Origin of the sequence: uncultured Photobacterium sp. (assembly GCF_947502415.1) — a bacterium.
GTDB lineage: Bacteria > Pseudomonadota > Gammaproteobacteria > Enterobacterales > Vibrionaceae > Photobacterium.
The window spans coordinates 1-57671 of sequence record NZ_CANMZV010000026.1 but is presented as its reverse complement, the minus strand read 5'-3'; the positions used below and the strand labels follow the sequence as shown (position 1 = coordinate 57671).

The window sequence follows — 57671 nt, the reverse complement described above, 5'->3', positions numbered from 1 at the left end:
AGGCCGATTGGCCGGTGAAACGTCGTGGTTATGGTTTGGTGTTAATACCGGTGGCAGCGGCGCTGATTTGGTTCGGAGACAATACTCTGATGTGGCTGACGCTAGCCGGGCTGGCCGTTTTGCTGTTTGTGCTGGCTGTGCTTGGGTTGTTGTTTGTGGCCTTGCTTCGGCGTGGAAAATGGGGACCTGCAATCCAGCTGGCACTGAGCCGGATAGGTCGAAGCCCGACAGCGACTGGCGTTCAGTTGGCGGCGTTGACGAGCTCGTTGATGCTGCTGGCTGTGATTTGGCTGCTAAGAACTGACTTGCTGGCGGATTGGCAGCAGACCTTACCGGCGAATGCGCCGAATGTTTTTGCCTTGAATATCAGCCCGGAGCAGCAACAAGCCTATTTGGCCAAGCTGGACCGTAGCCAAGTGGTACGTTCTGACAGTTACCCGGTGGTCCGTGGTCGCCTGACTGCTATCAATCAGCAAGATGTGCAGGCAAAAAAAGAGGCCGGAGAGCTTAGCGATGAATCACTCAGGCGCGAGTTGAATTTTACCTGGCGTGAAACGATGCCTATTCATAACCAGCTGCTTGAAGGGAAGTGGGCTTCAGGTTCGGGGGTGTCGGTTGAATCGGGGATTGCCGAGCGTTTGGGGATAGGGTTAGGCGATGAGCTGATGTTCAATGTTAACAGCCAGCCGTTCAGCGCTACGGTAACCAGTATTCGTCAGGTTGAGTGGCGTAATATGCGGCCTAACTTTTATTTCATTTTCACCCCGGATGTCATGGCTGGTTTACCTGCCACTTGGTTGGTGAGCTACCGGATAGAAGCAGATCAGAATGTACTGATTAACCAGCTTGGCCGGGACTTTCCGACTGTGACGTTACTTGATTTGCGTACTATGGCCAGTCGGATCCAGGGGATTTTGCAGCAGGTTTCGTTGTCATTGTCGGTATTGGCGGCGCTGGGAGTCAGTAGTGGTTTGCTGTTAGTTTTGACCTTGCTAAGGCTAAGCTTGTCACAGCGAAAGGAAGAGCTGAATCTTTATCGTACTTTGGGGGCGAGTCGCCAGCGGATATCTGCAACGGTATGGAGCGAGTATGGGATTATGGCTCTTATTGCCGGCATTATGGCAGCCGCCGGGGCGGAAACTGTTGTTGCCGCGTTGGTGAAATGGGGCTTTGAGTTACCGTTGCGGTGGCATCCCGGGTTGTGGTTCGTTGTGCCTCTGCTGTCACTGGCGTTGGTGATCATTATTATCCGCACGATTATCCGACAGTTGCTGTTGCCGCTGAGGGGTTAAGAGTGCCAGGGAGCATGAAAAGCAGATTTTGTTTTTTTATCCCAATGTTTCTTTCAATGCATGTTCCAGTTTGGGATAACTGAAATGGAAGCCTTGTTGCTGGAGGCGGGCCGGGATTGCCCGTTGGCTATCTAATAGTAATCGAGCAGATTCTCCCAGGGCGGCTTTTAGTACCCAAGCCGGTGTTTTCATGATATGCGGACGACGAAGTACCCGTGCCAGGGTCTGGCTGAACTCCTTGTTCGTTACTGGATTTGGCGCTGTAAAATTATAAACTCCTTGGGCTTCGCGGTGTTTGAGCAGAAACAGGATCCCTTTCACCATATCTTGCATGTGGATCCATGGGAAATATTGCTCGCCGTTACCGATCGGCCCGCCAAATCCCAATTGGTAAGCCGGAAGCATCCGAGCCAGCGCACCGCCTTGTTTGGCCAGCACGATTCCGGTTCTGAGCAGGCAAACACGGGTTTTTTCCGACTGAGCCTCAAGAGCGGCTTCCTCCCACTTTCGACAAACCAGATGGGCAAAATCGTTATTGTCGACTTTCAGGCTTTCATCGAAGCTGGCAGATTTTTGATCCCCGTAAATACCGACGGCCGAGCCACTGATAAAGGTATGGGGGGGATTACTGCTGGCTTTGATTTTTTCCACCAGTTTACGGGTGATTTCCCAGCGACTTTTACAGATAATTTCTTTTTGCCGGCTACTCCAGCGTTTATTAACGATAGGTTCGCCGGCCAGGTTGATCACAACATCAATATCATTGAAGTCGGTTAATTCATCTAAGTCGCTGATGACGTTGATATGGTGTCCGAGGCGCTGATAGGCACGGTTGGGATTGCGGCTAAGGACGGTGACATGATCTTGGCAGAAGTGGGGAAGCAGTGCCTTGCCGATAAAACCGGTGCCGCCAGTAACAAAAATTTTCATGCAGTCCATTGTCTTTGTATCCCGAAGTTAGAGCTTGTCATGGTACTAACACTAGTATAAACGATTCACAGAATTACAGCCTAATCAAAGGATTGCTATAAAAATAATTAGCCTGGAATTATGTGGTTCAAAATTGTGAATAACGGTTTGTGAGTGACGGATAAAGTCGTTTTTCTTTGCTGCCAAATACAAATTATGTGTCTGATATCTCGACTTGAGTATGGAAAAGTGCTTCGAAATGTAAATGGCTACTACTGTATAAATAAGGGACCTGATGCAGGAGGCGCCATGAATGCAATTTTAGCAATGCTTAAAGCGATGCTGAGTAGCCTGCGTGACTTGCTGCCGATAATTGTGGTGATCGGTTTCTTTCAGCTGGTCGTGCTGCAACAGCCCTTGCCCTCTTTAGGAACGATCCTGCTCGGTTTGATATTGGTTGTGATCGGGCTGACGTTTTTTATTTTTGGTCTGGAGATGGGGCTATTTCCTATCGGTGAGTCGATGGCTCGCTCGTTTGCCAGCAAAGGAAGTGTTATCTGGTTGCTGTTTTTTGCATTCTGCCTCGGGTTCGGTACCACAATTGCGGAACCCGCTTTGACCGCAGTGGCAGCAGAAGCGGCCGAAGTTGCCGCAGAAGGTGGGCTTATTGCTGAAGAAGCCGAAGTGATGGAGGATTATGCCCATGGCCTGCGGTTGACGGTTGCGTTGTCTGTCGGGATAGCCATTATGCTGGGGGCGTTCCGGATTATTAAAGGCTGGCCGATACACTGGATGATCATCAGTGGTTATGTGCTCGTAATGGTAATGACTTGGTTTGCGCCACCGAGCATTGTCGGTATTGCTTATGATTCCGGTGGGGTAACAACGTCGACAATAACGGTGCCGTTGGTAACAGCTTTAGGCGTTGGTCTTGCCTCGTCTATCAAGGGACGCAACCCGATGATTGATGGTTTTGGCCTGATCGCGTTTGCGTCATTAACACCAATGATTTTTGTCATGGGATACGGCATGTTGGTGCATTAATTGAAGGGTGCATGATTGAACTAACATCAGTAGTAAGTCACTTTTTTCAGACGTTGTCGACGACAGTGCGGGATGTGCTGCCGATCGTGATTATTATTTTTGGTTTCCAGCTTGCGGTGTTGCGTCGACCTGTGACGAACTGGCACCGGGTCTTGCTGGGGTTTGTCTACGTTGTTTTGGGGCTGTCGTTGTTTCTTATGGGATTGGAGCTGGCGTTGTTTCCGCTTGGGGAGTCAATGGCAGCGCAGCTAACAGCTTTGGATTTTCTGTTTAGTGTCGATGAAACTGTACCGGCTCAGGTACCCTGGAGTGAGTATTATTGGGTTTATTTGTTTGCTGCTGCGATAGGTTTTAGTACCACGGTGGCAGAACCCTCGCTAATCGCTGTTGCCATTAAGGCCAATCAGGTATCGGGTGGAACGATTAAGGTTAACGGGCTGCGTATTGCTGTTGCTCTGGGGGTGGCCTTCGGGATTGCGTTGGGAAGTTTTCGGATTGTTGCCGGTGATCCGCTGCATTATTACATTCTTGCCGGTTACATCATTGTTGTTATCCAGACCTATTTTGCGCCCAAGACCATTATTCCTTTGGCTTATGATTCGGGCGGTGTAACCACCTCAACGGTAACTGTGCCGATTGTCACTGCGTTGGGATTGGGATTAGCGTCGAATGTACCTGGACGTAATCCGATGCTGGATGGGTTTGGTTTAATCGCTTTTGCCAGTTTGTTTCCGATGATCACTGTGATGGGCTATGCCCAGTTGTCGGTATGGCAGGGGCGTAAGGAGGAAGAGTAATGCGATTTAAGTTGTTACTTGCGTTTGTTGAAGATTCCAGAACGGATGACGTACTGGATGCCGCAAGGGCGGCGGGAGCGACCGGGGCAACGGTGATTAACAATGCCCGTGGTGAAGGGCTTCGTAAGAAGAAGACGTTTTTTGGTCTGAACCTGGAAGTCCAGCGAGATGTGCTGCTGTTTGTCGTTGAGGAGCACTTAGCTCGTTCGATTCTCGAAACGATAGAAAAAGTCGGTGAGTTCGACCGCGGAACCGGAGAAGGGATCGCGGTTCAGTTGGATGTGGAGGACGCGGTCGGGGTGGCACACCAGGTCGAGTCGTTGACGAAGGTTGTGGAGGAGAGGCTATGAGTCCTGAAAAGGTCGTCAGAGTAAGGGATGTGATGATGGACACTTACGCCATCGTGGAAGGGCTGACAACGGTGGCTGAGGCAGTAGGAATTGCCAAGCAGCGCCAGGTGAAGGCCCTGATAGTCAATAAACGCCATGAAGATGATGAGTATGGCATTGTCCTGATGAACGATATCGCTAAGAAAGTGCTGGCGATTGACCGTTCACCTGAACGCACCAATGTTTATGAGATCATGACCAAGCCTGCGCTGTCGGTTAATGCGACGATGGATGTCCGTTATTGCGCTCGGTTGTTCGAGCGTTTCGGGATCAGCCGGGCTCCGGTGATTGAGGACGGTAAGGTGCTGGGCATGGTGAGCTATAACAATATTGTGCTTAACGGTATGTTGCGGGACGAGTAAGCCAAAAGCGATTCTGCTGCGGTAATTGCAATTAGAGTTGCGGTATTTGCAATTAGAAATGTCACAGTGATAGGTGTAGTATCTCGGCATCCTGTTCTAGAAAGTCCTGGTAAGTTATCACCCTATGAAACTGTTTTTTGCATCTGATATCCATGGTTGTGCCGAGAGTACCAAAACAATGCTGGCGGCGTTTGAGCAAAGTGGCGCTGAGCATTTGATCCTGCTTGGCGATGTGCTGAACCATGGTCCGAGGAATGCCCTGCCGGCTGGTTATGCGCCAATTGAAGTTGCAGAGCAGCTAAACCAATATGCGGATCGGATCACTGCGGTACGTGGCAATTGTGATAGCGATGTCGATCAGATGCTGCTTGATTTCCCTATGATGGCTGACTACAACCTGGTGTTGCTACCGAATGGCCGTCGCCTGTTCCTGACCCACGGTCATCTTTATAACGGTGACAAGCATCCTCGTCTGCGTGCCGGTGATGTGATTGTTTCTGGCCATACTCATTTACCGGTAGCTGAACAGAAGGGCAAGCTGTACCTGTACAACCCGGGCTCAATTACGATTCCTCGCGGCGAACATAAAGCCAGTTACGGTATGCTTGAAGACAACATCCTGAAAGTGTTGGATTTCTCTGGTGAAGTAATTTGCCAGGTTGAGTTAGTATAAGCGTAATTTTACTGAATGAATCAGGGCGGCCAGTGTGCCGCCCTATTTTGTTTGTCTTTTTTTGTTTATAAGGGTTAAACACCAAGAAGCAGTTTAATGCCGACCAGGAAAGTCAGTAATTCAAAACATCGCTTGATGACGGTATTACTTTTTTGCGCTGCCAGGTGAGCGCCGAGGTAGCCACCCAGTAGAGAGCCAAGCAGCAGCACTGGGATCCATGGCCAGTATATTTCGGCACCGGCAAAATAGATGGCGACTGCACCAATTCCGTTCCAGAACAGTCCGACACTGACCAGGGTCAGTGCAACAGCCTGCTTGTAGTCAAATCCGAACCAGCGGATTAGGAACAGAGTGACGAACAGTCCAGTACCGGCTGTGAGGGAGCCGTTTAAGATCCCGATAACAGCCAGCCCCAAACCTCCGAGTAATATCCCCTGCCAGTGACGGTTGCGACGTTCTTCTTGCTGGCCGAGCTCTTGCTTTATCAGTGAGTAGATCCCAAGCCCTAATATCAATCCGCCCAGCATTGTCTCTGCGATTCGGCCTGGCACAAAAAGAATGAGGTTGGCACCAAGTATGACTCCGAACATTCCCGCCAGAATAACGGCAAGGGTCAATCCCCAGTTCAGGCTCCCGGAGCGGATGTGTTTGATTGCTGCCCCTAAGCCAAGGGCTACGCTGGCAACTTTATGAGTGGCCAGGGCGATACTGAATGGCAGGCCGAGAAAAATCAGTAACGGGAACTGAATAAGGCCGGAGCCTCCTCCTGAAAGGGAAGCGAGCGTATTGGCAATCAGAGAGCCGAAGAACAGCCCAAGGGTATAAAGCATATCCATAATAGCGAGGTGAGTCCTTTTACCTGCAATGAAATGCATCTTAACAGTTTTGTCGCTTGAGATCGTTTCTTCACTGACAATGAGCGTTGTCACTGGTTTAGGTTAGTTGATTGCTTAAGGTTATGGTGCATAGTTTGTGGTAATAACATGCTTATACTTCAAGCTGTCTATTCATGTCTTGGCCTTGGTTTAGTGTTGGCTATTGTGAGGGCTTTTTTGAGCGAATTGATCAATAGAATTACTGAAATGTTGAGCTATGTTTACCAAAACTGTTGATTCGGTATATTCGAGGTGTTGGTTCGCTTATGTCGAGTTTTTGTTGTGATCGAGCCTTGAATTTTGTCTGAATTAGGTTCACTATCCAGCCACGCTTTTTATGTGTTTCAGTGAGTATCAGGTGCAAGAGTATGAGTCAGGGTCAGTTTGATTCTTTGTTACCGCCTCAGATGGCGGAGAAGGCTGCTGAGGTCGGTGTCGGTAAGGCGACAAAAGATCCAGTGAAATCGCTATTACTTGCGATTACAGCCGGTATGCATATTGGAATTGCGTTTGTATTTTACACGACGGTTACCACGGGATCGGGTGACATGGCGTGGGGGATGTCCCGATTCGTTGGCGGGCTGGCGTTTAGTCTCGGCCTGATCCTGGTTGTGATTACTGGTGGTGAATTGTTTACAAGCTCGGTGCTGACTTTGGTGGCTCGTGCCAGCGGTAAAATTAGCTGGAAGAGCTTATGCCAGAATTGGGGCGTGGTGTATATCGGTAACCTGATTGGCGCTTTGTTGCTGGTGGGGATTATGCTGGTGAGCAAGCAGTATATGTCTGCCGACGGTGCCTTGGGTATTAATACCATGCAGATTGCCCAGCATAAGCTGCATCATGATTTTTTCCAGGCAGTGGCACTGGGGATCATGTGTAATGTGTTGGTTTGTGTGGCGGTGTGGATGACATTCAGTGGTCGTACGCTTACCGATAAGATCATCGTGATGGTACTGCCGGTGGCAATGTTTGTCTCTTCAGGTTTTGAGCACTGTATTGCCAATATGTTTCAGGTGCCGATGGCGATTGCTATCAAGAATCTGGCATCACCGGAGTTCTGGCAGATGAGCGGAATGAATCCGGCTGATTTTGCTGATCTGACTTTGAGTAATTTTGTAATCCATAACCTGATCCCGGTAACTATCGGTAATATTATCGGTGGCGGTGTGTTTGTCGGTATGGGTTATTGGATCATTTACCTTCGTGGTAAATAAAAGTTCCTTATTCCTAGTTCTACGTTTATTAACTAATTAATTATTTTTCTTGTTGATTAATCGAGTCTGAGTTTGGCCGCTGCGGTTTACCGTAGCGGTCTTTTTTATGTGCGCCGGTTTGAAGTCGTTGGATTTTAATTAATTCGAGATTGGCAACTTAAGTTTTATTGATATCAGGAAGGCAATGAGTATAGAGGCTGTCTTAAAGTGGGGCATAACGAGTGTGTATTCGTGTTCCAACTTCCCCCCCCTTTTTTGACTTTGGGTACTTAGCGATTGATTTGGTTGATAAAGGGGGAGAGTCTTGTGTCGTGCTGTGAGTTCTGTGTTTAGCTATACGATCGATTATTGCGTTTAAGAATTTTAATCTGTTTTAAATGAACCTAGTTGTCCTACGATGTTGTCTGTAACTTCACTGAGGTAGTGCCCTTGTTGTTCGAGATCAGTACAATCATTAGCATTAGAACTGGAGAGTGTTTTTAATGCTTCAATCTCTTTACTGATACCTCTAACCAGCTTGTGAACATAAAGAATATCAACACTATCACTTTTATTGTCTTGTCCAATAAGGGTCAGGATTTCATTGATATTTTCACAGGCCACTTCGAGCCCTGATTGGCTGGATGTCGTGTATTGAGACAATGATGTTATCGCCGCAGACTGAGTTTTCATCTGCTCACCAGCGTCAAGAACCGCTTCAGATATTCCTGCAATTATCTGGTTAATCTCATCCAGACTTTCCTGAGTTGATTTAGCTAAGTTTCTTACTTCATCAGCCACTACCGCAAACCCTCTGCCGTGTTCACCTGCCCTGGCTGCTTCTATTGCTGCGTTTAAAGCCAAAAGGTTCGTCTGATCAGCCAGGTTATTGATGACCAATACTACTTTTTCAATAGATTGCGTTTGCTGAGATAGCTGGTGAAATTTGTTATGAAGCGCGTCATTGTTTTGGATGTAAGTACCTATCTCCTTAACCATCATTCCCATACTGCTGTTTGAAGTAAGTAGGTCATCTCGGGTTATTTCGACTTTGGTACGTGTTTCTTCTGCTTTGGATTGAAGGGATATTGATGTCTTATCCAGGGTTTCAACTTGATTTGTTATAAAGCTGACTCGATTGTCTTGTTCCTGAATGCGGACTGAAATGTTCTGAGCTTTGACTTTGAGTAAATCGGAGATTTCATCAGAAGTACCGGCCTGTTGTTGTATATCTACCAGGGCACTTTTCACATTCTCTCTGAAGGTATTGATGACATTGAGCACATTGCCCATTTCGCTGTTGTACTTGCTGTTTATTTCGCAAGGTACAGAAAGGTCTTTTCTTTCGAAATTCTTCATATAGTTTGTGACATCTTCCAGTGAATCGACGCCCCAAAACTTTTCATCGATGTCATGGATAATCAAAAAAACAACCACAACATATTGAATAATTTGTGAAAATAACACCTCAGTGAAAAATGTTGCATTAACCAAAAGTGCAATCGCACCTAACCAGTGAATGAACCTCATTCGAATGAAAAGTGAACGCATATACCGCCCCGTTGTAAGTGGTGTTTTTTATCAGGAACTAGGCATCTTCTCTACTGGCTTTTATCCATTATTAAGCTTGGATGCTTGTCCTTGTTGTCAGTGAGACTTGAGATGTTAGTTGCCTCCATATCGCGAAATATGTTACATAACATACATATAGAATGCAAGTTATGGGTGGTGCACATTAGGCACGATAAAAAATATGGAGTGTCAGATCTTTCCTTGTTTTTTCCATAAAAAAACGCCCCCGCATGGCGGAGGCGTTTATCGCTTACTTAGTCGTTGATAACGATTAAGCTTTAGCGTCGTCAGCTTGTTTTGCCTGAATCGCAGTTAGTGCAACTGTGTATACGATATCGTCTACTAGTGCGCCACGAGAAAGGTCGTTCACCGGCTTACGCATGCCCTGAAGCATTGGACCGATAGATACTAGATCTGCTGAACGCTGTACCGCTTTGTAAGTCGTGTTACCAGTGTTTAGGTCTGGGAATACGAATACAGTCGCTTTACCTGCTACTGGAGAGTTAGGTGCTTTAGAAGCAGCTACGTTTTCCATGATAGCGGCATCGTACTGAAGAGGGCCGTCGATAACTAGATCTGGACGTTTTTCCTGAGCGATGCGAGTTGCTTCACGTACTTTATCTACGTCGGCACCTTTACCAGATTCACCTGTAGAGTAAGAGATCATAGCAACGCGAGGTTCGATACCGAATGCTTTTGCAGAATCTGCAGACTGGATAGCGATTTCTGCTAGCTGCTCAGCGTTTGGATCCGGGTTGATTGCACAGTCACCGTATACCAGTACCTGATCAGGCAGAAGCATGAAGAATACAGAAGATACGATAGATGCATCAGGTGCAGTCTTGATGATCTGGAACGGAGGAACGATTGTGTTCGCCGTTGTGTGAACAGCACCAGAAACCAGGCCGTCAACTTCATCGTTTTCTAGCATCATTGTGCCTAGGAAAACTGAATCTTGCAGTTTTTCACGAGCAACAACGTCAGTCATGCCTTTCGCGCCACGTAGCTCAACAAGGCGAGCAACGTAGTTTTCACGTACTTCATCAGAGTTGATGATAGTTACGCCAGAACCTAGAACAACGCCTTGTTGCTCAGCAACACGCTTGATTTCTTCTGGGTTACCAAGAAGCACACATTCCGCGATACCGCGCTCAGCACAGATAGCTGCAGCTTTAACGGTACGTGGTTCGTCACCTTCAGGAAGAACGATACGCTTAGCAGCCTTACGTGCAAGTTCTGTTAGCTCGTAACGGAATGCAGGTGGGCTTAGGCGACGCTCTTTAGTTGAACCTTCAGTTAGAGATTCAATCCACTGGCCGTCGATGTGGCTAGCCATGTATTCGTTAACTAGCTCAACACGTTCTTTATCGTCAGCAGGAACTTCCAGGCTGAAGCTCTGAAGGTTCAGAGATGTCTGCCAAGTGTTACCTTGTGCAGTCATAACAGGCAGGCCAGTTTCGAATGCGCGATCACACAGCTCAAGAACCGCTTTAGGTAGCTCGTAACCGCCAGTAAGCAGTAGAGCACCGATTTCAACACCGTTCATTGCAGCAAGACATGCAGCAACGATAACGTCAGGACGGTCTGCAGAAGTTACTAGCAGAGAACCTGGACGGAAGTGTTCAACCATGTGCGGGATAGAGCGTGCACAGAATGTGATGCTCTTAATGCGACGAGTAGCGATTTCACCTTCGTTGATGATTTCAGCGTTCAGGTGATTCGCCATGTCTGTTGCACGTGTTGCAATTAGCTCTGGGCTCCAAGGTGCACAACCAAGTACACGGATTGGGCTAGAGTTGAACACTTGCATTACTTCAACGTTAGAAGGAACAGTGCCTTCTGCATCGTCAAAGATTTCAGACAGGTCAGGACGAGTACGGCCTGCAGCATCTACTGGAGCGTTTAGTTTGTTAACGATAACGCCAGAGATTTGCTTGTTCTTGATACCGCCGAAGTTAGAACATGCAACTTCGATACGCTCTTTAAGTTGTGCAGGGTTATCAGTACCTGGTGCAACAACGAATACGATTTCCGCATCCAGCGTTTTTGCGATTTCATAGTTGATCTGGTTCGCGAACGGGTGCTTGCGAGTTGGTACCAGACCTTCAATCAGAGCAACTTCTGCATCAGCTGTTGCTTCTTTGAAGCGTGCAACAATACCTTCTAGCAGAACGTCGCTCTGGTCGTTACGGATAAGTTCTTCCGCACGAGTCATTGAGAAAGGTTCTGCTACTTTCATATCGCTGTTAGCGTGGATGATAGTAGTTGTCAGATCTGGCTGCTCACCGCCGTGACGTGGCTGGGCGATAGGCTTGAAGAAAGAAACGCGAACACCTTTGCGTTCCATTGCGCGTAGAACACCTAGGCTTACGCTAGTAAGACCAACTCCGGCACCAACCGGAACAAGCATAATAGTACGGGACACTATGGATTCCTCAACTATTTAACACGAAAGTGCTGTTCGATAATGATTTGGGAACCGTTATTGAACAGCACCACAAGAAATGGTCATAACCTTGTGATGAATCATAAAGCTATGAAAAACGGCCGGCCAAAGCCAGCCGTTATTCACTATACCCAGTTATTTTTAATATCCAGGTATAGGATGAATCGCTAGATTAGATCTCAGCTAGACGAGCTGTATCTTCTGCGATTACTAGTTCTTCGTTAGTTGAAACAACCATTGCAGGAACACGGCTGTTTTCAGAAGTGATCACACCTTCGCCGCCGAAACGCGCTTTCAGGTTAGCTTCACCGTCAACTTCAACACCTAGGATAGCTAGACGGTTAAGAACCATCTCACGGATAGGTGCAGAGTTTTCACCGATACCGCCAGTGAAAGTGATAGCGTCCAGACGACCTTCTAGAGACGCTGTGTAACCAGCAACGTACTTAGCTAGACGGTGACAGAACACGTCCATTGCACGAGTTGCTTCTTCTTTCTTGCCGTAGTTGTCTTCAACGAAACGACAGTCAGAAGTCACTTCAGTCAGACCCTGTAGGCCAGACTCTTTAGTTAGCATGTTGTTGATTTTCTCAACAGAGTAGCCAAGCGTGTCGTGTAGGTGGAAGATGATCGCAGGATCGATATCACCACAACGCGTACCCATTACAAGACCTTCAAGAGGAGTTAGACCCATAGAAGTATCTACAGATTTACCGTTCTTGATTGCACAAACTGAAGCACCGTTACCTAGGTGACAGTTGATGATGTTTAGTTCATCTTCTGGCTTGCCTAGAAGCTTCGCTGTTTCGCGAGTGATGAACAGGTGAGAAGTACCGTGCATGCCGTAACGACGGATAGCGTGGTCTTTGTATAGGTTGTATGGAAGTGCGTATAGGTACGCTTCTTCTGGCATTGTTTGGTGGAAAGCAGTATCGAATACAGCAACGTTTTTCAGTGCTGGGAATGCTTTCTGTGCAGCTTTAATACCAATGATGTGTGCAGGGTTGTGAAGTGGTGCTAGAGCAGCACAGTCTTCGATACCTTTAACAACGTCATCAGTGATAAGTGCAGATTGAGTGAACTTCTCGCCGCCGTGTACTACACGGTGACCGATAGCTGCTAGGTTTTCTGCAAGCTCTGGCTTAGATGCAATGATAGTCTCTACCATGAATGCTAGAGCTTCTTCGTGTGCAGCACCATCACCTAGTTGTGCTTCGTGCTTACCATCAAGTTTCCACTTGATACGTGCTTCTGGAAGGTGCAGACATTCTGCAAGACCTGTCAGGTGTTCTTCACCTGATACTGCGTCAACAACCGCGAACTTAAGAGAAGAACTACCGCAGTTAAGAACTAAAACCAGCTTAGACATGAGAGTGACTACCTATAATCTGTCTGAAAGTTGATATTCAACTGAATAAAAATTACCCATAGAATAGACGACTTTTGATTAAGTCGGTCTACACTGGGTCAAATTCGTATTATGTCCGTATAATAGAGAATTGAGGAACCCACAATTCAGGGCCTTCCATGGAGATTGCCTTAGGTTGCCAGAACAGTGATTACAGGCAACAATTAGTTTAGGCGCGCTTAGGATAGCGATTGTTACGCAATATAACAAAAAGATTTTTAGAAAAATTTAATTTGAATCAAGTTTGTTATCACTGGATTTGAAGTTTTACTAAGTTTTTTGAATTTTGGTGTTTTATGAGTCAAAAAATCTCGATTTGGCAATGCTTCCATAATGGCCAGCACTACATGGCAACCTGGCCAATGCGAAAGGAGCTGACGGCGATGTTCCCGGAGGCGCGTTATATCAGGGCGACGAAGTTTGCTAACCGGGTTATGCCTGCAGTGGCAGTAATGAGTGTTTTGAGCCAAATGGCTTTTCATAACTATGATGCGCTGCCTCAGGCAATTGCTGTCGCATTGTTTGCGTTAAGTATGCCGCTTCAGGGGTTGTGGTGGCTTGGTAAGCGAAGTCGTACCGACTTGCCGCCATCACTGGCGAGCTGGTATCGCGAAATCCATGACAAGATCATTAGTGAAGGGTATGCGATGCAGCCGCTGAAATCCCGGCCGCGTTATCTTGAGCTGGCACAGGTGCTTAATCGTGCGTTCAAACAGTTGGACAAAGCTTCGCTGGAGAGGTGGTTTTAAGATTTGCTGTCGCACGTGGAGGTTGTTCAGCCGCGATAAAGATCTCTGTTGCATAATATATCTATTGCACAGTTGACGTGCTTTAGGAAATATTAGCTGTTTCCTCCTATGAACCCCATAAGCTTGGCCGCCGATGGGGTTCTGTTCTTTTGGGCTTATATTGATTGGTATTATTCGTAGCATTTTAACGTAGTGTACCTGCTGTGAATTCTCCCCATATCTGCCATCATCTTATCTCGATCAACGTAGTTTGTTGGTAGCGGCATGACTTGCACGCGGTAGTCCGGAGCAGACTCGGGCAGAACAGAGCTATCGGTAATCGGAGTTACCATTATTACCTCTAAATCTGGATTGCGGGCCTGGATGCGCGAGGCGGTGCCAAGCCCTTCTGCAACATGGAATCGTCCGGCTATGTGGATGATCTGCTTTCCCGGTTGAAGGGCAAGGTAATTGACCATGCTTTCTGCCATGGTGTCATCCCAGGCGGTTTGGGCTGCAAACTGACGTTGTGTTTTTGCTTCGTCACCATGGTGCATCGAAGCGGTGAACTTTTGATGGTAGGCATCGTCTGTCAGGGTCAGAGATTCAGCGACCCATTTGCGCTCAATTTCCGGTAGCCGATCCAGGTATTCAGCACCGTGTTTGCTAATGCAGCGTACAACAGACTTCGGTGCATTGGCTGCAATCACATCAAGCTGGTTTTGTCTGGCAAACTCGACCAGCGGTCGGTAGTCACTGTCATAATTCGACCAGGCTTTACCTTCTCTCTTCAGTGTTTTTTCCCCGATTTCTCCGGCCAGATATTGATTGACGATATGCTGTTTATCTCGGGTAAATTGTTCCATCGACAGTGCCATGGCGGGATTTAACCGATATAGCTGTGCAAATAGCTGCGCCTGCATCAGATGGGTTCCGGGATGTCCATGCCATTCGCCGACCAGCACAATATCAGCATCCTTAAGGGCAAAGGCGAGTTCATCCATGCTTATGACCTTTCTCTGGGAGGTGGTGATTGAATAATCGTAGAAGGTCTGGGGGAGTGGTTTGATCTGTGTGGTTGCAGGTTGAGTTGCGCAACCCATTAATAAACCAGCGATCCCCAAAGATAGCCATTTTTCCATTATTGTCACCATCGCGCCGCCTGTTGATATAGTTAATGATATAACTGTAGACGTTGCGCAATGATACAAAAGAAGCAATTTATAGTGGTGGGATGATAACAAATGTTATAGCAGGGGAATGAGCTAGATTGAGGAATCGAGCCCGTAGGGATTACAGGCTCGATGAATAATCTGGCTTTATGCGATTAACGTTTGCGATAGACCCGGATCGAAAAGTCAGCTTCGCACAGGAAGCTGGTCGCTTCAGCCAGTTGTTGCCAGACGGCCTGAGACGTTTTCCAGGCAAATGGGGTCATCTGCATCAGTGCCGTTGCTTCTTCGCCGGATAATGCCATGTCGTAGTGAAGTTGCTGGTCGGCAATGAGATCGAAGCCTTCAATTTCTTCCGGGCTCATGTCATGCAGGCGGACATCGTCATAGATCAGTTCTTTTAGTTGGAACAGGTGACGGGCGGCAGGGGTGACTGTAACTAGTACGCCGCCGGTTTTGATTGCCCGGTGGAGTTCTTCACCTTTGCATGGCGCATAGATGCGAACGACACCATCAAGCTGACTATCGGCAAAAGGTAAGCGGTGGCTTGATGCCACACAGAAGTGACAGTCCGGATAGCGTTTGGCTGCGTAGCGGACGGCAACTTTTGATATATCCAGGCCGTGAACAGTTAACTCTGGGTGGGCTTGAGCAAGCTGGGTAAATGCGGAGGTGTAATAGCCTTCGCCACAGCCGATATCAAGCAGGTGAGTTGCCTGTTCCGGTAGGAGCTTGGCAAGCCGCTGAACCACGGCTTCCCGTAGCGGCTGGTAATGTTCTGTATTTAGGAACAGGCGACGGGCCTGCATCATTTCCTTATTGTCCCCCGGATTTTTTGACCCTTTGTGATGAGCAGGCATCAGGTTCACATAGCCTTCTTTGGCTTGGTCAAACTGATGGTTATTTTCACAGCGCCAGGTATTGGCTTGGGGAGCAAGGGCTGAATGACAAAGTGGGCATTGGTAAGACATGGTGAAAACCGGACGGTGAGAAAATCAGCGCGTATTGTAAACGTCCCCAGTAAGAGCGACAAGACCCGTATTGAGTCTTGCCGAAACGGTGAAGGTTTGTTTATCTCCCCAAGAGATGCTGGATAATGTCGACATCATTGATGTTGACTCAGCTGGCGTCGCTGGAAAATATCGGGGATACCGATATTTATCGGCTTATTAAATTGAGTAGTAATGATTCAATATTAATGGCGGTTTAATTAATGTTATTTAAGTTAATTGATATGCTTATTTCTAAATAAGCACATATTAATGGTTTTTAGGCCAGTTAAATTAGTGGCCTTTGTTTCCAGTGTGTTGTTTTGTAATGCCTTAATGGTATTAAATTCCTGTTTGGAATTGTCAATATCAACAATAATCACATAATTGATATCTGTACTCTTCTTTGTTTTTGCTTTTTTGACTGTTGTCACTATATTTTTTGTAACTTTTGTAATTATTACCATCCTTTATAAAACATAATTAATAATTATTTGTGGTGTTGATAATGAATAACGCAGCAGTAAAATTATGCGTGCTATTAGTATTGGCTTTTAATGCAAGGGCCAGTGAAACTAACTCTTTTATTGATGATTCTCATTTTGAATTTGAGACTGAATCCTTATACTTAAAAACCAGTACGGAGGATAAGGGGACATCTAAACAAGAAAAGACATGGACAGAAGAAATTGGCCAAATTCTCCGGATTAAATATTCAAGTGGATACTACAATGATGTTTTAGGTTTTGATGCTAATTATTATGGAATTGGTAAAATCAACACGTCGACTAATAAAGTTTACAAATCAAGAAGTGATATTTTCAGAGATGTAGATAACAGCTTTGGTAAACTTGGCTATTCGTTAAATTTTAAAGTTTCTGATGAGCTTGAGTTGAATGCTGGTCGAATGGAGTCCTTACACCCATTGTTAAAAAGTGATAGTGATGCGCTCCCGGTCTTACTTCAAATGGCTGGGGCTTACTATGATAATGGTCAATTGAGCTTTCATGGGATATTTGTAGAAAAGGGGAATGGACAAACTTCAAGGGATTTCGAATATTTTGGCTGGAAAAACTGGGATTCAGGCGATTTTGAAAAGAGGCCAATTCGCATTGTTGGTGGGGAAGTTTATGGCAATAACTACAGTGTTTATGCGACATATGGTAACCAGGAAGATATTGCCAATTATTTACTGGTAGCTGCTCACTACAATTATTTTGTCAATGATGATTTTTACATTGACTTTGGAAGTAAATACCGTCGCAAAGGTTCAAAACCAGAGCTTGGTGATCAACATGTTCAAATGATTTCTGGTCAGGTCAACACATTCTATAAAAATATTAATTTGGTATTATCAGCATCGAAAGTGCAGGATGCTGGTGATGCCACTGGAACGATGGGGCCGGGTTGGGTTCCTGGAATCATTAGAGGCTGTACAGATGAGTCATTTTATACCAGTGGTATAGTCTCCCCAGGGAATCATTATGGTGAAGCGATTTATAAGGCTGAGTTAGGATATAACTTTGATGATCTAATTAACGGGTTGTATATTTCTGGTTTTTATCTTTTGGGTCGTGACTTTTATAATATCGAAGAAGATGAAACAGAGTTTGGCTTTAGATTACACTACGACTTTCCTTTCATTGATGGCCTTAGGCTGGAAGCTGAATATGGTAAACAGAATATTGATGTAAGGATTGACAGTTGGGATTGGACAATGGATCAGTACATCGAAAACACTAAAGTCACGTTAACTTACACCGCGCTGTTGTTCTGATAAGGAGTATTGTGTGAAAAAGATTATCTTTGGAATTCTAGGTGTAATGCTAAGCTTTCAGATTTGTGCCGCAGAATATGTTATTGCTGTTAAAGAGTGCTTTCTCAAAAGAAACTACGTTGTGTCACCAATAAAGACAGATTCAATAAATAAAGCTAAGCGATTCAGTACCCGTGATGAGGCTGAACTGTATTTGAAAAAGTTAAGTCCAACGTTAATGAAGAAAAAGCCAAGAGTTATTGAAATAGAAAATTAAGGACATTTTCTCCAAAAACAGAAGCGAAATAATAAAAAACCGCACATAAAACAGGGCGGTTTTTTACTATTTTCAAACCACCGAAAAGTGCGATGGTTGATTTACATTAACTGGAAGCGCGAACTTTATATTCCGCCTTGTCCAGATTATGTTTTTTCATCCGCAGGTAGAGCTTCTTGCGCGGGATCTGCAGGTAGCTTGAAACCTCATTGATCCGGCCGGCAAAGAGGTACAATGCATCCTCAATAACTTGTTTTTCGTAGCTGTCGACAAGATCATCAAGCGGGCTGCTCATTTGTTCTAATGGCTTGGTTCGCTCCTGGCCTGCTAATTTAACAATGCCGATGGCATACAGCTCAGCAACATTTTTCAGCTCCAGGACATTCCCCGGCCACTCATGGCGGTTGAGGGTGTTGATATAGGCTTTGTCGACACCAGGCAGAACCTTATTGAGTTTCTGGCAGCTCTGTCGGAGGAAATGGCGGAACAGCGGTGTGATATCGCAGCTACGCTGTTTTAGCGTCGGCAGGCTAAAACGAATCTGACTCAGGAAGTAAAATAGCTCAGGCAGCAGCTTGTCCTGTTCAACCTGGGTTTCAGGCGTACCGTCAATGACCGCCAGGATCCGGACTTCTTTCTTCCCCTGACGTTCTTGCTCCAGCAGGAAGCGGCAAAGCCATTGCTGGGCTTCTATTGGCATATATTGAGGATTTTTCAGACATAGGCTACCGCTGCGAGCCGAGATCATTTTGCGTTGTAAATCAGCGGTGCAACCAATTTCCTGGCCCATGGCACAGGCATAGGGGCCTTCACTGATTTCACTGTTTTGATGCAGCAATTTTGCAACGGTATGACGCCCGGAGCCAGGTTCACCTTCAATCAGTATATCTTTAGTGGTTTGGGCGACTTCGGCAATTTGCTCGCGGATTTTGATGAGCAGCGGGCTGTCACCCAGCAGCACTTCGGCTGCAGAATGATTCAGGTTTGTACGCTGCTCAATTGTCTGCTTTCGTTTCGGGAGGTTTTTTTCCAGCAATGCCAGCAGCTCGGCTGGTTGAAGTGGTTTTTGCAGGAAGTCGATAGCACCTTTTTTTACAGCATCCACGGCCATTGGAATGTCACCATGACCGGTGATCATGATAACGGGAAGTTCAGGATCCAGATCGCGAACTTTTTCAAGTAGCTCCATGCCACTAAGGCCTGGCATGTACATGTCAGTGACAACAACTCCCGGCCAGTTTTTGTGAAGCATGTTGATTGCCACTGTCGGATCAGTGGCTGTGTGAGCTTTATACCCGGATACTTCGAGCAGGTGTTGATATGCTTCGACGACATCCTGGTCATCGTCGATGATCAGTACTTCAATCTCATTATTTATCATCATATTTATTTAACTCCAGTACGACCATAGCTCCGCCTTGAAGGTTTGAGGCAAGAAAGATATCACCATCAAAGCGGTTCATGATAGAGCGGCAGATACTTAAACCGAGGCCAAGACCGACCTCTTTTGTTGTGGTAAAGGGAATAAAAAGTTTTTGGATAATGTTGGTGGCAAAACCGTTGCCGCTATCGCTGACAGCGATGCGGATACGGTTATCTTCTCTGGCTAGTTCACAGACGGTTATTTCACGAAGTTCACATCCGGCAACAGCATCGCAGCCGTTGACCAGCAGGTTGACCAGAACCTGTTCCAGTTGCACCTGATCGGCCTTAGCGAACAGTGGATCGTCAATAGTGCAGGAAATGTTGGTTTTCTGAACCTTGGCCCGGCTTTCTACAATTAGCAAGGCTTGTTGGAACGAGGCCGGTATATCAACCGATTTGAGCGGACTGCTGGCAGATTGCTTCTTAGAAAAGCTGCGCAGGCTTGCCACGATACGTCCCATCCGCGAGGTCAGGTTATCGATTTTCTCCAGGCTGTTTGGCAGCTGGGTATAGTTTTCTTTCTCGATAGCCATTCGGGTGGCGAAGACATGAGTCGAGATAGCCGATAGCGGTTGGTTGAGCTCGTGAGCCAGGGATGTCATGGTCTGGCCCACGACCGCCATCTTGGCGGCTTGGATCAACTCGTCCTGGGTTGATCGCAAGTCAGCTTCAACACGCTTGCGGTCTTCAATTTCAGCATTGAGCTGGCGGTTTCGGTTGGTAAGTGATTGGGTTTTTTCCCGTACCATGTTTTCCAGCCAGCGCGCAGCATTTTCCTGCTCGGTGATATCAGTCATAGTTATAATGATTTTGTCGCTGGTTCCTTGCTGGAATAGACGGAAATCCAGCCGTAGGTACAGGTCGTTATCAGGATCCTGCTCGTGTTTGAGCGTTAACTGGCAGGCTCCGTTGAGTAATAACGGACTGGCATCCAAGAAAAGCGTTTGAAGACGCTGCTGCATATTGGTGCTAAAGAGTGACCAAATAGTTTGGTGACTTGGAAACGTGTCATACCGGAACAAGGCCTGGGCACTGGGATTGACTGATTCGACCTTGCCGTTGAGATCACAGGTAATAATACTGGCTTGAGTATTGTTTATCAGGTTGAGTGCATTGCTTTGCTGCATTTCCTGCATCTGGCGGCAAAAATGGCGCAGGTTGTCCCCCAGTTTCCCGATTTCGTCACTACCGGAAATTTGGATTTTCGCATTGAGCTGATCGTTGGCGACCGCCGCCAAGTCCTGCGACAGCATGTTTAGTCGTTTGACGATGCCGCGACCTACCAGATAAATAGAAAGGATAACCGACAGGAAGATTGACAATATTACTACGATAAACAGGAGCAGGTTACTGAACCGCACTGCTTGGCGTGTTTGTTCATTGAGCTGGCGGAGCGAGTTATTCTCTTTCTCTACAACGGCCTGAATGACTTCTTCCTGATGCTTCAGGCGGATTTGGATCTGTTTTTCGAACTGGTTGATCGCATTGTTCAGTTCGACATCGAGTCGTAGTTGCTGCTCCAGTATACCTTCGGGCTCGACGATGGTGATCAGTTCCTGCAAAAGCTGACGGTAGGAGATCGTCGAAGGGTAGTGGTTCAGTCCCTGACTCATTTTGCTGACTTCTTCAGTTTTGTAGCCGATGAAGTAGAAGGCATTACCGATATCCCGGTTTTGGCGTTGCAGAATGATTTCCTGTACCAGCTGGTGCAGTTCGTTTTCATGCACAGTTATGGATTGGATCAAGGAAAATTCAGTCATGACTTCGCCAATTGCATCGGTATTAATGGCGTTAGGGAGCATCCGGGTGAGTTGCCACTCGACTTCCTGGCGGATAGGCGTAAGTTCGTCAACCAGATCCTGGTGTAGCCACTTAATGCTGTTTTTTGTCTGTGCCAATGCTGAACGGTGTGTATTGCGGCGGTACAGCAAATTGGCATAGATAGCAGTGTCGGTCAGTAGTGTTTCATGTTCAGTCTTGATGCCTGAGTGCATTTTTTCCAACGATGTATGGTTAATCGCTGCGGTGATTTTTGCCAGTTGATCGTCGAGCTTCTGTTTTAGCTCAGCATGGAGCAGTGGATCTGTATTGTTACTCAGTTTGTTGAGGGCAGCTTGCAAGCCTGCGGTATTTCTCTCAAGCTGATAACTTGTCTTTAGGGTCGGGATATTTTTTTCAACAATGGTGTTGACCTGATCATCCAGTGCTTCCCAGGTAATTGCTGCAATCAGGCTCACGCTAATAGTCAGTACAGTCATGAAGCTAATGGACAGGATCAGACGCTTGCCGATGGTGTTCTGAAATTTCATTACCGCTCCTCTTTAGAGTCGGCAAGAATTTGCTTAGAGAGACGGATGGAATGCTCAAGTTGCAGAGCCATAGTGTCACGCCAGTTGTTGATGTGCTTGGCTGTAAACACATTAGACTGGGACATTGTCAGATTTCGGAAGTGTGCGGTATTGTTAGCTTCTGCTGCTGTAACCGGCGGTGTTGAGGCCAGTTTGACGGCAAGCGCATATTGTTGACGCTGGGTTGCGGAGAGTGTTTCTATTGAACTGATTTTGTGCAGTAGCTGCCAGGCTTGGTTTAGCGCGACCAGCTGGTGGTTAATAACTTGTTCAAATAATTGCATGACAAGTACAGCGCGTTGCTGTACCAGCTTATGGTCTATGGGCTGCACTGTGAAAGGTAAGTCTTCTGATTGCTTTAGGTTGTGTTTGTGTAGTGAACCTTCCAGCATATTATTTTGGATTTTGTCAGAGAGCATGAACTCGATAAATGCCAGGCTATGATTGGCTTGGTTGGTATTGTTTATCGCGGCAATATAGCTCGGCAACTGTGGGCTGAAGTCCTGATACTGGAATCCGATGTAAGGAAATTGTTTTTGGCTTTCGTAAGCAAAGTTGTCGATAACCAGACCGATACCGGCTAATCCACGTGAAACAGCATCGCTGACACCGAAGCTTCGTGCTGAGATAGAAGCCAGGTTACCTCCGATTTGGAGCAGGAGTTTCCAGCCTTGCTCCCAGCCATAGCGTTGCAGGATATTTTCCACCATCAGGTGGGAACTGCCTGAACGCGACGGACTGCTCATAATGATATGGCGGAAATACTGTGGCTGGGCAAGACTTTCCCAGGTGCTGGGAATATCGAGGTGGTGTTTTTTCAGGTAATGGGTATTCCACATCAGCCCATAGCCAGCGCAGCCAAAGACTGTAACGTTATTGGGCAAGTCATGTCGCTGAGCTTGTCGTTCGGCTGTTGGGGTCAGCTGAAGATCTCCCAGAGGTAGGAAGCCTTTTTTCTTGATAATAGGCAGAAATGCCAGGCGTGATGATGAGATCACGATATCAATATCATGATATGGCTTTTCCAGCAGGCGAAGCCCGGCTTCACCCCGGCGGTGAAGTACTTTGACTGAGGCATCTGGGTGTTGTTTTTGAAATTGTTGGATAACTGGTTCAATCGATGACTCGGAAAAAGTTGTTAAAATAATTAAATTGTTTGTCGATTTAGCAAGGCAAGTTGATGAAAAAAATAGACAAATTAAAAATAAACGATTCATGAATTAATAATTCACCTTGCATTGATAGTCCCTATATACAAGGTTCTTCTGTCGGATTGTAGAGAATTAAAGTCGGAAAAGTGGGATTTTCTAAGAGTGCTATCGATTTTATATTCTTAACTACTAGTGATGGGTTGGATTTGACTCATCATGACACTAAATGCCGTGTGATGTCACATTTTTATCTTGTTGAAGCAGATGATAGTGAGGTGTTAATAATATGTCTGCCGATGTTCTATTTAGCTGTCAATAAATAGCCCTAAAAGAGTGGGCTTTGGTGATTGTATTACTTACGCTGAAAAAAGAAAACCGGAGCACTGCACCGGTTTTCTTTTTATGAAGATAGGGTTAGCAATTATGCATTTTGGATCTGCTGAATTTCAGTCGCAGACAGGTGGTACTGACGCGGGCAGTTGCGCCAGGTTTGCAGCATACGGTGGTATTTTTCCTGCATCGGTACCTGGCTGTTGAAGTGATGTTCAGACTTATCATATTGAGGATACAGTCCTTCTTCTTCAGTCAGGAAACGCACATAATTTACAAGCTGCGATTCTGTCGCAATATCGAAGCCAAGGAACTGCAGGCGGCGCTCGTCAACCTGGCTTTGGTTCTCTTTATTCAGCATTTTGAACGATTCCTGCATCGCGTGATACATTTCCATGAAATCAATAACGTTGCGGCATTCATCTTCTTCCAGGCAACCGAAGTCTTTATTCAGCTCACGCATCTGTAGGCCGTAACCACGCTCGACGATGGTTTGCAGGCGGCGGTATTTTTCTGCGTTTTCAGGGGTGAGCTGAGCCATGAGGTAGTACTGGTTAGAAAGAATAAGACGTTGTGCGTTAGTCATTTCCATAATGATAGGCCTTTAATATTGTATTGAGCTGGCATTGAGATTATCAGGTTAATTGCAAAAAAACTTGATCTGACGACAGCTTTGAGGTCGTTTTTTGTTAAAAAATTGCAACTGGCTAAAGCTTGTCCAATCAGGTTTAATGGTTGTAATTTAACAAAATTCACCCTTAATAATTACATGGTTGTATTAATTTTAGCTTATTAACCTTAGAGGATAATGACAGGGATGACGTTGCTGCAGTGGGCCGGCTATCTGGTCTGGCTGGCGGTTTTGGTGTTGGGGTTTCCTCGGGAGTTTTGGCCTAAATTCAAGTCAGAGAAGGATTACCAGCACCTAGTGATGGCGAGCATACTTATGCTTTTTCTGCTCTGGAATTTGAGGGCGGGGATTGCCGAAGCACTTATTTGTGTATCTTTTTGTCGCCGCTTTTTTTAATGGGGCGTTGACGATGGTTGTCCACTTGCTGCTTATCAGTGGCTGGATGTATGTCAGTGGCCTCTATTTATGGGGCTATATCGTCGATAACTACCTTGCGCTGCTACCGTTGCTTTTGTTTCCCGAAGCTTTACTTAATGGAATGGCGATGACCTTGCTGGTGGTCTATAAGCCGGAGTGGGTGAGGACGTTTGCTGATCGCGATTATATATTCAAGTGAGCTGGTTACTTGAGTCGATATACCCAAGTAACCAAGATTAATGGACAGGGGCTGGGAGCGAACTATTAGCTTAACCCTGTGATATTGCCATCTTCATCAATATCCATTTCCATAAAGGCGGGCTTTTCCGGTAAGCCAGGCATGGTCATGACATTACCGCATAGGGCGTAGACAAAACCGGCGCCGGCACAAAGCTTCAGTTCGCGGATTGGAACGGTGAAGTTGGTTGGCGCTCCTTTCAGGCTTGGGTCATGGGTAATCGATAGCGGTGTTTTAGCCATGCAGATAGCAAGATTGTCGTGTCCTTGAGCTTTAAGCTCTGCCAGCTGCGTTTTGGCAAGCTCCGAGAGCTCGATACCGCGACCGCCGTAGCCGACTTCTGCCACTGTCATTAATTTCTCTTCCAGGGTTTGTTCAAGGCTATACAGAGGCTTGAACCGGGCTGGCGTTTTGCAAGCGTTAACAACAGCCTGAGCCAGCTCGATAGCTCCTTCCCCGCCTTTGCCGAAGGCTTCGCTGATGGCAACATCGACATGGCAGCCGAAATCTTCGGCCGTCACCATATTTTTGAGTTGCTCAAGCTCAGTATCGGTATCTTGTGGGAAGCGGTTAATGGCAACCACAACCGGGATACCGTATTTGGCCGCATGGAGGATGTGCCATTTCAGGTTGGTAAAACCGGCTGTCAGGCTGTTTTCATCAGGAGCAAAAATGGCTTCTGGCAACGGCTGTCCCGGGCGAAGGTCATAGTGGCCGGAGTTGGCTTTCAGGCCGCGTAGCGTGGCGACAACCACAGCGCAGTCAGGACCTCGTTCTGCCTGTTGCGCTTTAATGTTGCAAGCTTTTTCAAAGCCCATGTCTGAGCCGAAGCCGCCTTCGGTAATGGTATAGTCGCTAAGCTTCAGGGCAATGCGATCGGCTATGATGGATGAGTTGCCGTGGGCTATGTTGGCAAATGGCCCTGCATGGATCAGGGTCGGAACCCCTTCCAGTGTCTGCATTAGGGTCGGTTCGATGGCATCGCACATGGTGACGGCCATTGCGCCAGCCACCTGGAGATCTTCGGCTGTAACGGGTTCACCGTCGAGGTTATACGCCAGGACAATACGACCAAGGCGCTGGCGCATGTCGGCCAGATCTGTCGACAGGGCGAGGATTGCCATTAGTTCGGATGCTGCCGAGATATCAAAACCATCTTCACGGGCTATGCCGTTAATGTTTTTGCCCGGTTCATTGTTACCGACAGTGATCATACGCAGAGCACGATCATTATGGTCCATGACGCGTTTCCAGCTGATACGGTTGATATCAATGCGTAGTGCTTTAAGGCCAGTTTTCTCTTCGAATGCTTCGTAGCCATGGCGCTGCTCATGATAGATCCGGGCATCCAGTGCCGCAGCAGCCAGGTTGTGAGCCGCACTGACGGCATGGATATCACCGGTCAAATGAAGGTTTAGTTTGTCCATAGGTGCGACTTGGCTGTAACCACCGCCTGCTGCGCCACCTTTAACACCGAACACCGGCCCCATGGATGGTTGGCGAATGCAGGCCATTACGCTCTGGTTAATTTTCGCTAACCCTTGAGCCAGGCCAATAGTGGTGACCGTTTTTCCTTCGCCCAGCGGGGTAGGGGTAATCGCGGTCACCAGAACCAGTTTGCCTTCCGGCTTATCATTCAGTCGCTTGAGAATAGAGGGTTTTATTTTAGCTTTCAGGCTGCCCTGAGGCGTTAAATCATCCGGTAGAATGCCTGCTTGTTGAGCGATTTGATCAATTGGGGTGAGTGTGGTGTCACGACAAATTTGAATATCACTTTTCATGGGCGGCCATAACCTCGCATAGGTAGCAATAGAGATATCGCATCGATCTGCTTTTGCAGGTCACGCAATCGTTTGCGATGGGTTTATACCATAATTTTATCACGTATATATAGAAAAAATCCGATAGAAGTGTGGTTAATTTGTGTTTCTGGAATTTTGAAAGAAAGAGAAAGGAAATGTTGCAGCTAAGCATAATGGCGGAATTAGAGAACCTGCCAGCATAGCTGGCAGGTGATTGATAAATTAGGCTGTTTCAGTCTTTGGCTGAGTTTTGTCTAATTCTGATACCGAAACCAGGCTGCCATACACCGGGCGTAGCGCCTTGATGATATCGTGGCGGTTGATCATTCCAACCAGTTGCTCGTCTTTGACTACTGGGAAGCTTTGTGGACGATTAACGACCATCGTGCGGGCGCGCTCGTTCAAAGACAGTGTGGTCATTTGGGTGGCGATACCGCCACTGCTGACTGGGTACAGGATGTTTTTGTCGATACTCATGTATTCGGCAATTTCCAGGATAGAATTGTCCGGGTTTACGGTTTGAATTTCATGCTTCATCAGATCCTGAACTTTGCATTCAGCATCCGGCATGTAGTCGTTGCACCATAGATCAACCAGGGCATCATGAACAGAGAAGAAGCCGACAAGACGTTGGTCGCTAGACAGAACAGGGGCACCGGACAGATCTTCTTTGATTAAAATATCCAGGGCTTCAGCAACAGGCATACCAGGCAGAAGGGTCGTTGTTGCAGGACGCATGTAGTCGTTCACTAATAGGTTTTCCTGAAGCATAGTGTTGTCCTTGTTTAAAACGGTAGAGTTTGAGAAGTCAGGGGTGATGATGGTTGCAGTTGTATGCTGATCTTTAGGTGAGCTGAAAATTGCCCAGTAGCTCAGTCCAACAAGTACACCGCCACCAACAATGTTGCCCAGGGTGACTGGGATCAGGTTGGAAAAGATGAAGTTGTGGATATTCAGGTCGGCATATTGCTCCGGAGACACACCCAGGTTTAGCCAGAATGACTCTGGTGCGATGTTCTGGATGGTGATACCCAGAGGCACCATGAACATGTTGGCAACGCTGTGTTCAAAGCCGGTGCTGACGAACATGGCAACGGGCAGAACCATGATGGCCATCTTGGTCATCATGTTGTTTGAGCAGAAGGTCATCCAGATAGCCAGACAGACCAAAAGGTTACACAGAATACCCAGGGAAAACGCTTCAAGAGGCTGGTGGTGAAGCTTGTGCTGGGCGATGTTCAGAGCGTTTAGACCCCACTGGCCGCCATCTAGCTGGTACAGGCTCCCCATGGTAACCAGCGCAAGAAGCAGCATCGCACCAAGGAAGTTGCCGAAGTACACCTTGCCCCAAGTAGCAAGCATGCGCGTTGTTGTGATGTGCTTATTAGCACGGGCAATGGAAGACAGCACCGTACTGGTAAACAGTTCTCCGCCGCAGATGACAACCAGGATCAGGCCCATACTGAATGCCAGGCCGCCAAACAGGCGATTAAGGCCCCAGCCTAGGTTACTGCCGGTGGTGACAGTAATGTAGAACACGAAAGCTAGGCCGATGAATACACCGGCAGTGATAGCCAGTGCGATTGTGGTCCGGGTTGGCTTCGATGCCTTACCGACAGCGTAAACTTCCGCTTGTTTCATCATCTCCTTCGGAGTGAAGTTATTGTTGTTGGATGCTGGTGCCGCAGCCATGTCAAAATTCTCCTGTAAGTTTGTCGACATTCCGGTCGGGGATGGTGGTTTGCGTTTCGGTTTGTAATGTCACATTTCCTCCTCTGTGTGACTGGATTGCTGAGCGTCAGAATAAGTGGGAGGAAAGTCTTGAGTAAAATTGATAATTTCTTTAACCCTCATCACAAAAATTGATATTCTTGGCGATAAGGAACTATTTGCATTGGTATAGGAGTTTTGAATGCGTTATTCACTGAAGCAGCTTGCTGTTTTTGAAGAGGTGGCAAGCACGCGAAGTGTGAGTAAAGCCGCGGAGAATTTGGCGCTGACCCAGTCTGCAGCCAGTATGGCTCTTTCCCAGCTTGAAAAGTTGCTGGGACGCCCTCTTTTTGAACGCCAGGGAAAGCAAATGGCACTGACTTACTGGGGAGCCTGGTTACGGCCAAGGGCGAAAAAGCTGTTGTTCGATGCCCAGCAGATTGAGCTGGGCTTTTATGATCAGCACCTTGTTAGCGGAGAAATCAGCCTGGCTGCCAGCCAGACGGCAGCAGAGCACTTATTACCAGAGCTAATCAGTATTATAGATAAGGACTTCCCGGAATTGCGCATTCAGCTCAGTGTGAAAAATGCCCAGAAAGTGATTGAGCGGGTGAGGAGTTATGAGTGTGAGCTGGGGATCATCGAAGGACGTTGTGATGACAGTCGGCTGGAACAGGAAGTGTGGTGTCATGACCATTTGGTGATTATCGCTTCTAAGTATCATCCTTATGCTAATTTTGAAACAGTTAGCTTTGCCCAGCTGGAGCAGGCGAAATGGGTGCTTCGCGAGCAGGGTGCCGGTACCCGTAAAAGTTTTGAAAGTGCTTTGCATGGGGTGATTGAGGATTTGGATGTCTGGCGTGAGTATGAACAGATTTCTGTCCTGAGAACATTAGTGACGAATGGACCATACCTGAGCTGTCTGCCATATTTGGATGTGGTGAAGTATATCGAGCGAGGAGAGTTGGTAGCGCTTAATGTACCGGAGCTGAATATGAAGCGGACGCTTTCTTTTATATGGCGGGCAGATTCAATCGAGAACCCGCTACGCGACTGTATTCGCCGTGAGGCAATTCGGATGATCAAAGATCGTAAAATGGAAATGTAATCAATTAATTTGATGATTACTAGAAGAAATATAAATATGCGCAGATGTGCAATTTAACTGGTTGCATTTATGCCTATTTGATCTTTTCTTGGTTTTTGACTGTATGGCTAGTGTTTATTTACAGAAAATGACCGCTTCAAGACAAAATTTGTTTGTTTTGAAAGAAAACACATAATTTCTATGAAAGAAGATGTGTTTTTGTTGCATCAATTTTCATGATGGATATGCTGAGTTAAATTGATATGCAAATGCGTGCATTTCTGCTTAATTGAAAAGAAATAGCCTTTATTCATGATAAGGAAATAGAATTGTGGTTGTTCGCTTTTTATCCGCTTCTGTTGATATTTATTCTGATTGGTATTACATGTAGTGATATCAGTATCCGCTGGTTGTTTTATGCATGCAAAAAAGGAGAGCTTTTGCTCTCCTTTTGTATATGACATGTCTTTTTAAGTAGTGCGGTGTTAGTACATTACTTTGGCTGATGTGTATTCACTGATAATGGTTTTGACTTTTTCCATCGTTTCTTTTGGAGGCGGATTTACACCTGTTAGTGGATAGTCAAAACCCATGGCTTCCCATTTATGTTCGCCAAGCTGATGGTAGGGCAGCAGCTCAACTTTCTCGATATTGTCCATGTCTTTGATGAAGTCACCCAGTAGGTGAGCTGATTTTTCATCATCGGTAAAGCCTGGAACGATGACGTAACGGATCCAGGTTTTTTGGCCGCGTTTATGCAGGTAGCGAGCAAAATCCAGCACACGTTTGTTTGGTACGCCAACCAGATCCTGGTGGATACTGTCATCAAGTTGTTTCAAATCCAGCATGACCAGATCTGCACTATCAAGTACTTCATCGACAACATCAGTATGTTTGCGGATGTAGCCGTTGGTATCTAGGCAGGTATGGATACCTTGAGCCTGTGCGGCGCGGAAGAAGTCACGGACAAATTCAGGTTGCAGCATGGCTTCACCGCCTGATGCGGTGACACCACCACCGGAGGCATTCATAAAGTGGCGATAGGAAGTGGCTTCCTTCATCAGTTCATCGACAGTGATTTCTTTGCCATCATGAAGATCCCAGGTATCTCGGTTGTGACAATACTGGCAACGCATTAGGCAGCCTTGCAAAAAAACGATGAAACGGATGCCGGGTCCATCCACGGTACCGCAGGATTCAAAAGAGTGAATACGGCCTTTTACAGACATTGCTTAACTTCTCCGCGTAGTGCGTGTTTTATATTGTTATTTTATTACAAAATTACAGGCTAAAATAGCGAAAAGAAAGCCAAAACTGTAAGAGTTCTACAATTTCTATATTGAAGCGTTTGCGTTATTTGTTATCAGAGAGTGAGCTTGAATTAGCTTGTTTTCAGTGTAGTACTCGTTTATCAAATAGAGTCAACAAGATAGCACGCAGTGGTATACCGAGCGATTTTGTATACCACTTACGGGCCTTTTATGCTCACCGTACTTGGCTTAATGCTTTGCCGGATCAATTAAATGGAGTTGTTTTTCCAGGTTTTCGGTCATCATATCCAGCCACTCATAGCGGCGACGGTACATGGCTCGCTTAGGACGGGAAATCTCTTCAGGAGTTTTACGTATTTCTTCTTTTTTTAGCTCGTAAAAGTCACGGTTATAGTCAGTAGCACCTAAGGCTTTCCAGTGAGCGTCATAGTCAGCTTTTACTTTGTTGCTGTGGTAACGACGGGCGCGGTAGATATGAGCGCTGTTTTTGACTGCCAAGATATGATCAACATCCCATACATTGGCAATGATGGTCAGCATTTTTATCATCAGATCTTTAGGACGCAAGCCGTGCAGTGTTTTGGTTAGGACCTTAATTTTGTTTTTATTTTCCGGGCTGCTTTCAGGGCCTTGGATTCCACCGATAGCCAACTCCCGGCCATTGTTTCCATCACGAATAGAAAACGAAACAGCGTAGAAAGGCTGGTCTTGGCTGTCCAGTAGCTTTATGGTCATGTCTCCTTCTTTCTGGTAGCGGGAGTCATACATAAGAGCCAGGCGATACTCTTCTTCTTTGGCTTCAAAACGGGTAAGTTCCAGGCCAGGTTGCTGCTGGTAAATAGCGTGGGTCGTTTCTGCTGGCAGGCAGCGTTCCACAAACTGATAATGGCTGACCACAAACTCGGCACGCTTCTTAGGGCTGCCTTTCACCGTAATATACGGCTTCATCGGTTTTTCAAAAAAATTATGATGCTGGTTAAGCAATAGCTCCAGCATATCAGTGGTTATTCCATGCTGTAATTTTTTTACTGCAGAGCGCATTAGAGCTGCTCGCAAGATGAATCTGAGGCGGTATTTCCAAAGGGACTTGGATTTGTTTTTCAGTCCATCGGGATAGGTGATTTTAGTAAGGCCTAATATCGAAGATGTGGCAGGCATAGTAATTTCTGACTGTTTTGTACTACAAATGTACGGGGTATATTACGCTCGCAGAAATAATAATACAACAGTGTTCAAAATTAGTTTGTTGACTAGATAAGATTTGGGGGCCTCGCTGCGGATAGTATTAAGCCAACAGCCTTATTTTAAAGATTAAATAGTGGGAGTATTAGATTGTATGGCTTTGTTTAGGGATGTCTGCCTATTGTTTTGTTGGTATAAAAAAAGCCGGTCATAAGACCGGCTTTTTATCAATCAGAATGGCTAGGTGCTATTTCTAGTTACTAGCTCTTCACGTCACTGTTTTCTCAATTATAGAGCTTCAGTGAAAGTACGCGCGATAACGTCTTGTTGCTGCTCAACAGTTAGAGAGTTGAAACGCACAGCGTAGCCCGATACACGGATAGTTAGCTGTGGGTAGTTCTCTGGGTGCTTAACAGCGTCTAGAAGCGTTTCACGGTTCAGAACGTTAACGTTCAGGTGCTGACCGCCTTCGATGCCAGCTTCGTGGTGGAAGTAACCATCCATCAGGCCTGCAAGGTTAGCTTTCTGAGTCTCAGCTTCTTTACCTAGCGCATTTGGTACGATAGAGAAAGTGTAAGAGATACCATCTTTTGCGTCAGCAAACGGTAGTTTACCTACAGAAGTCAGAGAAGCTACAGCACCTTTCTCATCACGGCCGTGCATTGGGTTTGCACCAGGAGCGAAAGGAGCACCAGCTTTACGACCATCTGGAGTGTTACCAGTTTTCTTACCGTATACCACGTTAGATGTGATAGTCAGGATAGACTGAGTAGGCACTGCATCACGGTAGGTCTTCAGCTTACGGATCTTGTTCATGAACGTTGTAACAAGTTCACAAGCGATGTCATCAACGCGTGCGTCGTTGTTACCGAACTTAGGATAATCGCCTTCGATTTCGAAATCGATCGCGATGCCATCTTCGTCACGAACAGGTTTAACTGTTGCGTATTTGATTGCAGACAGTGAGTCAGCAGCAACAGAAAGACCAGCGATACCACAAGCCATAGTACGCTTAACATCACGGTCATGAAGAGCCATTAGAGATGCTTCGTAGCTGTACTTGTCGTGCATGAAGTGGATAGAGTTCAGTGCAGTCACGTACTGAGTTGCTAGCCAATCCATGAAGTGATCTAGGCGATCCATCACGTCTGCGTAGTCTAGAACTTCGTCAGTTACTGGCGCAGTCTTAGGACCGATTTGCAGCTTAAGCTTCTCATCAACACCACCGTTGATAGAGTAAAGCATAGTTTTAGCAAGGTTAGCACGTGCACCGAAAAACTGCATTTGCTTACCAACAACCATTGGTGATACACAACAAGCGATTGCGTAGTCATCAGAGTCCATGTCTGGACGCATTAGGTCGTCGTTTTCGTACTGGATAGAAGAAGTATCGATAGATACTTTCGCACAGAAACGCTTGAAGCCGTCAGGTAGCTGCTCAGACCAAAGTACAGTGATGTTTGGCTCTGGAGAAGGACCCATAGTGTATAGGCTGTTTAGGAAACGGAAGTTAGTACGTGTTACCAACGTACGACCGTCAAGGCTCATACCACCCATAGATTCTGTTGCCCAGATTGGGTCACCAGAGAACAGCTCATCGTACTCAGGAGTACGTAGGAAGCGAACCATACGTAGCTTCATTACGAAGTGGTCGATCATTTCCTGAGCTTCAACTTCAGTGATCTTACCTGCAGCGATATCACGTTCGATGTAGATATCTAGGAACGTAGAAGTACGGCCCAGAGACATTGCAGCACCGTTCTGAGACTTAACAGCCGCTAGGTAACCGAAGTAAGTCCACTGGATAGCTTCTTGTGCGCTAGTAGCAGGAGCAGAGATATCACAGCCGTATTTAGCTGCCATTTCTTTGATCTGGCCTAGAGCACGGTGCTGCTCAGCGATTTCTTCGCGAAGCTGCATAGTCATCTGAAGGTCTTCGCCTTTTTCGAAACGCTCTTGTAGAGACGTAAACTGAGCGAATTTTTCCTTCATCAGGAAGTCGATACCGTATAGAGCAACACGACGGTAGTCACCGATGATACGACCACGGCCGTATGCATCTGGAAGACCAGTCAGAACGCCAGACTTACGGCATTTCATGATATCAGGAGTGTAGATATCGAAAACGCCCTGGTTGTGAGTCTTACGGTAATCAGTGAAGATTTTCTTAACTTGAGGATCTAGTTCGCGATCGTACGCTTTGCAAGAACCCTCAACCATGCGGATACCACCGTTAGGGATGATCGCACGCTTAAGCGGAGCTTCAGTCTGAAGACCAACAATAGTCTCTAGATCTTTGTTGATGTAACCTGCGTCGTGAGCAGTGATGGTAGAGATAACAGAAGTATCGAAGTCAACAGGAGCGTGAGTGCTGTTTTCCTGCTTGATACCTTCCATAACCTGATCCCAAAGCTTGTTAGTCGCTTCAGTACCTTCAGATACTAGGAAAGACTCATCACCTTCATATGGTGCGTAGTTTTTCTGGATGAAGTCGCGAACGTTTACTTCGTTCTGCCATTCGCCTGCAGCGAACCCTTCCCAAGCTTTAGCAAATTGCTCTGCCATGACATACCTACCTTTTTAGTAGAAAAAACACGTACTGATTGAATCGCTGTTGAGCTCATCACCACCAGAGGATGGTGAACAGTACACTTTTATTAACAATAATACGGATAATCAAATCATCGGTTTCATAGAGGTTATGATTTCATTATTCGTATTAGCACTAATAACTAATACGTTTAAATGGGGTGGGGCAGCATTTTATACTGCCCCAGCCTTCAAATTATAGTAATGCAGGAATGCCGTATTGGCCTTCTAGCATACCTACTGCCAGCATCGCTACAAGACAGATAATCAATACACCACCAGGGATGATTACTTTGTCTGCGAAAGACAGTTTAGTTGCGCGCTCTTTGTCGCCGATAAGACCGTTGTTGTCCAGAAGCATAGTCAGTGCCCATGCCAGTACCGGGTTAACAACGGCAGATGCAAAGATACAGATACCAGCAGACTGTGAATCTTTAGTGTCTTTAACCATCTGCACACCAGCTTCAAGTAGAGGCAGGAAGACACCTACAAGTAGTGCAATACGCATTACTGGTGGCCATACCGCGATATCCATTGGGAAGCCAAGGATTGCAATGAACATTACCAAACAGCCTAGAACGATTGCACCTGCAGGGATAGGACGTTTCGCAATAGCTGCTGGGATCATGTAAGTACCCCAAGATGAAGTGATGTTACCACCACCCAGAGCAGTACCTACCATCTGACGGATAGAACACATAGTCATAGTGTCATCAACATCCATCAGTACTTTATCTGTGCCTTTCGGGTAGTTCAGTTCCTGGAAGATACGGTGACCAAGGAAGTCTGGTGACCACATAGCAACAGCCAGGATTGCAAATGGCAGTGATGCGATGAAGTGCTGTAGGTTTGGAAGACCTAGCATCCAACCTTCTTCTGTGCTGCCCCACCAGTAAACAGGGTTAAGGTTCGGCAGACCCATCTCTGTTTCGAATTTAAGGTCGAAGCCAGCACCGAAGACAAGGGCAACAATCAGACCTGTGATAGCACAAGCCGGAATTGCTAGCCAACGCTTGTTGATACGCGCCAGGTAAGCATAAAGAATGATGTTAACTGCCAGTACGATCAGGCCAACATAACCCATGCTGCCTGCTGCGACATCAGCCGACTGCAGACCGGTTGCCCAAGTCTGGATAGAGCCGATTTGGCTCATGGTACCGGTAAAGCCCAGGAAGATAAGCAGACCGCCGGCAGTACCTTCAGAGGTTAGGTTCACTAGTTTTGAACCGCCTTTGAAGTAACTAAGTAGCAGACCGAATACACCAAGAAGGATTGCTAGAGCAAGAGGGTGTGCACCGGCCAGGGCAATAGAACCGATCAACGGGATCATTGGACCGTGGTTACCAGCAAGGTTGGCGCGGGGGTTGATGAATCCGGATGCTAAAACGCAGAAAAGAAGGGCTGGAAGCAGCATTTCTACACGTGCAACTTCGATAGCGAATTCTTTGCCTAAGTTTACATGCTCCCAAGCTTGGGTCAGGCCGTCAGCCCAAGACATCATTACCGCAGAGTACATTGCGATAATACCGATAGTACCGGCAAGTGCTGGTACCAGGTCTTCAAGCTCGAAACGGAAGTCACGGCCAGGCAGGTTAAGGCCAAAGCGGCGCGGCTTCATGATTTTCAGCTCATTATCAAGATAGTCTGAGCGACTTGAGAAGTCAGAGGCAGGGCGGTGTAGCTCCTGATAACTTCTTTCTTCAGATGACATAATTGCCTCGTTCTACGTTTAAAATAATTCTTGTATTTGGTTTCTGTAATGTAGCTTGTCACTCAAAAAATGAACAATGTGATTTAGCAGCGTCGATGAGTGTAATTATATTTCACCAAATTTTATCCGGAGTGTACCGTTTGAATACTTAAATGGAATTGATCTCGATCACTACGACTAAAATATTATAAGAAAAAAACCAAAAAAAATTGAGCGAAAAGACGAAATATTATGAAAAATGTAGTGGATTTCATAATGAAAGCGGATATATGAACACGCTCTGAATGAAACTTTTGGCTTTAAGTTATTATTTTATAATGGTTTTACCTATTGTAGCGCGTATTTTGTGGTTTACAAGGGAGCTTCTGCTGATGTTGCTTTTAATTGTTTTATTTTTAAACAACGTTGTGCGCATCTATATGAATAAAAATGCCGGTAAGAAATTACCGGCATCCATCTATATAGCCAAAAGTTGTAATAAACCTACATTCTGTGCACTTTTTTTGCTTTTTGTAGTTTTTGGTAAGACGCTAACAGTTTTTGATGGGCTGGGAATTGCTCCATTGTCAGGTCACCGGCTGTCAGACCATGGAAGCGGACTGTTCCTTCAATAGAGCCCCAAGCTGCGGCAACGGTGTCTGCACCGTACATGCGCTCATATACTGCTTTATATTGAGCCGGGTCACGTTCTTCATCCAAAGCAAGCTTCAGGCTGGCAACCAGACAGCGGAAGAAGCAGGCACGTTCTGCGCTGTAGGTAGAGACATTGTAGTCTACACACCAGCTGGCAAATTCAAGTGCTAAATCAAGATCGCCGCCAGCCAGGGCTAACAGACATTTAAGCTCGCCAATGCGGAGGGTTTGCCAGGCGTCATCGGCTTGAGGTACCAGTCCGATGACTTCGTACAGGCGGTTGAAATCGTCAAAGCCTTCTTCTTCCAGGATGGAATACATTTCAGCGTACTGTTCGCTATCCCATTCGGCATCAGGTAGTGCCAAAAATGTTTCACGCAGCTCCAAAGCTACGTTGTTGTTGGCTTCGATCAATTCTTCAACCGGATAGATTTCAGACCAGCCCGGTACGATGATGCGACAGCAGTCCACACCCAGGAAGTCATAGTCAGAGATATAGACGTCGGTACCTTCTTCGGTAAAAATTGCCATCAGGTGATTGAACTCTTCTTCTGATGTACCGCTGAAGTTCCAGTCGACAAAGTCAAAATCGGCATCGGCTTTAAACAGATCCCAGGAGATCAGGCCGGATGAGTCGATAAAGTGGGTTTCCAGGTTGTGATGATCTGCAACTTCCTCGTTGTCGAATGACGGCTCAGGGAAGACATTGAGATCTTTCAGACCTCGGCCTTGTAGTAGTTCGGTGACGGTACGTTCCAGCGCAACATCGAAGCGAGGGTGGGCGCCGAATGAAGCAAAGCAGGTATTGTTTTGCTGGTTGAGCAATACAACACAGATAACAGGGTACTTGCCACCGAGTGAAGCGTCATAGCAGTAAATCGGAAAGCCTTCAGTTTCCAAGGTGTTGATTGATTCTTGAATGCCTGGGAAGCGGCTAAGAACGTGCGGTGGGATTTCCGGTAGGCTGATACGCTCAGCAATGATACGGTTTTTGATCGTACGTTCGAAAATTTCAGAAAGCCCTTGGGTACGCGCTTCTGTTTTGGTATTGCCGGCAGACATACCGTTCGATACGTACAGGTTGCCGATGATGTTCATCGGAATATAGACAGTTTCTTGGTCACTCTGACGCTCGAATGGCAGGCAGCAGATCCCGCGTTCCATATTACTTGACTGCAGGTCGACTAGATCGGTACCCAGCAGTTCCATGGTCGGATCGTAGTACTGGGTCAGGCGTTCATCCAGGATACCTTCTGGCGGCAGGTTTTCTTCCAGGCTTAGCGGGAACCATTTTTCGTTCGGGTAATGAACGAATTCACTCTCCGCAATTTCTTTACCCAGGTAGTAGTCGGCATAGAAGTAGTTGGTCGACAGGCGCTCGAAGTATTCACCGAGTGCAGAAGCCAGTGCAGCCTTCTTGCTGGCACCTTTGCCGTTGGTGAAGTTCATTGGCGCGTCGACGTCACGAATATGAACAGACCAGACATTTGGTACCGGGTTTAGCCATGATGCCTCTTCAATATTGAAGCCCAGATTTTTTAGCTGGGTCTGAAAGTGCTCGATGGATTCTTCAAGCGCAGCATCTTTACCTGGAATAAATGTTTTCATTAGCGATCTCGTCAGGAGTGTTGAGTGGCGCGAAGTATACCTAATTCAGGCGATGAAACCCAATTGTGACAGAAGTATCAAATTAGATATTAGAAGTGTGAGGATTACTGGTTTCCCTGTGGAGAGAGAATGGTAATAAGGAGCTGGCATCCTTATTACCATTCTTATATTAAACGTGCTGTGCGACCTGGAATTCGCCCAGACGTTCTTTTTGATCTTCCGCTAGGCGTGACAAGTGATTGCTGGCTTCGGCTGTTTGGCTGATACCCGCTACGTTCTGGTTAATGATATCGTTGATGTTGTTAATGCTTTCGGTGATATCAACAATGGCCCGGCTTTGCTCGTCGACAGAGGTTGTCACATCACTGTTGACCTGACTGATTTGCTCAAGTGCCTGACTGATGGAGTCAATTTGCTTGCTGGTCTGCTCGGTGATTTCATTGTTGCTATTAACTTTATCTAAGCTGCTGTTTACTGAGTCAACAACGGCTGCAGATTTTTGTTGTAACTGTTCGATAATGCTTTGGATTTGTTGGGTTGAATCCTGGGTTTTAGCTGCCAATACCCGCACTTCATCGGCAACAACGGCAAAGCCACGGCCACTGGCTCCGGCACGGGCAGCTTCGATGGCCGCGTTCAGCGCCAGCAAGTTGGTCTGCTCGGAAATGCTGTCGATCACAGTGATCACTTCACTAATCCGGATACTTTGCTCATTCAGATCAGTTACCTGGCTAGAGGTGTCGTTCAGTTGGTCGGCAAGATCCTGGGTAAGGTAACGTGCTTGCTTGGCAATGATTGTACTTTCTGAGCCTAAAGTCAGTGCTTGCTGAGCTGTCTCATCGGCTGTTTTGGCATAGCCGTCTACTTGAGTCGCTGCTGCTGAAAGTTCGGTAACAGCGGCTGCTATTTGCTCGACTTGCTGCTGTTGATCTCGGCCGTTGACTTCGCTTTGAGTCATAACGGCTGCAAGTTCGGTTGATGAGGCGGCTACTTCGTCACTGACACCACGCAGGGCACGGATAGTGTGGCCTAACTGGGCAATCGCATCATCCAGGCTGGCACCGAGCATACCGATTTCATTCTTACCGTTAATGTTGGTTTGCTGATCTAATTTACCGTTGGCCAGATCACGCACCGCTAGGTATAGGGTACGCAGGATTTGGTTGATAGCGTTTGCCAGTAGTACGCTTATGGTAATTGAAAGCAAGATGGCTACAGCACTGGCGGTCATCTGGCTGGTAGTAACTGAGCTCAATAGCGAGTCAGTGGTTTTTGACAGCTCTTCTGTGTTAGCTCTGGATTGTTCCGCTAATGCGTTAATTAATTTGGTGTTGTTATTTGCCAAATCAATCATGTTCTTGACGGTATTGCCCTTATCATTTTGTAGGCGAATGATGGTTAGTAGTTGCTGCTCCCAAAGCTGTACATCGGTGAATAGTATTTTAGTTTCCGGCCACTGTTTGAAAGGCTGGAGCAGTTTAAGCATCGAGCGAGTATGTTTCAGTGCTTCTTGAGTGGACTCTTTGCTTTGATCTTTAACCCCTTCGGCAATGTTGTACATCATCAGGCCGGCGATATCTGACATTTGGGCGATGTCTTTATTCCATAAGGCCAGATCAGTAGCGCTTCTGTCTCGGGTAACCCGGACATCAGCTTCGTTCAGTACTGTAGAGATCCAGCTGGTTTCATCGTAAATCTTTCTGATTGCACGGCGTTGCTGTCTTAGTTGTTCAGAACCTGCTGTATATTGCTGGAAATTATCAATGAACTGCTCCAGTGACTGGCGGGTTTCAGGTGTAAGGGCAGTATTACCGCTGGTTCGTAATTTATTGTAATTGCTCTTTATTGTCGCCAAATTGTTGTTATTAGTTTGTACCATAGCATCAAGGTGCTGGTAGAAACCCAGCGCATAGATCCCGCGCATTCGGCTGGCATCAAACAAGTTTTGAAACTGATTGATTTGACTGTTAAAGGCGATGTTGTCATAGACTTTATCGCTGTTGTTATCCACTTCACTTAGCAAGCTCTGACTAATAATGATCGTAATGACAAAGCACAAAATTGCGAATGCAGAAGATAAAGAAAGCAGTATACGTAATGGTATATTTTTGATGGTGTTTAACATGAAAATTGCAGCTTAATTGTGTGGATTTTATGGGAAATCCCTTATGGGAATAACATATTGAACACGGGAATAATGAACGGGTTGTAATGTGTTGTGTTTTATATTTTCCTGTTCGAACAGTAGTGTATTGCCATAGATATGTATTGTAAATACATTAACTTGCATTTGAGTGGTGGATAATTGAGTGAACAGGTTGATTTGCGGGCGGGATGGCAGGGGTGAGGTGGAAAAGCGTTCAGTGTGGGAGGTATTGGTTGAGGGAATAGCAAAAAAGGAAGTGGCATATTTGCCACTTCCTGAGTTGATGTTGTGTTTATTGGCCTATCCGGAATTCACCCAGTCGGTTTCTCTGATCTTCAGCCAGCTGAGATAGGTGACTGCTGGCTTCGGCACTTTGGCTAATGCCTGTCACGTTCTGGCTGATGATATCGTTAATGTTGTTGATGTTCTGGGTAATATCTACGATAGCACGGCTTTGCTCTTCTACTGAGGCCGTTACATCACCATTAACCTGGCTGATATCTTCCAGCGCACGGCTGATTGATTCGATCTGATTGTTGGCCTGCTCGGCAATTTCGTTGTTGCTGTTAACTTTTTCCAGACTATTGTTCACTGCATCAACAACCGCTGAGGATTTTTGCTGTAGCTGTTCGATAATAGTCTGGATTTGTTGGGTTGAATCTTGAGTTTTGGCTGCCAGTACGCGAACTTCGTCAGCTACAACGGCAAAACCTCGGCCGCTCTCACCTGCACGTGCAGCTTCAATTGCGGCGTTTAGTGCCAGCAGGTTGGTTTGTTCAGAGATGCTATCAATCACAGTGATTACTTCACTGATTTTGATGCTCTGTTCATTAAGATCAATCACCTGGCTTGAGGTGTCGTTTAGCTGCTCTGCCAGTTCCTGAGTTAGCTGTCGGGAGTGCTGGGAAATAGCGGTACTTTCTTCACCTAATTCCAGTGCCTGCTGGGCTCTTTCATCAGCCGTTTTGGCATAGCCATCCACCTGACTTGCTGCTGCCGATAGTTCGGTAACAGCTGTCGTGATTTGTTCTACCTGTTGCTGTTGTTCGCGTCCGTTGACTTCACTTTGAGTCATTACGGCGGCAAGTTCGGTTGATGAGGCCGCAACTTCATCACCTAAGCCACGCAGGGCACGGATAGTTTGAGCTAGCTGCGTAATTGCTTCATCCAGGCTGGCACCCAATAGGCCAATTTCATTGTTGCCTTCGATGTTTGAACGAATATCCAGTTTGCCTTCAGCCAAATCTTTAACCGTTTGGTAAAGTGTGCTCATAATTCCGCTGATAGCATTTGATAGCAGAATACTGATCGACAAGGCTAGTATGGTGGCAACAACCGTTGCAATTAACTGGCTGCTAGTTACTGACTGGAGTAAATTTGTAGTTGTATTAGACAGAACCTCGGTCTTTTTATTTGATGCCTGAGACAGTTTAGTAATGATTTGAGTGTTGGTATTACCCAAATCAATCATATGCTTAACTGTTGCTTTCTTTTCTTTCTGCAGCTGGATAATTTGTTTGATCTGCTGCTCCCAAAGGCGCGTATTATTTACCAGATTTTTGCTTTCTGACCAATTATTAAATGGTTTTAGTTGGGTAAGCAGAGATTGGATGTGATCCAGAGTGATTTTTGTATCTTCCTGGCTCTGGCCTTTAACACCGACTGCAATGTGGTAGAGCATCAGGCCGGAGGTGTCAGCCATTTGCGAAATTTCTGTATTCCACTTGGCCAGGTCTTCAGCATTTCTGTTTTGAGTAACAAGCGTATCAGCTTCTTTTACATCAGTTGTAATCCAGCTGGTTGCATCGTATGTTTTTCTGATTTTTATGCGTTGTTCGCGCATATCTTCAGAGGCTTTCACATACAGTTTGTAATTATTAACAAATGTTTCGAGAGAACGTTTTACTCCTGGTGTAACGGCATCATTATCCTGCTGCATCAAGGAATTGAAGCTACGCTGAATTTGAGCAAGGTTTTCTTTATTGGAGCTTACCATTTTGTCCAGACGGTCATAAAAACCAAGCGCATAGATTGAGTTCATACGGCTCACATCCTGCAAGTCCTGGAACTCTTTCATTACGCTATTAAATTCAATGAAATCATTGACAACGTCAGTATTATCTTCAACCTCTGAAATTAGATTCTGGCTGAATATAATTGTAATAATGAAACATAGCACAGCAAAAGCTGAGGATAACGAAAGCAGTATTCGCAGTGGTAGATTCTTAATTGTATTTAGCATGACTTTTCAACGTAATTATTGGCGCATGAACGAAGATGGCATATTTATTGTGATTAGTGCAGTTGCATATTTTAATATGCTTGCCACACATAAACTGTTCGCGATGGGTATTATATGTTCAATGGATGAAACTTAATAGAGGAAATATATCTATATTTCTAAGTTGAAGCTAAAAATAAAATACAGCCAACCTCATTTGGTGAAGTAAATGGTAATATTTCTTCATGAGCTGAGATAAAACATTTCAATTAAGTTTATTGAGGTATTTACTCTAATTGTTATTATTGCACTTGTTTTATAGTGTCAGGTTTCAAGTTAATTTGAATTGTTCGAGGAGGTATTTATAAAAAATAATTGTCACCTTATTACTTTGAAATATTATTCTATTTAATAGCGTACTTATGCTTTGTTTTTTTATGGGTTCATATGCCATCTGCGCGCCTGTAACAGATAGCTAAGAAATAATAATTGTCGAGTTTTTGACCGTCATCCCACCTTGAAATTAGATCAAGTGAAAGTAGTCACAGTTCAAAATGTTGCTCTAGAGCAGAATGAATTGGTCAGACGAGAGGCTGCGAGGCATTTATTCTGATATTTAATAACTATTTATCAGTTTAGTCTGAGGTTGTAATTAAAATCAGACTAAATTGGATGGTAATAAGAGGGATACGATGAAAGCAACAATAGCATCAAAAATAAACGCAATGCGTGATGACTATATTGCCGCAGTGAAGCGTTTAGTGGCTATACCTAGCGTCTATGAAGATGATGATACTGATCGGCCGTTTGGTAAGTCGATTGATGATTGCCTGACGGAGACATTGAAACTTTGTCATGAATTGGGTTTTGCCGTTTATAAAGATCATGAAGGTTATTACGGCTATGCCGAAATAGGTGATGGCGATCAGATGATTGGTGTGCTCGGTCACCTGGATGTGGTTCCTACCGGTGAGCTTTCGGCATGGGATTCAGAGCCATTTGTACCGGAAATTCGTGACGGTAGGTTGTATGGTCGAGGTACACAGGATGATAAAGGCCCCACATTGGCGGCAATGTTTGCTGTTAAGGCGTTGATCGACAGTGGTGTAACACTGAATAAGCGGATCCGTTTTATTTTCGGCACTGATGAGGAAACCTTGTGGCGTTGTATCGACCGCTATTTGGAAAAAGAAGAAGTTCCTCAGTGCGGATTTACCCCTGATGCTGCCTTCCCGCTGATCCATGCTGAAAAAATGCTGATCCAATCCTGGATTCATGGGCCGGGAGATGACTTACTGCCGTTGGACTGTGGCGGTGCCTTGAATGCGGTACCTGAGCTGGCGAAATATGAAGGATCGTTATGGGAAGAGCTGGCTGCGAAATTGGATGAGTTGGGCTTTGATTTTACGGCTGAAGATGCTGAGGTCACGGTCTTTGGTAAAGCGGCTCACTCTGCGGCTTCAGATATCAAGGGCGTTAATGCCATTGCGCGTTTGTGTATCGCCCTGCGCCAGCTGGGTGTGACTCACCCTGCGGTCTGCTTTGTTGCTGAGCAGATTGGTGAAGATGCTAATGCGAAAGAAATTTTTGGTCCGGTGGAAGATGTTAGTGGCCGACTGACTTTCAATGTGGCTCAGCTTGAGGTTAACGAGTTGCGCAGCAAGCTTGGAGTCGATATCCGAGTGCCTGTCACTTTTAGCAAAGAAGATTTTGATAACGATATTCTGGCGGTTTGCGAGCAGTATGACCTCCAGTATGAAGAGTTTGATGTGTTGCCATCACTGTATATGCCGGCAGAGAGTCCGGTCATTCAGACTTTGATGGCGTCCTATCAGGAAATAAGTGGTGATCTGGAAAGTCAGCCTATGACATCCGGGGGCGCAACTTATGCGCGGGCTATCCCTAATTGTGTTGCTTATGGGGCTATTTTTCCCGGTCGTGAGAAAGTGGAGCACATGCCAAATGAGTATTTGATCATTGATGACATGCTCAAAGCGATGAATGTGTATGCGAATGCGATTTATCAATTGCAGGGAGTAGAGCTATGACGACAGCAACAGAGGCTGGCAAAATGAAAAAATCATTCAAAATGCCAACGGTTTACACCATCCTGTTTATCATCATTGCCCTGGTGGCATTGCTGACCTGGATAATGCCCGCCGGTAAGTATGACTATATTGTTAACGGAACGGATCAAGTGATCCCGGCTGCCGAAGTATTGGATTATGCCGGCGGTGAACGGCTGTTACCCATTCCGGGCTCTTATCAAGAATTGGAATCTTCACCACAAGGGGTGATTGATGTGCTGATGGCACCAATCAAAGGCTTCCACAGGGCGGTGGATGTTGCACTGTTTGTACTGGTGATTGGTGGCTTTTTGGCTGTTACCATGCGTACCGGCGCGATGGACTCCGGGGTTGCGGCGATAGTCCGTAAGTTCCATGGTCGTGAGCAGATGATGATCCCGGTACTGATCACTCTGTTTGCACTCGGTGGTTCGACTTACGGGATGGCGGAAGAAACCGTTGCTTTCTGGGCGGTGATCCTGCCGGTTATGGCAGCCGCTGGCTATGACCGTATGGTTGCGGCGGGGATTATTCTGCTCGGTTCCGGTGTCGGTGTGCTGGCATCCACGGTTAACCCGTTTGCAACCGGTATTGCATCCGGCTTTGCCGGTCTGCCAATCGGTGAAGGTATCGGACTGCGAGTGATCCAGTTGACGGTATTGGTTGTGATGGCTTCTTGGTTCGTCATGCGTTACGCATCGAAAGTCAAAGCCGATAAGTCACACTCTGTGTTGGCAGATATTGAGTTTGATGATGAGTTCTCTCATGTCAAAGAAGATGATGGTGAATTCACGGGTAAACAGAAGCTGACCATGGGCGTGTTCTTTGGTGCATTCCTGGTGATGATCTACGGTGTTATTCCATGGGAAGACATGGGGATCACGGCGATCCCAACCCTGTGGTGGTGGTTTGATGAACTGTCTACGTTGTTCCTGACCGCAGCCATCGTGATTGCTGTTATTAACCGGATGTCTGAAGGGGACTTCATCAAAACCTTCATGGAAGGTGCCAAAGACCTGATTGGTGTTGCGCTGGTGGTGGCGGTTGCCCGTGGTATTTACGTGGTAATGGATAACGGTGTCATCATCGATACTATCCTGAACTGGGCTGAAGGCGTGGTAACAGGCTTGTCATCGGGTGTCTTTGTGGTAGTGACTTACTTTGTTCACATTGTTTTGAGCTTCTTCATTCCGTCGACATCTGGCCTGGCAACGGTTTCTATGCCGCTGATGGCTCCTTTGGCAGATTTTTCCGGTATCGGTCGTGACTTGATCATTACGGCTTATCAGTCAGCAAGTGGTTGGATCAATATTTTTGCACCGACTGCCGGTCACCTGGTGGCTGGTCTGGCACTGGCTAAGATCCCTTATGAGCGTTTCCTTAAGTGGGTAATGCCATTTGTGATCATGGTGTTGGTCGCAACCATTATTATCTTGTTTGCTGGTGCGGCAATGATGTAACTACTAGGGCTGAGTTTCGCAATAGAGTTGCAATCTCTATGTCCTGCTAAAGTACAACAAGGCGAGTGAAGATAGTTTATTTCACTCGCCTTGCTATTTTCCTTAATCTCAAAAATCGATTCTTGAAATTTACCTCTTCCTTTTGTCCTTCTTCCTCTGTCTTTCTAACTTTTCGGCCTTAATGTCAGTACATGCAGCAGGCGCTCTGGTGTTTGCGGCCAGACCAGCGGACTGGCGTCCGGGTTCTCTTTGTCGAACCAGCCGGTAAAGCGCTGTGTGTTGTATTGGTAAAATTGTACGGTGTTATATAGCGGCACAGTGACTTGCTTTCTGGCGATAATGTTGTTGAGCTCATGAATAATGGCTAGACGTTTACGAGCGTTGGAGACTGTCGGGAACTGGGCCAGCAGGGTATCGACACGCGGATTGCGGTAGAAGTGCATAGCGTAGCGCGGGTATTGCGGCGCTTGATATAGGCTGTTAAAGGCCGTGTCAAAATATTTAAATGGTGTCAGTCCTTGCGGGTAGTTGGTAATGGCCGACATATAGTCGCCATTGGTTAGCCGTTCGGCAAATTCGCTAAACTCTGTTTGCTGTGGACGGATCCTGATACCAATGTCACCGAGCATCTCTGCAAGTAATAAGGATGTGGTATTGAAATCAGACCAGCCTTTTGGCGTCAGAATCGTTAATTCCAGCTTTTTGCCGGATGGTAGTTCCCGCCAGCCATCACCATCGGTATCGATTATTTTCAGGTAATCCAGCTCTTCTTTTGCCAGCTCTGGATTGAAGGTCATATAAGGACGGTATTTTTCCGTCGCAACAGGATCGGCCCAGCGGCTGAACCGTTGGCTCATTCCTGAGGCAAAGGCTGAAGGTACGCCTTGGCCGAATGCTGCGATATCAATGAGTAACTGACGATCAACGGACATTGAGATCGCCCGGCGAAACCAGACTTGGCTGAAAATGGCCTTTACCTCGTGTTCGGGTACCTTGAAGTTAAACATCAGGCTGATAGTGCTAGCAGGTGGTAGCCAATAATTAAAATGGGGAGAGAGGGAGGGGTAGTGACGCTCGATATCCGGGATAAATGAGCCTGTCCAGTCGAATTCCCCTTTACTGACTCTGGCAATGAAATCATCGTTATTGGTTACTCTAGGATAGCGCAGGCAGTCGATGTGGCGCTGGTTTGCTTGCCAGTAAGTCGGATTTTTACATTGCAGATAACTATTTTCGTCCAGCTGTTCTATCTGAGTATAGGGGCCGGTGCCAATTGGAACGGCGTTAGCATAGCGAGCTGGGTCGGTGATTTTTTCCCATTGATGCTTGGGGACGATTGGCAGTAAAACTAAGGTGTAGGCAATAAGAGCATTCGGTTTGGTGAGTTGAAAATAGACTTCATTAGGCTGACGAAGGTGGATGCTGTTTATCCACTGGTTTATGCCATGTGAGTCAAGTTCTGGATACTTTTGTGCTAGGTAAAAAGAAAATATGACATCTTCAGCAGTGAATGGTTTTCCATCTGACCAACTGACATTTTCTCGCAGGGTAAAACTGATCCCTTTGAGATCTTTGTCTATCCTGTAGTGGGTAGCAAGCCGATACTCTGGCTTGTTGTTTTGCAGGCTGTTGAAAATGATCAGAGGCTCAAAGATGAACTCATGTGTTGTTGGCATGCTTGATTTTGAGTACGGATTAAAATTAGCTGTAACTGTATCTTTATATTCCGGTACAAGGGTAAGAATGCTTCTGTTTTCTTGTTCAGGTGACGCTGCACTCAAGTAACAAGAAAAGATGGCAAAACCAATAACTAATAGCTTACAAGCTTGACGAGATACAGCATAAAAATTGGTTTGAAACATTGGTCAATCCATATGACGTACATTAAGGCAATTTTGTCGCATTAAGCTACCTCATGTCTTTGTTGTTGGCAAATTAGTTAATGTCGCTGATTTGTGAGTATTTATTCATCACTATCAGCTATTGATTCTACTGTGTTTCAGGTTAACAAAATGTTGTCAATTATTGTATGTGGTGATACTTTCGGTGAGGAGCTCGGAAAATAGACAATATCGCTATCTGTTGTTGAGAGACAATATTGGCTGAAACAGCGGTGATACCCCATATTGTTGACGGGCTTATTTTTTGATTCACGGAGCAACAGGAGTTGGCGCGCATGGCAGAACAAGTGGCGCTTGATGTAAAGGATCTGCATAAGTCTTTTGGTCAGAATGAAGTCCTTAAGGGAATTTCACTGACAGCTCATCGTGGTGATGTTATTTCGATTATTGGCTCTTCCGGTTCAGGAAAGAGTACGTTTCTACGTTGTATCAATTTGCTGGAAATACCGACTCAGGGTGAAATTTGGGTGAACGGGGAATTGATCAAGATGAAAACCAATCGCCGGGGTGAATTTTTGCCTGTGGACGAAAAGCAGGTACAGCGTATTCGATCCCGGCTGGCAATGGTTTTCCAGGGTTTTAATCTTTGGTCGCATATGACGGTTCTCGGCAATGTGATTGAAGCGCCAATTCATGTGTTGGGCGTACCACGAGCTGAAGCGATCGAGAAAGCCGAGGAATTATTAAAGAAAGTCGGCTTGTATGAACGTCGTAATTACTATCCTGGTCATCTCTCTGGCGGTCAGCAACAGCGGGCTGCGATTGCCAGGGCGTTGGCGGTTGACCCGGAAGTGATGCTGTTTGATGAGCCGACTTCGGCGCTTGATCCGGAATTGGTAGGTGAAGTGCTGGGGGTCATGCAGGATTTGGCTCAGGAAGGAAGAACGATGCTGGTGGTGACCCATGAAATGGCATTCGCCCGTGATGTGTCAAACCAGGTGATGTTTTTGCATCAGGGTTTGGTCGAGGAGCAAGGGTGTCCCAGCAAGTTATTCACTAATCCGGAATCAGAAAGATTGCAGCAGTTTATTTCATCGATTTACTAAACTCAGAGATCAGGATTTCAATTACTGCACTGGCTAATGTTTGGGGACATGCTGGTGCGGTAGACAAACACAACAGGAGTAGATAATGAAAAAATGGATTTTTGCTGCGGCTGTAGTTTCAACTTTGGCTGCAACATCGGTACAGGCCAAAGAATGGAAAGTTGTACGTTTTGGTATTGAAGGTGCTTATCCTCCATTTAGCTGGACAGAGCCAAGTGGTGAGCTGAAGGGGTTTGATGTCGATATGGCAAATGCCCTATGTAAAGAGTTACAGGTTAAATGCAAGATTGTCGCTCAGGACTGGGACGGTATTATCCCTTCACTACTGGCGCGTAAGTATGATGCCATTATCGCTGCCATGTCGATTACCGATGAACGAAAAAAGAAAATCGACTTTACGGGCAAATATGCCCTGATCCCAAATAAGTTTGTTGCCAAGAAGGGGACTCAGCTTGAGTTCACTAAAGCTGGCCTGAAAGGGGTAAAAGTGGGTGTTCAGCGTGCAACAACCCACGATAAATATCTGACAGATAACTACGGTGATTCGGTATCTATTGTTCGTTATGGTTCTTTTGATGATGCCTACCTGGATCTCAAAGCCGGGCGAATTGTTACTATTTTGGGCGATGCCTCGGCACTTGAGGAAGGCTTGCTGAACAAGAAAGGTGGAGATGGCTATGAGTTTATCGGCCCGTCACTGACAGACCCTCAATGGTTCGGGGACGGTTTCGGCATTGCCGTTCGCAAGCAGGATAAAGATCTGACTAAGAAGCTTGATGCGGCAATCAAGTCACTGCGTGAGAAAGGGATCTATCAGGAAATTGCAGCCCGATACTTTGCTTATGATGTTTATGGTGAGTAATTCCCTTCCTCGAAGAGCTGGGGCCTAATTTAGCAGGCCCCTGGCTAAGAGGGCGGACCTGTAGATATTTGAAGGCAATAAATAAAGGCTTTGCATGCTTTTGCCCCGGGATTCGCTCTTACCTTTGTAATTTGACGGAGTATTCCCTTGATTGATTTAAAAGGATATGAGTGGTCGCTGGCTGAAGGAGCATGGGTGACCCTTCAGGTTGCTTTGCTATCACTGGTGCTGGCTATGATCCTGGGGATGTTGGGAGCGCTGGCAAAGTTATCTCCCTATCGCTGGGCCAGGGCTATTGCCACTCTCTATACCACAGTGATCCGTGGCATTCCTGATCTGGTATTGATGATGCTGATTTTTTTCGGTGGGCAGATGCTGCTTAATGACAGCCTTTACCGGATTAATGAATGGCTTAACGAGTATTTCTTATCTTCTGATCCTAACCATGAATGGATTGCTTATCTGCCGGACTATATCGAAATAAGTCCGTTCATCGCCGGTATTTTAACGATTGGGTTTATTTTTGGTGCTTATATGGCGGAAACGTTTCGCGGGGCGATCCTGGCGGTTGATAAAGGTGAGCTGGAGGCCGGCAAGGCTTACGGTATGAGCAGCTTTCTTTCTTTTCGCCGTATTCTGTTGCCACAGATGATCCGCCATGCCCTGCCTGGTTTCGGTAACAACTGGCTGGTACTGCTTAAAACGACGGCTTTGGTTTCGATTATTGGCTTAGATGATATGGTACGTAAGGGCGCGCTGGCGGCTGGTACCACGCAGATGCCATTTACGTTTTATATGACGGTGGCTGTCATATTCCTGTTATTTACATCACTTTCAACATCCGCATTGAAATGGGTAGAGCGTAAATTCAGTATTCATACGAGGTAGATAATGGACTTTAGTATTCTTGGTGAAAGCTGGCCGCTTTATCTGGAAGGTTTTTATACCACAGTATGGATGGTATTTGTTGCTCTGATTATCGGCCTAGTGATTGCGATACCGATTGGCATTGCCAGAAATAGCCAGTTTCCGCTTTTTTTCGGGCCTGCGTGGGCGTTTATTTACTTTTTCCGCGGTACACCACTGCTGATCCAACTGTATTTGATTTATTACGGGCTTAGTCAGATGATTTCGGTTCAGGGAACGCTATGGCAGGAGGCCTGGTTCTGTGCCCTGGTGGCTTTTGTCCTGAATACGGCGGCGTATACTGCTGAAATTATTCGTGGTGCAATTAACAGTATGCCGAAAGGTGAAATTGAAGCTGCCACGGCTTATGGTATGAGTTCCGCTCAGGCATTTCGCCGGGTGATATTGCCAAGCTCACTGCGCCGAGCACTGCCGGCATACAGTAATGAAGTTATTTTCATGTTGCATGGTTCGGCTGTTGCCGGGATTGTTACCATCGTTGATTTGACGGGAGCTGCCCGAATCGTCAACTCACGTTATTACGCGCCGTTCGAATCGTTCTTGTTTGCCGGTTTATGTTATATGGCCCTGACATTTGTCATTATTTGGTGCTTTCGCAAACTGGAAAGCCGTTGGATGAGGCACCTAAGGCCATTGAGTTGATAAGGGCTATATAAATAGTTTGGAAATAAAGTGATTAGATATAAAAACGCCGGCATTGGTTGCAACGCCGGCGTTTTTTATTGGAGCCGTTTATTTGAATGTCGACCAGATCGGCGCGTGATCCGATGGTTTTTCAATTCCGCGTAGCTCGTAGTCAATGCCCGCTTCAATGCAACGTTCAGCCAGTGATGGCGTTGCCAGTACAACGTCAATGCGAAGGCCGCGGTTGTCAACAAAGCCTTTTGAGCGATAGTCAAACCAAGAGAACTGGTCATCCGCGTCAGGATGCAATTGGCGGAAGGTATCAACAAACCCCCAATCAAGCAGGTTTTTCAACCATTCGCGTTCAATTGGCTGGAAAGAACATTTTCCTGTTTTCAGCCAGCGTTTGGCATTCGCCGGGCCGATACCGATATCTAGATCAATCGGGCTGATGTTGATATCGCCCATAATAATGACTTCTTCTTCATTATTGTGGTGGGTATCCAGGTAAGCCATCAAATCGGCATAGAACTTTTCTTTAGCCGGGAATTTGGTTTCATGGCTGATGTTGTCACCCTGCGGGAAATAGCCATTGAGAATGGTGGTTTTCTTGCCATTTTCTGACTCGAACGTTGCCATGATCATGCGGCGCTGGGCATCTTCATCGTCGGTTGGAAACCCTTTACGAATTTCGACTGGTTCATGCTTACAAAGCATGGCTACGCCGTAGTGCGCTTTTTGTCCATGGTGGTAAACCTTGTACCCCATGGCTTCAATATCTTCCAGAGGAAAGGCTTCGTCATGTACCTTAATTTCCTGTAGGCCGATCACATCTGGTTGATGCTTATCGATAAGAGCTTGAAGCTGGTGGAGGCGGGCACGAAGGCCGTTAATGTTGAACGAGATGACTTTCATTATGTTTATTCCATGATTATCAGGCTGTCAACGTGCAGCTGCTGATTTTAGCATATTAAATGGGTTGCTGAAGCAGGGGAACTGTCGATTTTAATTTAAAAGTGATTACATTTTTTCACTTGTATTTTGAGAACAAGATCACGCTTTTATGGTATTCCTATATGTGATAATTTGTCCGATTCTCATCCAAAAAAATTAATAACAATGAAGCCAATAGATGATATTGATATCCGTCTGCTGAAGCTTTTTTTGGTGATTGCAGATAGCGGCGGTTTTTCTGCTGCGCAATACCAATTAAATATGCATCAATCCAGTATTAGTAAAAAAATGAGTGACTTGGAAACCCGTCTTGGTATGACATTATGCCAACGCGGAAGAGGAGGGTTTCATTTAACTAATGATGGTCTGAAAGTTTATGAGATAAGTAAAGAGCTATTCCTGCATATTAACGATTTTCAGGAAAAGATTAATGATATTCGTACAGTTTCAAGCGGAAGCATTAATCTTGGCTTAACAGATAATTTAGCGACCAATAGAGATTGTCATATTCAAAGTGCAATTAGTACTTTTTGTCGGACATATTCGAAAGTCAACATCAATACCAAAATATATGACACTTCTTTAATAGAAAAGAATTTACTAGAGAACAATTTGGATATTGGTGTGACTTCTCCGGAAGTCTTTAAAAATGGCCTGCAATATATCTATCTGTTTAATGAGCAACAGTTTTTATATTGTTCGCCTTCGCATCCAATACTAGCAATAAAACGCACAGCTACTATTGATGATATTTTGAACCATCCTGTAGTGGATCGTGGGCTGGCGCATAACGTTACGCCATTGAGCTATGCAAATGATGACTTATATAAGTCGAAAACCACAAGCATGGAGGCAACGGCACATATGATCCTGTCCGGATATTTCATTGGTTATTTGCCTGAACACTATGCTCGGATTTGGGTCGATCGTGGAGAGATGGTGAAAATATCGACGGTAGATGGTTTGGAGTATAACCCTAATTTTTATCTGACCATGAATGATCAGAATGACCTATCTTGTGCCGCTAAAGCATTGGTGGCGGCTATCACTAATGCCCATGATATTAACGAAAATACCGATTTGGAATATTTATTAAACAAAGTTAGTGAATGATTGGTTTTCCTGTTTGGAATAAAGAAAGATTAAGCAAACTGCATTCGTTGGTGGAAAAATGAACGATTCAGGCCGGGGTTCGCTTTGTTGTTATGTGTTACTTAATTAAATGGTCAAGTAGATATCATAAAATAGCTATTTAAATATGAGACTAATCCTATATAAATACGCGCTCTTTCTTGTAGTACTTTAGTGGTTTTTTTATATGCAACACCCTTCCTTAACAATTAACCTTGGCATAATCGAAGAGAATACTCGTAAACTCGTTCGTCTTTGTAATCATAAAGGGGTTATTCCGGTCGGGATTTCCAGACTGGTGGAAGGTTCCGAGCCGATTGCTCGGGCAATGATGATTGGCGGTATTACCACCATTGGTGATACACAGGTAAAAAACCTGATGAAGCTGAAAGCTCTGCCAATCAGAAAAATGTTGTTAAGACGTCCTTTGATTACTGAAGTTGATGATGTTGTTCATCATGCAGATATCTCGCTGCATTCTGATCGAAAGGTACTTGAGGCGCTGTCACAGGCTGCTGTAAAGGCCAATAAACGCCATGAAGTTATCATTATGCATGACTTGGATGAGCCGTCTGATGAAGGGGTTGATAGTTCTCACACCGAAAGTTTGGCTGAATTGGTACTGGTATTGCCTGGCCTGACGTTTGTCGGTATTGGTAGCCATTTGGCATGTTATGGTGAGATTGAGTCGTCGACAGAATTATCTGTTGATGAAGAAGTACACGATGAATCGGCGAGCTATCACAAGCTTGAGGCAATTTCTGGAACAGGTATTGCCGGGATTGTATTGATGATGCCCAGAAAAGATGAGCCTCGCCTGAATCAGCTTCGTTTGGGGCGTTCGTTAATCATGGGGATTGGCTTAAGTGATACTTCGATACCGGGAATGCCGCAATCGGCAATGAAGTTGAAAGCTGGACTCGTTGAGGTAAAAGAAAAATCTTCTATTTTTGTTTATTCAGTCAATGCCGATTCGTGTAATGACGACCTCCAGTTTAATGACCGCGGAGTCCGGTTAAGGGCGCTTTGCGCGATTGGCAAGCAACATGTTGATGTTAGCCAGCTAACCCCGGCTGATGATGGTGTGATGATCATTGGTGCCACGCAAAATGCCTTGATCCTTGATATCACTGACGCAAATTCCTGTTATCAGGTTGGTGATACACTTAGTTTCTACTTGTCTTATAATGGTGTGCTGCAGTGCATGGCTAATGAATCTGTGTCCAAGCAGTATTATTTTTCTTCATGAGTGTGGTGGTCGCTAGTGTGGCCGGTTTATTCAGAAACTTCGAATAACATCATCAATCCTATCGTGCCGACCTCTATTGTTGCCTCTCGTATACTCAAGTCAAATTACTGAGTAACAGAGAGGCGGCGATGGGTAAGTTAGTTAATGGTGTGTGGCATGATGTCTGGTATGAAACCCATTCAAAAGGCGGAGAGTTTGTACGGGAAGATGCGGGATTTCGTCATTGGCTGACGGCTGATGGCAGTGCCGGTCCACAAGGACAGCCAGGCTTTAAGGCCGAATCAGGCCGATACCATCTTTATGTTTCACTGGCGTGCCCATGGGCGCATCGGACCATGATATTCCGTCAGCTGAAGGGCTTAGCATCTCATATTGGTGTTAGCATTGTCAGTGCGGAGATGGGGGAAAAGGGCTGGGTATTCAGTGAGCCGGAACCTAATTATGGCTTTCGTTTTATGCATCAGCTATATACTAAGGCTAAGCCCGATTATACCGGGCGAGTGACCGTTCCCGTTCTGTGGGACACCCTGACCCATACGATTGTCAGCAATGAATCATCTGAAATTATTCGCATGCTTAATGCTGCTTTTAATGATCTGACAGGGAATGAGGATGATTATTACCCCGAGTCATTGCGACGTTCAATTGATACTTGGAATGATTTTATTTACCCGAGTATTAATAATGGAGTTTATCGCTGCGGTTTTGCAACTACTCAGCAAGCTTATGAAGTAGCTTTCTATCAACTGTTTGCCGCGCTGGATAAACTTGAATCCCACCTAGAAGATAGCCGTTATTTGGTTGGAAATACCCTGACAGAAGCTGATTGGCGATTATTTACCACTCTGGTTCGTTTTGATGCTGTCTATGTCGGTCACTTCAAATGTAACCTGAAACGGATCGCCGATTACCCTAATATCCAGGGGTACCTCAAAGAGCTATATCAATATCCGGGAATTGCGGAAACTGTCGATTTTGATCATATCAAGCGTCATTACTATTTCAGTCACACTATGATTAATCCTACTGGTATCGTACCTGTCGGACCGATGCTGGATCTGACATCACCACACGGTCGCTAGGCAGCCCGGTTATTACCGATCTGCAGGTAGCGGGTTGTTTTTCGCTGGTAAGTCACAGCCATCTGTACTTGCTGTGGTGAAGAAGTGTTTGCTGTTGCCATCGTTGACAGCAATTGGTCTCGCCAAAGGGCGAGATCTTCCGGTAGCGGCATGGAAGAGATTGCCTGTAGGCTCAGGCGGGTTTGGCTTGGCTCAAAAACATGTAATTGGTTGAGGCATTGAAGCCGGCCCAAGTGCGCTTCCGTACAGTATGGGTAATCAATCAGTATTTGCTCATAGAGAGCCAGTGCTTCCTCTGGGCGATTGGCTAATAATGGATAGCAATGGGCCAATACTGTTTCAAGGTTTTTGACTGATTGAATGAGAGCCTCATTTTGCTTCAGTGCATCCAGGCGGTTTTGGCTGTGGTCGTCGAAGCTGTCTCTTAGCTTTAGGGCACGGTTAATCTCCCCGATGATTTTGGTTTCACCAAGGTTAATTAAGGTGGGAAGGACATCAGCCAGGATAACCGAAGGTAATTTATTAATGATGTCGAAGTAGGGTGATAATCCTAACATCAGTCGGCGTTTGGCTTTGAGCGGTTGCTCTTCGGCAAGAGAGAGGCGTGCCATAGTTATGTGCCCAAAGCAGTCAAGGAATGGCTGCTGGTGGGGTAACAGTCTGGAAAATGCTCGCTGGTGAATGGCTTTCAGCTCTTGTCTTAGCCGCTTGCGGCGACTTGAATACGATTGAAGGAAATATACCTGTTCAAAGATAGCGGTAAATTCAGCAAACCGGATCAGCCAGCTAATATCGATGATAGGCAGCCTTGCCGCAAGGGTTTTGCCTGCGGCAATGACGTTATCACTTTTGTCGAGATTGGCTGCAAGTTGTGCGACTTTCAAGGCTCGATGGCTGATGCTGGGGGTAAATTGTAAAGCTGTTTCAGCTGTTACTAGGGCTTCATGATATTGTTTTTTTTCTTCCAGAAAGTTGGATAAGTAGTCGTAAGCATCAATATTGAGCGGAGAGTGTTGAATGAGTTGTTGAAGCATCGCAATAGCTTCGGCGTGCTTGCCTTTGTGGTGAGCGATTCTTGCCTTAATAAGGCTGACTTTGTGAGTTGGATTTTCCTTTATTAAGATGTTGGTGAATCGTTCGGCTTGTTCCCATTCCCCTTTTTCTATGAGCAAATCCAGTAGTAGCTCTTCTATCCGGTGGTTATGCCCCTGTTGCCTTAGTTTTTGTTTGCACAGGTCTATGGCGGGTTGGATTCCGTGAATGTTGAGTGTGTCGTAGATGGGTTTGCGTTGTTGGCTGGCGATTCGAGCATCGGTAAACTTTTTTTCTAGAACCGATAAGGTGACGGGTTTGGTTATGAAACTATCGGGTTCTACGGCCATTGAAGTCAGGATCACTTCCGTTGACGAATCTCCGGAAATCATAATAACTCCACAGCTTGCGGAAACATATTTTCGACGGCGCAAAAGGCAAAGAAGTTCAAAGCCGTTGAGTGTATTGTCCAGGTGATAATCAACTAACAAGAAATCGTAGTGCTTAATTTTACAGCGCTCAATGGCATCCTGATAACTTAGTGTGGTGTCGATATTTTTCATTCCAAGTTTTTGCATCATGCTATAAAGCATTAAGGCGGCACTTCGCTGGTCATCAACAATCAGTAGTTTTAGTTTACTGAAATTAATCTCAGTCTGAGCCTGATGGGTATTGGCAGAAGGGGGCATTCGACATCCTTGTATTTATACATGATATGCATCTGGTTTTATTGTAGTTTCTTTTACTTGAATGCGAAATCTCATTTTAAAGACAGGTTTTAATTTTGTTGAATGGTCTGTCTTTTTTGCGAAGGAGAGGGGAATAGCAGAAAGAAGAGATAAAGAAAAAGCCAGCTGCTTTCGCAACTGGCTTGAATGATGGTGGAGGGGGAAGGATTCGAACCTTCGAAGGCGGAGCCGTCAGATTTACAGTCTGATCCCTTTGGCCACTCGGG

The 57671-nt window shown here is 45.9% G+C and carries 45 protein-coding genes (1 of these 45 running past the window's edge); 22 read left to right on the top strand and 23 right to left on the bottom strand.

Features of this window, described 5'->3' with window-relative positions; all coding sequences use genetic code 11:
* Nucleotides 1-1292: the 3' portion of an FtsX-like permease family protein gene (locus Q0852_RS20425; protein ID WP_299021427.1), read on the top strand. The gene continues 1159 nt to the left of window position 1, outside the view; only the last 1292 of its 2451 coding nucleotides appear in the window; the start codon falls outside the window, past its left edge; its stop codon occupies nt 1290-1292.
* Between the two features lie 36 nt (nt 1293-1328).
* Here the strand turns inward: Q0852_RS20425 and Q0852_RS20420 are convergent, their stop codons facing one another.
* Complete coding sequence (locus tag Q0852_RS20420; RefSeq protein ID WP_299021425.1) at nt 1329-2222, bottom strand: TIGR01777 family oxidoreductase; 894 nt, start codon at nt 2220-2222, stop codon at nt 1329-1331.
* 288 nt (nt 2223-2510) lie between these two features.
* Here Q0852_RS20420 and Q0852_RS20415 point away from each other — a divergent pair, with 288 nt between their 5' ends.
* The 5 genes from Q0852_RS20415 (at nt 2511) to yfcE (ending at nt 5466) form a co-directional block, all read left to right on the top strand.
* Nucleotides 2511-3245 carry a DUF1538 domain-containing protein gene (locus Q0852_RS20415; protein ID WP_299021424.1) on the top strand — a complete coding sequence of 245 codons (735 nt, stop codon included), beginning with the start codon at nt 2511-2513 and terminating at the stop codon, nt 3243-3245.
* Nucleotides 3246-3256: 11 nt separating this feature from the next.
* A complete protein-coding gene (locus tag Q0852_RS20410) occupies nt 3257-4042 on the top strand; it encodes a DUF1538 domain-containing protein (RefSeq protein ID WP_299021422.1) in 786 nt (261 codons plus the stop codon).
* On the top strand, nt 4042-4392 hold the full coding sequence (locus tag Q0852_RS20405) for a P-II family nitrogen regulator (RefSeq protein ID WP_299021419.1): 351 nt from the start codon (nt 4042-4044) through the stop codon (nt 4390-4392). Before Q0852_RS20410 ends, Q0852_RS20405 begins: the two co-directional genes overlap by 1 nt.
* A complete protein-coding gene (locus tag Q0852_RS20400; RefSeq protein WP_299021417.1) occupies nt 4389-4793 on the top strand; it encodes a CBS domain-containing protein in 405 nt (134 codons plus the stop codon). The genes Q0852_RS20405 and Q0852_RS20400 overlap by 4 nt, the downstream gene beginning before the upstream one ends.
* Before the next feature lie 124 nt (nt 4794-4917).
* Complete coding sequence (gene yfcE, locus Q0852_RS20395) at nt 4918-5466, top strand: phosphodiesterase (RefSeq protein WP_299021415.1); 549 nt, start codon at nt 4918-4920, stop codon at nt 5464-5466.
* Between the two features lie 74 nt (nt 5467-5540).
* On the opposite strand, the gene Q0852_RS20390 is transcribed toward yfcE, so the two are convergent.
* The gene (locus Q0852_RS20390) at nt 5541-6302 is read right to left on the bottom strand and encodes a sulfite exporter TauE/SafE family protein (protein WP_299021412.1); all 762 of its coding nucleotides are present in this window, start codon (nt 6300-6302) and stop codon (nt 5541-5543) included.
* Nucleotides 6303-6709: 407 nt separating this feature from the next.
* On the opposite strand from Q0852_RS20390, the gene focA (Q0852_RS20385) reads away from it, so the two are divergent.
* Nucleotides 6710-7555 (top strand): formate transporter FocA, encoded by an 846-nt coding sequence (gene focA, locus Q0852_RS20385; RefSeq protein ID WP_299021410.1) that lies wholly within the window; start codon nt 6710-6712, stop codon nt 7553-7555.
* A 363-nt stretch (nt 7556-7918) separates the two neighbouring features.
* Here the strand turns inward: focA (Q0852_RS20385) and Q0852_RS20380 are convergent, their stop codons facing one another.
* The 3 genes from Q0852_RS20380 to Q0852_RS20370 form a co-directional block, all read right to left on the bottom strand.
* Complete coding sequence (locus Q0852_RS20380; protein ID WP_299021408.1) at nt 7919-9085, bottom strand: methyl-accepting chemotaxis protein; 1167 nt, start codon at nt 9083-9085, stop codon at nt 7919-7921.
* A 292-nt stretch (nt 9086-9377) separates the two neighbouring features.
* The gene (pta, locus tag Q0852_RS20375) at nt 9378-11531 is read right to left on the bottom strand and encodes a phosphate acetyltransferase (RefSeq protein ID WP_299021406.1); all 2154 of its coding nucleotides are present in this window, start codon (nt 11529-11531) and stop codon (nt 9378-9380) included.
* Between the two features lie 193 nt (nt 11532-11724).
* Entirely contained in the window at nt 11725-12921 is a 1197-nt protein-coding gene (locus Q0852_RS20370) for an acetate kinase (RefSeq protein ID WP_299021404.1), read from the bottom strand.
* A gap of 335 nt (nt 12922-13256) precedes the next feature.
* Between Q0852_RS20370 and yfbV the strand changes: the two genes are divergently transcribed.
* Nucleotides 13257-13709 carry a terminus macrodomain insulation protein YfbV gene (gene yfbV / locus Q0852_RS20365; RefSeq protein WP_299021402.1) on the top strand — a complete coding sequence of 151 codons (453 nt, stop codon included), beginning with the start codon at nt 13257-13259 and terminating at the stop codon, nt 13707-13709.
* Between the two features lie 170 nt (nt 13710-13879).
* Here yfbV and Q0852_RS20360 read toward each other — a convergent pair whose 3' ends face one another.
* Together Q0852_RS20360 and rlmA are read right to left on the bottom strand one after the other, a co-directional pair.
* The gene (locus Q0852_RS20360; RefSeq protein WP_299021400.1) at nt 13880-14830 is read right to left on the bottom strand and encodes a ChaN family lipoprotein; all 951 of its coding nucleotides are present in this window, start codon (nt 14828-14830) and stop codon (nt 13880-13882) included.
* 185 nt (nt 14831-15015) lie between these two features.
* Nucleotides 15016-15831, bottom strand: a complete 816-nt coding sequence (gene rlmA, locus Q0852_RS20355; RefSeq protein ID WP_299021398.1) for a 23S rRNA (guanine(745)-N(1))-methyltransferase — start codon at nt 15829-15831, stop codon at nt 15016-15018.
* A gap of 526 nt (nt 15832-16357) precedes the next feature.
* On the opposite strand from rlmA, the gene Q0852_RS20350 reads away from it, so the two are divergent.
* Nucleotides 16358-17626: a hypothetical protein gene (locus Q0852_RS20350; RefSeq protein ID WP_299021396.1), complete on the top strand. Its 1269-nt coding sequence runs from the start codon at nt 16358-16360 to the stop codon at nt 17624-17626.
* Nucleotides 17627-17639: 13 nt separating this feature from the next.
* Nucleotides 17640-17882, top strand: coding sequence for a hypothetical protein (locus Q0852_RS20345; protein WP_299021392.1), 243 nt, complete (start codon nt 17640-17642; stop codon nt 17880-17882).
* A gap of 106 nt (nt 17883-17988) precedes the next feature.
* On the opposite strand, the gene Q0852_RS20340 is transcribed toward Q0852_RS20345, so the two are convergent.
* The 4 genes from Q0852_RS20340 to Q0852_RS20325 form a co-directional block, all read right to left on the bottom strand.
* On the bottom strand, nt 17989-19263 hold the full coding sequence (locus Q0852_RS20340; protein WP_299021449.1) for a sigma-54 dependent transcriptional regulator: 1275 nt from the start codon (nt 19261-19263) through the stop codon (nt 17989-17991).
* Nucleotides 19253-21616: an ATP-binding protein gene (locus tag Q0852_RS20335; protein WP_299021390.1), complete on the bottom strand. Its 2364-nt coding sequence runs from the start codon at nt 21614-21616 to the stop codon at nt 19253-19255. The genes Q0852_RS20340 and Q0852_RS20335 overlap by 11 nt, the downstream gene beginning before the upstream one ends.
* Nucleotides 21616-22872, bottom strand: a complete 1257-nt coding sequence (locus Q0852_RS20330) for an ABC transporter substrate-binding protein (protein WP_299021388.1) — start codon at nt 22870-22872, stop codon at nt 21616-21618. The genes Q0852_RS20335 and Q0852_RS20330 overlap by 1 nt, the downstream gene beginning before the upstream one ends.
* A 355-nt stretch (nt 22873-23227) precedes the next feature.
* Complete coding sequence (locus tag Q0852_RS20325; protein ID WP_299021386.1) at nt 23228-23728, bottom strand: YfbU family protein; 501 nt, start codon at nt 23726-23728, stop codon at nt 23228-23230.
* Between the two features lie 216 nt (nt 23729-23944).
* Between Q0852_RS20325 and Q0852_RS23995 the strand changes: the two genes are divergently transcribed.
* Nucleotides 23945-24163 carry a hypothetical protein gene (locus tag Q0852_RS23995; protein ID WP_367278176.1) on the top strand — a complete coding sequence of 73 codons (219 nt, stop codon included), beginning with the start codon at nt 23945-23947 and terminating at the stop codon, nt 24161-24163.
* 13 nt (nt 24164-24176) lie between these two features.
* Nucleotides 24177-24383, top strand: a complete 207-nt coding sequence (locus tag Q0852_RS23990) for a hypothetical protein (RefSeq protein WP_367278175.1) — start codon at nt 24177-24179, stop codon at nt 24381-24383.
* A 65-nt stretch (nt 24384-24448) separates the two neighbouring features.
* On the opposite strand, the gene Q0852_RS20315 is transcribed toward Q0852_RS23990, so the two are convergent.
* Both Q0852_RS20315 and focA (Q0852_RS20310) read right to left on the bottom strand, forming a co-directional pair.
* Entirely contained in the window at nt 24449-26203 is a 1755-nt protein-coding gene (locus tag Q0852_RS20315; protein ID WP_299021383.1) for a formate--tetrahydrofolate ligase, read from the bottom strand.
* Nucleotides 26204-26446: 243 nt separating this feature from the next.
* On the bottom strand, nt 26447-27916 hold the full coding sequence (gene focA / locus Q0852_RS20310; protein WP_299021381.1) for a formate transporter FocA: 1470 nt from the start codon (nt 27914-27916) through the stop codon (nt 26447-26449).
* A gap of 220 nt (nt 27917-28136) precedes the next feature.
* Here focA (Q0852_RS20310) and Q0852_RS20305 point away from each other — a divergent pair, with 220 nt between their 5' ends.
* Complete coding sequence (locus tag Q0852_RS20305) at nt 28137-29042, top strand: LysR substrate-binding domain-containing protein (RefSeq protein WP_299021378.1); 906 nt, start codon at nt 28137-28139, stop codon at nt 29040-29042.
* A gap of 464 nt (nt 29043-29506) precedes the next feature.
* Here the strand turns inward: Q0852_RS20305 and pflA are convergent, their stop codons facing one another.
* The 7 genes from pflA to Q0852_RS20270 all read right to left on the bottom strand — a co-directional run bounded on the left by pflA (nt 29507) and on the right by Q0852_RS20270 (nt 42403).
* Entirely contained in the window at nt 29507-30250 is a 744-nt protein-coding gene (gene pflA / locus Q0852_RS20300) for a pyruvate formate lyase 1-activating protein (protein WP_299021376.1), read from the bottom strand.
* Nucleotides 30251-30520: 270 nt separating this feature from the next.
* Nucleotides 30521-31450 (bottom strand): VirK/YbjX family protein, encoded by a 930-nt coding sequence (locus Q0852_RS20295; protein ID WP_299021373.1) that lies wholly within the window; start codon nt 31448-31450, stop codon nt 30521-30523.
* A 312-nt stretch (nt 31451-31762) separates the two neighbouring features.
* Nucleotides 31763-34039 carry a formate C-acetyltransferase gene (gene pflB, locus Q0852_RS20290; protein ID WP_299021371.1) on the bottom strand — a complete coding sequence of 759 codons (2277 nt, stop codon included), beginning with the start codon at nt 34037-34039 and terminating at the stop codon, nt 31763-31765.
* 220 nt (nt 34040-34259) lie between these two features.
* Nucleotides 34260-35774: a DUF3360 family protein gene (locus Q0852_RS20285; RefSeq protein WP_299021369.1), complete on the bottom strand. Its 1515-nt coding sequence runs from the start codon at nt 35772-35774 to the stop codon at nt 34260-34262.
* A gap of 483 nt (nt 35775-36257) precedes the next feature.
* Entirely contained in the window at nt 36258-38015 is a 1758-nt protein-coding gene (gene ycaO, locus Q0852_RS20280) for a 30S ribosomal protein S12 methylthiotransferase accessory factor YcaO (RefSeq protein WP_299021367.1), read from the bottom strand.
* Between the two features lie 169 nt (nt 38016-38184).
* On the bottom strand, nt 38185-40140 hold the full coding sequence (locus tag Q0852_RS20275) for a methyl-accepting chemotaxis protein (protein ID WP_299021364.1): 1956 nt from the start codon (nt 40138-40140) through the stop codon (nt 38185-38187).
* Nucleotides 40141-40453: 313 nt separating this feature from the next.
* Nucleotides 40454-42403, bottom strand: a complete 1950-nt coding sequence (locus Q0852_RS20270; RefSeq protein ID WP_299021362.1) for a methyl-accepting chemotaxis protein — start codon at nt 42401-42403, stop codon at nt 40454-40456.
* A gap of 671 nt (nt 42404-43074) precedes the next feature.
* Here Q0852_RS20270 and Q0852_RS20265 point away from each other — a divergent pair.
* Nucleotides 43075-44430, top strand: coding sequence for a M20 family metallopeptidase (locus Q0852_RS20265; RefSeq protein ID WP_299021360.1), 1356 nt, complete (start codon nt 43075-43077; stop codon nt 44428-44430).
* Nucleotides 44427-45908, top strand: coding sequence for a YfcC family protein (locus Q0852_RS20260; RefSeq protein WP_299021358.1), 1482 nt, complete (start codon nt 44427-44429; stop codon nt 45906-45908). The genes Q0852_RS20265 and Q0852_RS20260 overlap by 4 nt, the downstream gene beginning before the upstream one ends.
* Before the next feature lie 164 nt (nt 45909-46072).
* On the opposite strand, the gene Q0852_RS20255 is transcribed toward Q0852_RS20260, so the two are convergent.
* Nucleotides 46073-47770 carry an ABC transporter substrate-binding protein gene (locus tag Q0852_RS20255; RefSeq protein ID WP_299021356.1) on the bottom strand — a complete coding sequence of 566 codons (1698 nt, stop codon included), beginning with the start codon at nt 47768-47770 and terminating at the stop codon, nt 46073-46075.
* A gap of 314 nt (nt 47771-48084) precedes the next feature.
* Between Q0852_RS20255 and Q0852_RS20250 the strand changes: the two genes are divergently transcribed.
* The 4 genes from Q0852_RS20250 to Q0852_RS20235 all read left to right on the top strand — a co-directional run bounded on the left by Q0852_RS20250 (nt 48085) and on the right by Q0852_RS20235 (nt 51286).
* Nucleotides 48085-48855 carry an ABC transporter ATP-binding protein gene (locus tag Q0852_RS20250; protein ID WP_299021354.1) on the top strand — a complete coding sequence of 257 codons (771 nt, stop codon included), beginning with the start codon at nt 48085-48087 and terminating at the stop codon, nt 48853-48855.
* A gap of 85 nt (nt 48856-48940) precedes the next feature.
* Nucleotides 48941-49717, top strand: coding sequence for an ABC transporter substrate-binding protein (locus tag Q0852_RS20245; RefSeq protein WP_299021352.1), 777 nt, complete (start codon nt 48941-48943; stop codon nt 49715-49717).
* 147 nt (nt 49718-49864) lie between these two features.
* The gene (locus Q0852_RS20240; RefSeq protein ID WP_299021349.1) at nt 49865-50605 is read left to right on the top strand and encodes an ABC transporter permease; all 741 of its coding nucleotides are present in this window, start codon (nt 49865-49867) and stop codon (nt 50603-50605) included.
* A gap of 3 nt (nt 50606-50608) precedes the next feature.
* Nucleotides 50609-51286, top strand: coding sequence for an ABC transporter permease (locus tag Q0852_RS20235; protein WP_299021346.1), 678 nt, complete (start codon nt 50609-50611; stop codon nt 51284-51286).
* A 90-nt stretch (nt 51287-51376) separates the two neighbouring features.
* On the opposite strand, the gene xthA is transcribed toward Q0852_RS20235, so the two are convergent.
* The gene (gene xthA, locus Q0852_RS20230; protein ID WP_299021344.1) at nt 51377-52183 is read right to left on the bottom strand and encodes an exodeoxyribonuclease III; all 807 of its coding nucleotides are present in this window, start codon (nt 52181-52183) and stop codon (nt 51377-51379) included.
* 171 nt (nt 52184-52354) lie between these two features.
* Here xthA and Q0852_RS20225 point away from each other — a divergent pair, with 171 nt between their 5' ends.
* The 3 genes from Q0852_RS20225 to Q0852_RS20215 all read left to right on the top strand — a co-directional run bounded on the left by Q0852_RS20225 (nt 52355) and on the right by Q0852_RS20215 (nt 55684).
* Nucleotides 52355-53335 (top strand): LysR family transcriptional regulator, encoded by a 981-nt coding sequence (locus Q0852_RS20225; RefSeq protein ID WP_367278174.1) that lies wholly within the window; start codon nt 52355-52357, stop codon nt 53333-53335.
* A gap of 205 nt (nt 53336-53540) precedes the next feature.
* Nucleotides 53541-54602, top strand: a complete 1062-nt coding sequence (locus tag Q0852_RS20220) for an alanine racemase (RefSeq protein WP_299021341.1) — start codon at nt 53541-53543, stop codon at nt 54600-54602.
* 128 nt (nt 54603-54730) lie between these two features.
* Nucleotides 54731-55684, top strand: a complete 954-nt coding sequence (locus Q0852_RS20215) for a glutathione S-transferase family protein (protein ID WP_299021339.1) — start codon at nt 54731-54733, stop codon at nt 55682-55684.
* Here Q0852_RS20215 and Q0852_RS20210 read toward each other — a convergent pair.
* Nucleotides 55681-57405, bottom strand: a complete 1725-nt coding sequence (locus tag Q0852_RS20210) for a response regulator (RefSeq protein WP_299021338.1) — start codon at nt 57403-57405, stop codon at nt 55681-55683. The genes Q0852_RS20215 and Q0852_RS20210 overlap by 4 nt on opposite strands.
* Between the last annotated feature and the right edge of the window lie 266 nt (nt 57406-57671).

Excerpts from the sequence above, each read along its gene's own strand:
- Q0852_RS20235 (WP_299021346.1), top strand. The coding sequence starts at position 50,609 with ATGGACTTTAGTATTCTTGGTGAAAGCTGGCCGCTTTATCTGGAAGGT.
- Q0852_RS20415 (WP_299021424.1), top strand. The coding sequence starts at position 2,511 with ATGAATGCAATTTTAGCAATGCTTAAAGCGATGCTGAGTAGCCTGCGT.
- Q0852_RS20270 (WP_299021362.1), bottom strand. The coding sequence starts at position 42,403 with ATGCTAAATACAATTAAGAATCTACCACTGCGAATACTGCTTTCGTTA.
- Q0852_RS20405 (WP_299021419.1), top strand. The coding sequence starts at position 4,042 with ATGCGATTTAAGTTGTTACTTGCGTTTGTTGAAGATTCCAGAACGGAT.
- yfcE (WP_299021415.1), top strand. The coding sequence starts at position 4,918 with ATGAAACTGTTTTTTGCATCTGATATCCATGGTTGTGCCGAGAGTACC.
- Q0852_RS20285 (WP_299021369.1), bottom strand. The coding sequence starts at position 35,774 with ATGTCATCTGAAGAAAGAAGTTATCAGGAGCTACACCGCCCTGCCTCT.
- Q0852_RS20220 (WP_299021341.1), top strand. The coding sequence starts at position 53,541 with ATGCAACACCCTTCCTTAACAATTAACCTTGGCATAATCGAAGAGAAT.
- Q0852_RS20330 (WP_299021388.1), bottom strand. The coding sequence starts at position 22,872 with ATGAATCGTTTATTTTTAATTTGTCTATTTTTTTCATCAACTTGCCTT.
- ycaO (WP_299021367.1), bottom strand. The coding sequence starts at position 38,015 with ATGAAAACATTTATTCCAGGTAAAGATGCTGCGCTTGAAGAATCCATC.
- Q0852_RS20335 (WP_299021390.1), bottom strand. The coding sequence starts at position 21,616 with ATGAAATTTCAGAACACCATCGGCAAGCGTCTGATCCTGTCCATTAGC.
- Q0852_RS20420 (WP_299021425.1), bottom strand. The coding sequence starts at position 2,222 with ATGAAAATTTTTGTTACTGGCGGCACCGGTTTTATCGGCAAGGCACTG.
- pflA (WP_299021376.1), bottom strand. The coding sequence starts at position 30,250 with ATGTCTGTAAAAGGCCGTATTCACTCTTTTGAATCCTGCGGTACCGTG.
- Q0852_RS23990 (WP_367278175.1), top strand. The coding sequence starts at position 24,177 with ATGGTTGTCCACTTGCTGCTTATCAGTGGCTGGATGTATGTCAGTGGC.
- Q0852_RS20390 (WP_299021412.1), bottom strand. The coding sequence starts at position 6,302 with ATGGATATGCTTTATACCCTTGGGCTGTTCTTCGGCTCTCTGATTGCC.
- Q0852_RS20260 (WP_299021358.1), top strand. The coding sequence starts at position 44,427 with ATGACGACAGCAACAGAGGCTGGCAAAATGAAAAAATCATTCAAAATG.
- Q0852_RS20325 (WP_299021386.1), bottom strand. The coding sequence starts at position 23,728 with ATGGAAATGACTAACGCACAACGTCTTATTCTTTCTAACCAGTACTAC.
- Q0852_RS23995 (WP_367278176.1), top strand. The coding sequence starts at position 23,945 with ATGACAGGGATGACGTTGCTGCAGTGGGCCGGCTATCTGGTCTGGCTG.
- Q0852_RS20340 (WP_299021449.1), bottom strand. The coding sequence starts at position 19,263 with ATGATAAATAATGAGATTGAAGTACTGATCATCGACGATGACCAGGAT.
- xthA (WP_299021344.1), bottom strand. The coding sequence starts at position 52,183 with ATGAAAGTCATCTCGTTCAACATTAACGGCCTTCGTGCCCGCCTCCAC.
- Q0852_RS20210 (WP_299021338.1), bottom strand. The coding sequence starts at position 57,405 with ATGCCCCCTTCTGCCAATACCCATCAGGCTCAGACTGAGATTAATTTC.
- Q0852_RS20400 (WP_299021417.1), top strand. The coding sequence starts at position 4,389 with ATGAGTCCTGAAAAGGTCGTCAGAGTAAGGGATGTGATGATGGACACT.
- Q0852_RS20250 (WP_299021354.1), top strand. The coding sequence starts at position 48,085 with ATGGCAGAACAAGTGGCGCTTGATGTAAAGGATCTGCATAAGTCTTTT.
- Q0852_RS20245 (WP_299021352.1), top strand. The coding sequence starts at position 48,941 with ATGAAAAAATGGATTTTTGCTGCGGCTGTAGTTTCAACTTTGGCTGCA.
- Q0852_RS20305 (WP_299021378.1), top strand. The coding sequence starts at position 28,137 with ATGCGTTATTCACTGAAGCAGCTTGCTGTTTTTGAAGAGGTGGCAAGC.
- focA (WP_299021410.1), top strand. The coding sequence starts at position 6,710 with ATGAGTCAGGGTCAGTTTGATTCTTTGTTACCGCCTCAGATGGCGGAG.
- Q0852_RS20265 (WP_299021360.1), top strand. The coding sequence starts at position 43,075 with ATGAAAGCAACAATAGCATCAAAAATAAACGCAATGCGTGATGACTAT.
- pflB (WP_299021371.1), bottom strand. The coding sequence starts at position 34,039 with ATGGCAGAGCAATTTGCTAAAGCTTGGGAAGGGTTCGCTGCAGGCGAA.
- rlmA (WP_299021398.1), bottom strand. The coding sequence starts at position 15,831 with ATGTCTTACCAATGCCCACTTTGTCATTCAGCCCTTGCTCCCCAAGCC.
- Q0852_RS20275 (WP_299021364.1), bottom strand. The coding sequence starts at position 40,140 with ATGTTAAACACCATCAAAAATATACCATTACGTATACTGCTTTCTTTA.
- Q0852_RS20360 (WP_299021400.1), bottom strand. The coding sequence starts at position 14,830 with ATGGAAAAATGGCTATCTTTGGGGATCGCTGGTTTATTAATGGGTTGC.
- Q0852_RS20350 (WP_299021396.1), top strand. The coding sequence starts at position 16,358 with ATGAATAACGCAGCAGTAAAATTATGCGTGCTATTAGTATTGGCTTTT.
- Q0852_RS20295 (WP_299021373.1), bottom strand. The coding sequence starts at position 31,450 with ATGCCTGCCACATCTTCGATATTAGGCCTTACTAAAATCACCTATCCC.
- yfbV (WP_299021402.1), top strand. The coding sequence starts at position 13,257 with ATGAGTCAAAAAATCTCGATTTGGCAATGCTTCCATAATGGCCAGCAC.
- Q0852_RS20255 (WP_299021356.1), bottom strand. The coding sequence starts at position 47,770 with ATGTTTCAAACCAATTTTTATGCTGTATCTCGTCAAGCTTGTAAGCTA.
- Q0852_RS20410 (WP_299021422.1), top strand. The coding sequence starts at position 3,257 with ATGATTGAACTAACATCAGTAGTAAGTCACTTTTTTCAGACGTTGTCG.
- Q0852_RS20315 (WP_299021383.1), bottom strand. The coding sequence starts at position 26,203 with ATGAAAAGTGATATTCAAATTTGTCGTGACACCACACTCACCCCAATT.
- Q0852_RS20380 (WP_299021408.1), bottom strand. The coding sequence starts at position 9,085 with ATGCGTTCACTTTTCATTCGAATGAGGTTCATTCACTGGTTAGGTGCG.
- Q0852_RS20370 (WP_299021404.1), bottom strand. The coding sequence starts at position 12,921 with ATGTCTAAGCTGGTTTTAGTTCTTAACTGCGGTAGTTCTTCTCTTAAG.
- Q0852_RS20215 (WP_299021339.1), top strand. The coding sequence starts at position 54,731 with ATGGGTAAGTTAGTTAATGGTGTGTGGCATGATGTCTGGTATGAAACC.
- focA (WP_299021381.1), bottom strand. The coding sequence starts at position 27,916 with ATGGCTGCGGCACCAGCATCCAACAACAATAACTTCACTCCGAAGGAG.